Origin of the sequence: Kitasatospora sp. RG8 (assembly GCF_017813315.1) — a bacterium.
In the GTDB taxonomy this organism is placed as follows: domain Bacteria; phylum Actinomycetota; class Actinomycetes; order Streptomycetales; family Streptomycetaceae; genus Kitasatospora.
Window position 1 is genome coordinate 15,867 of the sequence record NZ_JAGIYX010000024.1, and the last position, 57,671, is coordinate 73,537.

The following is a 57,671-nucleotide window of genomic DNA, read 5'->3' on the forward strand; positions in this document are numbered from 1 at the left end:
CCTTCGTCGTGTCACCGGCCGCGCGTCACCCGCCGTGTGCCGTCAGGGGCGTGCCCCCGGTGCGGCGCCACCGCCGTCGTGCCTCCGGCCGCGTGCCACCCGCTCAGCCCGGCTGGTCGGTGACCGCCACCGGGCGGGTCCCGTCGCTCGACCACTCGCTCCACGACCCCGGGTACAGCGTGGCCGGCAGGCCCGCCACCTCCAGCGCGAGGATCTGGTGCGCCGCCGTCACACCCGAACCGCAGTACACGGCGGTCTCCCGCTCGCCCGCGCCCAGCGCACGGAACCGCTCGGCGAGTTCCGCGGCCGGCCGGAACCGCCCGTCCGGGCCCACGTTCTCGGTGGTCGGCGCCGAAACCGCCCCCGGGATGTGACCGGCCCGCGGGTCGATCGGCTCGGTCTCGCCGCGGTAGCGCTCCCCGGCCCGGGCGTCCAGCAGCAGGCCGGTCCGGGCCCAGGCCGCCGCGCCGTCACCGTCCACCGTCGGCAGGTGGCCCGGCACGGGCTTGAAGTCGCCCTCCTCCGTCTCCGGCAGTTCGGCCGTCACCGGCAGCCCGGCGGCCTGCCAGGCCGCGAACCCGCCGTCGAGCACCCGCACGTCCGGGTGGCCCGCCCAGCGCAGCAGCCACCAGGCCCGGGCGGCGGCCAGCGAGGTGGCGCCGTCGTACACCACCACCGGGCGGTCGGCACGGACTCCGAAACGGCGCAGCGCGGCGCCCAACTCCTCGACGCCGGGCAGCGGGTGGCGGCCGCCGCGGCCGGGCGGTCCGGCCGGTGCGGCGAGGTCGGCGTCCAGGGCGACGAAGTGGGCGCCGGGCAGGTGGCCGGCCGTGTAGTCCTCGATCCCGGGCGGGCCGCCGAGCTGCCAGCGCACGTCGAGCAGGACGGGCGGGAAATCCGAGGCGAGCGCCTCCTGGAGGCCGGCCACCGAGACCAGCGGGGAGCCGTCGTGATAGGTCGTCATGGCGGTCATTCTCGCGCAGGGCCGCCAACTCGACGCTCTTTGTGCGGTCTTTGCCGGAATTTCCGCGCGGCCCGGGGGTTCGGCGCGCGCCAGGGTGGAACCATCACCCTCACGTGCGCAGCTCGTGCGCCGTCCGCCCCGTGAGGAGGCCCGCATGCCCGCGGTGAAACTCCGGCTGGCCCAGGGCACACCGTGCTGGGTCAGCCTGATGACCGACGACCTGGCCGGCGCCCGCGCCTTCTACGGCGGGCTGCTCGGCTGGTCGTACACGCCGGGCCCCACCCAGCTCGGTGCCTACGTGCGGGCCGAGTCGGGCGGCGAGCCGGTCGCCGGCCTCGGCGTCTCCGCGGCGACGGGCTTCCCGGTGCAGTGGACCACCTACTTCGCGGTGGACAGTGCCGACGCGACGACCCAGCTGGTGCGCGAGTGCGGCGGCACGGTGGCGGTCGGCCCGCTGCAGGCCGAGCGGGCCGGGCGGCTGGCGATCGTGGCCGACGTGTCCGGCGCCGTCTTCGGCCTCTGGCAGGGCGAGGAGCACCCGGGCCGGGAGGCGGGCCCCGAGCCGGGAGGCCCCGCCTGGGCGGAACTGCTCACCCCCGACGAGGAGGGCGCGGCGTCCTTCTACGGCGCGGTGCTGGGGCGGCCGGTGGCGCCGGCCGGGGACGGGTCCGCGCTGGTGGTGGACGACCTGCCGGTGGCGGGCATCCGCTCCGGCGCGGCACTGCGCGGGCACCCGCCGCGCTGGCGGGTCCACTTCGCCGTCCGGGACGCCGTGCTGACGTCCCGTCGGGCGGTCGAGCTGGGCGCCCGGGTGCTGGTCGAACCGCACGCGACCGGACGCGGCCGGGTGGCCCGGCTGGCCGACCCGCAGGGCGGGCACTTCTCCGTCCTGGAGACGGGCGCGTAGGGCGTCGTCACCGGGGGTCGGGCGCCCGTGGCGTCGCCACCGGGGGCGGGTTCCCGGGCGGGCGTCGTCAGGCCTGCTGCTCCTCGAAGGGCAGCACGTCCGGGGAGAGCACCGAGGCGCGGGCGGTCGCGGCGGTCAGCCGGCGGCGGTGGTGGCGGCGGCAGAGCACCTCGTAGCCGACCTCGTCCTCGCGCACCGTGATGTCGCCGATCACGACCTGCGCACCCTCGACCACCATGACGCCGCCCACCGTCCGGGCATTGTGGGTGGCGCGCGCCCCGCACCAGCAGAGCGCCTCGACCTGGAGCACCTCGACCCGGTCGGCCAGTTCGATCAGCCGCTGCGAACCGGGGAAGAGCCTGGTCCGGAAGTCGGTGGTGATGCCGAAGGTGAAGACGTCGATGCCGAGTTCGTCGACGACCCGGGCCAGCTGGTCGACCTGCTCGGCGGCGAAGAACTGGGCCTCGTCGCAGATCAGGTAGTCCACCCGGCCGCCGGCCGAGAGCCGGTGCACGACGTGGGCGTGGAAGTCGAAGTCGTCGGTCACCTCGACCGCCTCCGCCTGCAGGCCCAGCCGGCTGGAGATGGTGGCCGCGCCGGCCCGGTCGTTGCGGGTGAGGATGATCCCCTGCCGGCCGCGGGCGGCGTGGTTGTGGTCCATCTGGAGCGCGAGCGTCGACTTCCCGCAGTCCATCGTGCCCGAGAAGAACACCAGTTCAGCCATGGGTGGAGCAGAGGCCTTTCAGGGAGGAGGAGTTCACGCGGAGCCGGGGGTTCACGCGCGGACTTCGAGCAGGGGGACGAACTGCTCGACCGGGGTCATCGAGCCGTGCAGGCCGATCATCGCGGACTCGCCGGGCTCGTTGCGGGAGGCGATCACGGCGACGTCGTCGCGGGCCGCGGCGACCACGTCGCCGATCCGGTGGTAGACCCGGTCGTCCACCGTGGGCCCGAACCAGCCCGCGGCGATCGCCTCGTCCCGGGTGGCCACCCACATCCGGTCGCCGAGCACCTCGCTCCAGACCGTGTGGACGTCGGCGGCGGCCCCCGGCACGGCGTACACGTGCCGGGCCCGGCCCTCGCCGCCGAGCAGCGCGACGCCGGCGCCGAGCTCCCAGTCCTCGTCGAAGTCGATCCGGTCCTCGGGGGCGATGTCGATCATGCCGTGGTCGGCGGTGACGTACATCGCCGAGCGCGGCGGCAGCTGCCGGGCCAGCCTCCGGGCCAGGCGGTCCACCGCGTCCAACGTCATCCGCCACTCGTCGGAGTCGACCCCGAACCGGTGCCCGGCGCCGTCCAGCTCGCTGACGTAGGTGTAGACGAGGGCGCGGTCGTGCTCGGCCAGCCAGGCGGCGGTCTGGTCCATCCGCTCCTCGCCGGTGGTGCGGCCGAGGAAGGTGCCGCCGGAGAGTGCCACCCGGGTCAACGGGGTCTGGGCGAACAGCGGCGAGGAGACCTGCGCGGTCGCCACCCCGGCGGCCTCGGTCCGCTCGAACACCGTCGGGTACGGCTGCCAGCGCCCCGGATCGGTGTGCGGCTGCCAGCGCAGCTGGTTCATCAGGTAGCCGGCCCCCGGCACCGCCACCGTGTAGCCGGCCAGGCCGTGCAGGCCCGGCGGGGTCCCGGTGCCCACCGACGCCAGCGAGGTGGCCGTGGTGGACGGGAAGCCGGCGGTCAGCGGGCGGCCGGTGCCGCCGAGTGAGCTGCCGACCAGCGAGGAGAGGAAGGGCGCGTACTCGGGGTGGCGGAGCAGCAGCTCCCAGCCGAGACCGTCGACCAGGAACACCACCACCCGGTCGGCGGGCGCGATCGGCAGCGTCGCGGTGAACCCGGGCACACCGAGGCCGGCCGCCACCGAGGGCAGCAGGTCGCAGAGCGAGCCGCTGCCGTACGGGGGCGCCGGGGCGGTGGCGGGGTCGAGGATCTCGAAGGCGTCGTGGCCGTCGGGTGCGAAGGACATGGCTGAGGGGCTGGCTTCCTGGCTGTCCGGTGCGCCACGGGCAGGCCGCGGGTGCGGCGTCCGGGCGGGCGTCGGTGCGGGTCGGTCCGTGGGGCTGGTCGGTCCGTGGCCGGTCCGTCCGGGGCTGGTCGGTCGTGGCTGGTCGGTCCGGGCCGGGCCGCTCGGACCGCTGCGGGGCGGTCCGGCCGGGATCCGGTCGGGGTCGGGCCGGTGGGGCTGTGCGGCCGGTGGCCGTCCGGCCGGGGGCTGTCCTGGGGCCGGTCCGGCCCCGGGCTCAGACCCGCGGGCCGTTGCTGATCGTCGCGTCGGACAGCGCCCGGGCGAACACCAGCGCCTGGGCCACCGTCTCCGGCCCGTCGCCGGCCTCGCTGACCCGCAGTGACAGGTCGTCAGCGGTGGCCGAACCGGTGTAGCCGTGGTCCGCCTCACAGTTCGGGTCCGAGCAGCCGGCCGGCTCCAGGTCCAGGCGCTGCACCGCACCCCAGCCGATCGTCAGCACGACCTCGCGCGGCAGCGTTCCCGGGGTGTACGTCTCCGGGTTGGCGACCATCCGGCTCACCACGACCGAACCGATCCGGTCCAGCCGGACGCTCTCGGTCGACGTCGTCGCGTACGGCACGGCCGGGCCGGCACCGTCGCCGGACTGCTCGTCGGTGTGGCTCACCACGAACCGGGTCGGGGTCAGCACCAGCACGGTCACGTGCCGGCGGACCTCGTTGGCGTCGAAGGTGGTCTCCTGGTGCACCAGGTAGGAGCTGATCGGCTCCGGGCCCACCGCGGACTCGACCGCCTCGGACACCAGGGCCGGGTAGTAGCCGCTGCGCTCGATCGCCGAGCGCAGGTCCTGAGTGGTGGTGGTACCGGTCTTCGCCATAACTCCATCCTGGCATGGTCCGCCGACGAAGCGGGCGGCGCGGCGCCGAGCTTCCGGACAACAGCGCCCACGGGCAGGGCGCAACCAAGGAAGGTTACAGCGTGCTCATGGCGCGCGGGCCCAGATCGCTGCGGATGGGCAGGGGTGCGATCCGCACTCGCGCCCCCAGGATCGCCAGCCCGTGCGGGGCCACGACCACGGGTTCGAGATCCACCGAGGCGACCTCCGGGAGGTCGTCCACCAGGCGCGACACCCGCAGCAGCACCTCCTCCAGCGCGTCGGTGTCCACCGCCTCCGCGCCGCGCCAGCCGAACAGCAGCGGCGACGCCCGGACCTCCCGGATCAGCCCCGCGACGTCCTGGTCGGTGGCCGGGACCAGCCGGTGGGCCACGTCACCGAGCAGCTCGGCCGGGGCGCCCGCCAGGCCGAAGGAGAGGATCGCACCGACCGCCGGGTCGACCGTGGCGCCGATCACGGTGTCCACACCGCGCGGGGCCAGCCGCTGGACCACCAGCTCGGCCTGGGCGGCCCCGCCGAGCAGCGCGTCCAGCTCGCGGTGGGCGCGGCGCAGCCCCGGCTCCCCGGTGAGGTCCAGCCGGACGCTGCCGAGATCGGGGCGGTGGCGCAGATGGGGGGCGGTGGCCTTCAGCGCGACCGGGTAGCCGAGCGAGGCGGCGGCCCGGACGGCGGTCTCCTCGTCGGGGGCCGGCAGGGTCGGCGACACGTCGATGCCGTAGCGGGCGAGCAGCGCGGCGGCGTCCGCGTCCGGCAGGGTGATCCGCGCTCCCCCCGGCTGGGTGCGGGCGAAGAAGCTTCGGCGCGTAGCGCCACGATCAAGGGTGGTGGTGGGCGACGGGCGGGCCGCGGCCCGGGTGGAGAGCGCCGCCTCGACCAGGGCCCGGGCGCCCGCCTCGTCGATCCGGTCCAGCTCGGGAACGCGGGCGGTCTCCTCCGCCTCGGCCATCCCACGGCGCCACTGCGCGTAGTGGACGGCGTGCGCGAGGGCGCGGACGGCCCGCTCGGGCGCCGGATAGGCGGGGATGCCACCCGGGCGCAGCCTGCTCGGCAGATCGGTCAGCGCCAGGTGGGCCAGCACCAGCGGCTTGCCCAACTCCCGGGCCCGCTCCCCCGCTTCGAGCAGCGCATCGGCGATCTCCGGGTCGTCGGAGCCCATCTCCGGATCGTCCGGTCCGGTCAGCCGGCCGCCCATGAACGCGTGGGCCGAGGTGCCGATCGGAGGGATCGCGACGGCGATCACCGCGTCCACCCCCGGATCGTCCAGCGCCACGTCCAGCGCGATCCGGAAGTTCTCACCGGTGGCGGCCGTGGTCAGGTCCACCGGGGTGCGGGGGCGCAGCCCGGCGCTCAGGCACGCGTCGTGGGTGAGCAGGCCGAGCGAGTCCGAGTTGCCGACCACCGCCACCCGGTCCCCGGACGGCAGCGGCTGCAGGGCGAGCAGCTCCCCCGTGTCGTACAGCTCCGTGATGGTCTCCACCCGGGTCACTCCGGCCTGCTGGAACAGCGCGTCCACGGTGGCGTCGCGCAGCCCGGTCGCGGTGGCCGGGACGGCGTGGCCCGGCGGCAGGCTGCCGGTGTGCCGGGCGCCCTTCACCACCACGATCGGCTTGGCCGCCGCCAGCCGGCGGGCGATCCGGGTGAACTTGCGGGGGTTGCCGAAGGACTCCAGGTAGAGCAGCACCACCTCGGTCGCCGGATCCTCCGCCCAGTACTGGAGGAAGTCGTTGCCGGAGACGTCCGAGCGGTTGCCGACCGAGGCGAAGGACGAGACGCCGAGTCCCCGGCGGTGGGCCGCCTCCAGCAGGGCCACGCCGATCGCGCCGGACTGGCAGAAGATGCCGAAGCCGCCGCGCTGCGGCAGGACGGGCGCGAGGGAGGCGTTCAACGGCCGCCCGGCGTCGGTGTTGATCAGACCGAAGGCGTTCGGGCCGATCACCCGCATGCCGGCCGCCCGCGCCTGGCTGACCAGGGCGCGCTGGCGGTCCCGGCCCTCCGGCCCGGTCTCCGCGTACCCGGCGGTGACCACCACCAGGCCCTGCACACCGTGCGCGCCGCACTCGGCGACCGCGGCGGGGACGGCGGAGGCCGGGACGGCGACCACCGCGAGGTCCACCGGCCCCGGGATCTCCAGGATCGAACGGTGCACCGGGACGCCGTCCAGCTCGGTACCGGGCGGGGCGTTGCGGTTCACCGCGTAGACGCGGCGGTCGTCGTCCCCGGCCTCGAAACCGCCGAGCAGGTCCCGCAGGATCGCCCGGCCGACCGTCTGCGGGTTGCGCGAGACGCCGAGCACCGCGACCGAGCGCGGGGTCAGCAGCCGCTGCACGGACCTCGCCTCGGCGCGGTGCTCGCGCGCCCGCATCACCGCGAGCGAGGCGGCGGTCGGCTCCAGGTCGAACTCCAGGTGGACGACCCCGTCGGCGAAGCTGCGGTGCTGGGTGTACCCCGCGTCGGTGAAGACCTTCACCATCTTGCGGTTCTCCGGCAGCACCTCGGCCTGGAAGCGGCGGATGCCGCGCTCCTGCGCGACCGCCGCGATGTGCTCCAGCAGCGCGGAGGCCACCCCGCGGCCCTGGTGGGCGTCCTGCACCAGGAACGCCACCTCGGCATCCGTGCCGGTGTCCGACGGGCGGCCGTCGGCGTCGATCCGGTCGTAGCGGACGGTCGCGATGAAGCGGTCCCGGATCACCACGGCCAGACCGACCCGGTTGACGAAGTCATGGTGGGTGAAGCGGCGGACGTCCTTGTCGGAGAGCCGCGGGTAGGGCGCGAAGAAGCGGAAGTACTTGGACTGGTCGGACACCTGCTCGTAGAACTCGACCAGCCGGCCGGCGTCCGCGGGCGTGATCGGCCGGATCCGGGCCGTGCCGCCGTCACGCAGCAGGATGTCGGCCTCCCAGTGCTGCGGGTAGTCCGGCCCCTCCTGCTCGGGGTGCTGCGCCGAGGCGGGCTTCGCCCCCTGTTTCGCGCGGTACGCCGTGCTGTGCGCCGTGCCCTGCCCGGGGTCGTGCGTCGTGCCGTGCTGCGGGTCCAGCTCGGGGTGCGGTGCCGCGGAGTCGTCCACATTCGTCAGGTTATCCGGCAGCGGGCCGAATGGCGCCGGGCGTGCGGCCGGGGCAGGGTGGGCAGGGCTCGACAGGGCCGCTGGCCGGGGCTTATGCCCCCGAAAGAAACAATCACAACTCCTGAACGCGGCGTCTCGGAGGGGCCGCCTGCGTGCAACACTGGTCTAGACAACATGGCCGCCACCCCGAGCACGGCCGTGACCAGCTTCACCGGAAAGGCACGTCTCATGGCTGAGCGCCGCGTCACCATCGGTTGGGCCGAGGGCCTGCACGCCCGTCCCGCCTCCGTCTTCGTCAGGGCCGTCACGGCCACCGGCGTGCCGATCACCATCGCCAAGCCCGGCGGCCGGCCGGTCAACGCCGCCTCGATGCTCGGCCTGCTCGGCCTCGGCGCCCAGGGCGGCGAGGAGGTCGTCCTCGCCTCCGACGCCGAGGGCGCCGACGAGGCCCTGGACCGCCTCGCCAAGCTGGTCGCGGAAGGCCTCGACGAGCTCCCGGCCGCCGCCTGAGGCCAGTCCGCCCGAATCGCTCAGACGCAAAGCGCCCGGCAGTGCATCGGCACTGCCGGGCGCTTTTGTTCGCACATTCGATCGCGTCCACACCACGGGGCGAACCCGTCGGCGATCGGCCCCCGTCGGCGGCCGATCGCACATGCTCGCGGCATGACCTTCTTCTACCTCGAACAGCTGGTGGGCGGGGCCCCGAATCCACGGGGCCCCGCCTGATTTCAGCCCTTGACGCAGACGACCTGCTTCAGGTGCGCCACGATCTCGACGAGGTCCTTCTGCTGCTCGATGACCTTCTCGATGGACTTGTAGGCGCCCGGGATCTCGTCCACGACGCCGCTGTCCTTGCGGCACTCCACGCCCCTGGTCTGCTCGGCCAGGTCACGCGTGGTGAAGCGCTTCTTCGCCGCGTTGCGGCTCATCTTGCGGCCGGCGCCGTGCGAGGCCGAGTTGAACGCCGCCTCGTTTCCGAGGCCGCGGACGATGTACGAACCCGTCCCCATCGAGCCGGGGATGATCCCGTAGTCGCCGGAGCCGGCCCTGATCGCGCCCTTGCGGGTCACGAGCAGGTCGACACCGTCGTACTGCTCCTCCGCCACGTAGTTGTGGTGGCAGCTGATCACCTCGTCGAAGGCGACCTTCGCCTTGGCGAACTCGCGGCGCACGACGTCCTGGAAGAGCGCCATCATCAGGGCCCGGTTCTTCTTGGCGTACTCCTGTGCCCAGAAGAGGTCCTGCCGGTAGGCGGCCATCTGCGGGGTGTCCGCGATGAACACCGCGAGATCGTTGTCGACGAGCCCCTGGTTGTGCGGCAGCGAGCGGGCCACGCCCATGTGATGCTCCGCCAGCTCCTTGCCGATGTTCCGTGAACCCGAGTGCAGCATCAGCCAGACAGCGCCGGTGTCATCAACACACAGTTCGATGAAGTGATTTCCTCCGCCAAGGGTCGCCATCTGCTGCGCCGCCCGCTCGCGCCGCCACTTCACCTCGTGCGCGACCCCGTCGAAGCGCCCCCAGAAGTCGTCCCACCCCGTCGTCGCGAAGCCGTGGAGCTTGCGCGGGTCGACCGGGTCGGTGTGGAGGCCGCGGCCGACCGGGATGGCCTGCTCGATCTTGGAGCGGAGGCGGGAGAGGTCGTCGGGGAGGTCCTTGGCGGTGAGGGACGTCTTCACCGCGCTCATTCCGCATCCGATGTCCACGCCGACCGCCGCCGGGCAGACGGCGCCGCGCATCGCGATCACGGAGCCGACCGTCGCGCCCTTGCCCAGGTGGACGTCGGGCATCACGGCGAGGCCGTGCAGCCAGGGCAGCGAGCTGATGTTGCGCAGCTGCTGCATGGCCTGGCCCTCGACGGTGGCCGGGTCGGTCCACATCCGGATCGGGACCCGGATGCCGGGTACCTCGGTGTACGACATGGTTGAACGACCTCCAAAGGTCGGTTGGTTCAAGCCTAGGTGGGTGCCGCGCGAACGATCCCGGTGCGGCTCGGGGAAGATCAGGGGTGCGCGGTGCTCAGGCCGCGTAGGGGCATCGGGAGGACGGCCTTGGGGAGCGCTGTATGGTCGGCTCGACCCGCATGGTGACCGCCTCCTCTCCGTGTGTGTACCGGCTGCCGGGGGATATCTACCCACAGGGCGATCACGCCCCGCAAGGGATTTAAAACGCGGCGGGCCCGGCGGAGCGGAGTGCTCCACCGGGCCCTGCCCGTAAGGCGGTTCAGGCCTCCCGGGCCTGCCAGGCCTCTCGGGCCTCCCGGACCTCTCGGACCTGTCAGGCCTCTCGGCCGTATCAGGCGGTGATCACGGTGACCTCGCCGATGCCGAGCGCGCGCACGTCGTCGGCGAACGCGGCGGCGTCGCCCACCAGGACGGTGACCAGGCGGTCCGGCGGGAAGGCGGCGACCACGGCCTCGGTGGCGGCGGCCGTGGGGAGCACGGCGAGCTGCCGGTAGACCTCGGCCTGGTAGTCGTCGGGCAGGTGCTGCTCGACCTGGTCGGCCAGGGTGCCGGCGACCGAGCCCGCGGTCTCGTACTTCAGCGGGGCCACGCCGACCAGGAACTGCACGGCGTCGTCGCGCTCGGCGTCGGTGAGGCCCTCGGCGGCGAGGGTGCGCAGGATGGTCCAGGTGTCGGCGAGCGCCGGGGCGGTGGAGGCGGTGTCCACCGAGCCGCTGATCGCGAGCAGCGCGCGGCCGGTGCCGTCGGCGGGGGAGCGCAGCGGCTGGGCGAAGGCCCGGACGCCGTAGGTGTAGCCCTTCTCCTCCCGCAGGACGCGGTCGAGGCGGGAGGTGAGGGTGCCGCCGAGGCAGTAGGTGCCGAGGATCTGGGCGGCCCAGGCCGGGTCGTGCCGGTCGGGGCCGATGCGGCCAATGAGCAGCTGGGTCTGGACGGAGCCGGGGCGGTCGACGATGACGACGCGGCCGGTGTCGTCGGCGGTGACGCGGGCGTGCGTGCTCGCCGCCGCGTCGGTGCCGGTCCAGGTGCCGAGGGTGGCTTCGAGCAGGGCGGGCAGGTCGGTGCCGGTGAGGTCGCCGACCACGACGACGGTGGTGGTGGCGGGCCGGATGTGGGCGTCGTAGAACGCCTTGACCGCGGCCCGGTCGATGGACTTGACGGTGTCGGCGGTGCCGCCGCGGGCGCGGGAGAGCCGGTCGGCGCCGTCGAAGAGCTCGGCGTAGAGGGCCTTGGCGGCCCGGCGGGCGGGGTTGGCCTGCTCGTGGACGATCTCGTCGAGCCGGTTGGCGACGAGGCGCTCGATCTCGTCCTCGGGGAGGGCGGGCGCGCGCAGGGCGTCGGCGAGGAGGCCGAGGCCGCGCTGGAGCCGGCTGGCGGGGACTTCGAGGGAGACCCGGATGCAGGGGTGGTCGGCGTGGGCGTCGAGGGTGGCGCCCGCGCGCTCCAGCTCGGCGGCGAACTCCTCGGCGGTGAGGGTCTCGGTGCCCTCGCTGAGGGCGCGGGCGAGGATGCCGGCGACGCCGTCGAGGCCGTCGGGCTCGGCGGCGAGCGGGGCGTCGAGGAGGATGTCGACGGCGACGAGCTGCTGGCCGGGGCGGTCGCAGTGCAGGACGGTGATGCCGTTGCCGAGGGCGGCGCGCTCGGGGGCGGGGAAGGCCCACGGGCTGGGGGTGCCGGGCTCGGGCTGGGGGTGGAACGTCATGGCGGGGACGTAGTCCGTGCTCATGCGGCAGCGCCCTCCTCTTCGGTCGCGTCGGTGGCGGTCTGGTCGGCGTCGGTGCCGGTGTCGTCGGCGTCGTCGGCCGTGGTGGGCTCGTAGACGAGGACGGCCCGGTTCTGCGGGTGGAGGCGGGCCTGGGCGATCGCCTGGACCTCCTCGGCGGTGACGTCGAGCACCTTGGTCAGGGCGCCGCCGAGCAGCTTGGGGTCGCCGAACAGGACGGCGTAGCGGCAGAGTTCGTCGGCGCGGCCGGCGACCGTGGTGAGCCGGTCGAGCCATTCGCGCTCGATCTGGGCCTGGGCGCGCTCCAGTTCGGCGGCGGTGGGGCCTTCGGCGGCGAAGCGTGCGAGCTCCTCGTCGACGGCGGTCTCGACCTGCTCGATGGTGGCGTCGCCGGAGGTCTTGATGTCGAGCCAGCCGAGGCTGGGGGCGCCGGCGAGGCGGAGCAGGCCGAAGCCGGCGGCGACGGCGGTGCGGTCGCGCCGGACGAGCCGGTTGTAGAGGCGGCTGGATTCGCCGCTGCCGAGGATGGTGAGGGCGAGGTCGGCGGCGTCGGCCTCGCGGGTGCCGTCGTGCGGGAGGCGGTAGGCGGCCATCAGGGCGCGGGAGGGGACGTCCTCGCGGATGTCCTCGCGCAGTTCGCGGCCGATGGTGTCGGGGAGGGTGCCGTCGCGCGGCGGCTGCTTGCCGTCGTGCGCGGGGATGCTGCCGAAGTACTTCTCGACCCAGGCGATGGTCTGCTCGGGGTCGATGTCGCCCACGACGGAGAGGACGGCGTTGTTGGGCGCGTAGTAGGTGCGGAAGAACGTGCGGGCGTCCTCCAGCGTGGCGGCGTCCAGGTCGGCCATGGAGCCGATGGGGGTGTGGTGGTACGGGTGGCCGTCGGGGAAGGAGAGCGCGGTGAGCTTCTCGAAGGCGGTGCCGTAGGGGACGTTGTCGTAGCGCTGGCGGCGCTCGTTCTTGACGACGTCGCGCTGGTTCTCCATCGAGGTGTCGTCGAGGGCGGCGAGGAGGGAGCCCATCCGGTCGGCCTCCAGCCAGAGGGCGAGCTCCAGCTGGTGGGCGGGCATGGTCTCGAAGTAGTTGGTCCGCTCGAAGCTGGTGGTGCCGTTCAGGGAGCCGCCGGCGCCCTGGACCAGTTCGAAGTGGCCGTTGTTGGAGACGTTCGCGGAACCCTGGAACATCAGGTGCTCGAAGAGGTGCGCCAGTCCGGTGCGGCCCTTCACCTCGTGGCGGGAGCCCACGTCGTACCAGAGGCAGACGGCTGCGACCGGGGTGAGGTGGTCCTCGGAGAGGACGACGCGCAGGCCGTTGGCCAGGCGGTGCTCGGTGATGGCGATGGCAGCGCCAGTTCCTCCGGTGGAGGCGGATGCGGGGGCCGGGTTGGCCATGCGCTCGGGTCCTTCCCGTCGTCGATGTCGGGGGCTTCGTGTGGCGTCCCCATTGTGGTGCAACGCGCGAAGGGCGTGGATGTGTCCGCGCGGACGGGGCGTTCGCCAGGGGCGGAAGAGGGGCGCTGGCCGGGAGTGTCGGTGGAAGGGTCCACAATGGGGGCGCTGAGCCGTGATCCGAAGCAGACAGACGTGTCAGACAGATGCAAGGGAGCCCCGCCGCGATGGCCCGCCGCAGTTCGCAGACCCCACCGCCCGGAGATTTCGAGGAGCGCATCCTCGATGTCGACGTCGTGGACGAGATGCAGGGCTCCTTCCTGGAGTACGCCTACTCGGTGATCTACTCGCGTGCGCTGCCCGACGCGCGGGACGGTCTGAAGCCGGTGCACCGGCGGATCCTGTACCAGGCCAACGAGATGGGCCTGCGGCCGGAGCGGGGGCACGTGAAGTGCGCGCGCCTGGTCGGCGAGGTGATGGGCCGGTTGCACCCGCACGGCGACGCGTCGATCTACGACTCCGTGGTGCGCATGGCGCAGCCGTTCTCGATGCGGTTGCCGCTGATCGACGGGCACGGGAACTTCGGTTCGCTGGGCAACGACGACCCGCCGGCCGCGATGCGGTACACGGAGTCGCGGTTGACGGCGGCGTCGATGGCGATGGTGGAGTCGATCCACGAGGACACCGTCGACTTCGGGCCGAACTACGACGGCAGTGAGCAGGAGCCGCTGGCGCTTCCGGCCGCCTTCCCGAACCTGTTGGTGAACGGTGCGACGGGCATCGCGGTCGGCATGGCGACGAACATGCCGCCGCACAACCTGTCCGAGGTGGTGGCGGCGGCCCGGCACCTGATCAAGCACCCGAACGCGGACCTGGACACGCTGATGCGGTTCGTCCCCGGTCCGGACCTCCCGACGGGTGGGCGGATCGTCGGCCTCTCGGGCATCCGGGACGCGTACGAGTCGGGCCGCGGCACCTTCAAGATCCGCGCCACCACGACGATCGAGGCGGTCTCCGCCCGCCGCAAGGGCATCGTGGTCACCGAGCTGCCGTACAACGTCGGCCCGGAGAAGGTGATCTCGAAGATCAAGGACCTGGTCAACGCGAAGAAGCTGCAGGGCATCGCGGACGTCAAGGACCTCACCGACCGCGAGCACGGGCTGCGGCTGGTGATCGAGGTGAAGAACGGCTTCGTGCCGGAGGCGCTGCTGGAGCAGCTCTACAAGCTGACGCCGATGGAGGAGACCTTCGGCATCAACAACGTGGCGCTGGTGGACGGCCAGCCGCTGACGCTGGGGCTGCGGGAGCTGCTGGAGGTCTACGTCGACCACCGCTTCGAGGTGGTCCGCCGGCGCAGCGACTTCCGGCGCCGCAAGCGGCAGGAGCGGCTGCACCTGGTCGAGGGTCTGCTGGTGGCGCTGGTCGACATCGACGAGGTCATCGCGATCATCCGGTCGAGCGACAATGCGGCGCAGGCGAAGGAGCGCCTGATGGAGCGCTTCTCGCTGTCGGAGACCCAGACGGCGTACATCCTGGACACTCCGCTGCGCCGGCTGACCCGGTTCGACCGGGTGGAGCTGGAGCAGGAGCAGGCGAAGCTCAACTCGGAGATCGCCGAGCTGACGGAGATCCTGGAGTCGGACGCGCGGCTGCGCAGTGTGGTGTCGGCGGAGCTGGCCGCGGTGGGCAAGCAGTTCGGCACCGAGCGGCGGACGGTGCTGCTGGAGGCGGGTGCGGTGCCGTCGGCGTCGCTGGCGGTGCCGTTGGAGGTGGCGGACGATCCGTGCCGGGTGCTGCTCTCGTCGACGGGTCTGCTGGCGCGGACGGCGGACGGCGAGCCGTTCGAGCTGTCGGAGAAGCGGTCGAAGCACGACGTGATCGTGTCGGCGGTGCCGGCGACGGCGCGCGCGGACGTGGGTGTGGTGACGTCGGCGGGCCGGGTGCTGCGGCTGCCGGTGATCGACCTGCCGGCGCTGCCTCCGACGCCGTCGCCGACGTTGGCGGGCGGCGCGGCGGTGGGCGAGTTCCTGCGCCTGGAGGCGGGTGAGCGGGTGCTGGCGCTGACGACGCTGGACGAGTCCTCGCCGGGTCTGGCGCTGGGGACGGTGCAGGGTGTCGTCAAGCGGGTGGTGCCCGAGTGGCCGGCCAACAAGGACGAGTTCGAGGTGATCGCCCTCAAGGACGGTGACGAGGTGGTCGGCGCGGTCGAACTGCGCACCGGCGATGAGGACTTGGTCTTCATCGCCTCCGACGCCCAGTTGCTGCGCTACCCGGCGGGCCAGGTCCGTCCGCAGGGCCGTCCGGCGGGCGGCATGGCCGGCATCAAGCTGTCGGACGGCGCCCGGGTGCTGTCGTTCACGGCGGTGGACCCGGCGGCCGACGCGGTGGTGGTCTCGGTGGCTGGTGCCGCGGGCACGCTGACCGGTGAGGAGCAGAGCTCCTGGAAGGTCACCCCGTTCGAGCAGTACCCGCGCAAGGGCCGCGCGACCGGTGGAGTCCGCTGCCAGCGCTTCCTGCGGGGCGAGGAGTCGCTCACCTTCGCGTGGGCCGGCCCGTCGCCGGCCCGGGCGGCGACCGCGAAGGGTGCGCCGGTCGACCTCCCGGAGCGCGACCCGCGTCGCGACGGCTCGGGGACTCCGGTGACGACGCCCATCGCGGTGGTGGCGGGACCGGCGTAGCGGCGCCGGCGGGCGGATCGGACTCGTGGCGGGGCACCTCTCGGTGTCCCGCCATGGTCATTTCGGTACGGGTAGCCTTGCCTGCGTGAGCACTTGTGCGACGTTGTCGCGTGAACTGTCGGAGCCGTTGGCCGCCACGGCGGCGACCGCCACGACCTGGCTGCTGGTCGAGCAGAGCGGGCCGTGGGGGGCCAAGGCGCTGGCGGAGAGCCACCTGGACACGGCGGTCGGGCGGGCGCTGGAGGCGGCCGCGGCGGGGACCGGTGTGCGGGTGGCGCTGATCCGGCGGCCGGGGCGGCATGCCGACTGTCTGCCGGCCGCGCGCCACGAGGTGATCGTGGCGCACACCGTGCCGGGGCGGGGCTGGGTGCGGCGGGCCGGGGTGGCGGATCCGGCGGAGTTGCTGGCCCTGAACTTCGCGGCGCTGGGCGCCGGGGAGCACGGCGGGTTCGGTGCGGAGCACGTCGGCGGGCCGGTGGCCCTGGTGTGCACCAACGGCCGGCGGGACCGCTGCTGTGCGCTGCTGGGCCGGCCGTTGGCGGCCGAGCTGGCGGTGGCCGGGCACAGCGAGGTGTGGGAGGTGACGCACCTGGGCGGGCACCGCTTCTCCCCCACCATGCTGGTGCTGCCGTACGGCTACGCGTACGGCCGGCTGACGGCGGAGTCCGCGAAGGAGGTCCTGGCGGCGACGGCGGCCGGGCACATGGTGCCCGAGTGGTCGCGCGGCTGCTCGGGTTGGGAGCGCCCGGGCCAGGCGGCCGACCACGCGGTCCGGCTGGCCGTCGGGGAGACCGGGGTGGACGCGCTGACGCTGGCGCAGCGGTCGGCCGGTGAGGGCCGCTGGCTGGTGACGGTGCGCCACGAGGACGGCCGCGTCTGGGAGGTCGAGGTCGCCGAGGGCGCGAGTGAGCCGCCCCGCCCCGAGAGCTGCGGCAAGGCTGCGGGCACGCCGTCCCGGATGACCGTGACGGCCCTGCGGGAGGTGTGACGGCCCCGCGCCCGTGGGGGTGGGCGCGGGACCGTCGGCGCGGGTTCAGCCGGTGGCGGCCTTGCCGACGAACTCGGTGGTGTAGGTGCGGGCGAGGTCGATGGTGCCCTCCTTGCCCTTGACGTCCGGATGGAAGGCGGCGAGGACGGCGAGGACGGTCCTGGGGCCGTCGGCGGGCATCACGCCGTCGGTGGTGAACATCGGCAGGGTCGCCTTGATCGCGGCCGCGTACTGCTCGGCACCGCCCTGTGCGTAGTCGGCGGGCATCTTCGCGGCGATCTCCTCGGGGCTGTGGGTGGACATCCACTTGAGGGTCTTCACGAAGGCGTTGGCGAGCTTCTGGGTGGTGTCCTTGTTCTTCTCCACCCAGTCGGTGTTCATGTAGAGCGAGGACGAGGGGTAGAGCCCGCCGAGTGCGGCGCGCGAGCCCTCGGGGGTGCGCATGTCGTAGAGGATCTTGCCGAGGCCCTTGTCGAGGATGTTGGCGACGGTGGGGTCGGTGGTCATGCCGGCGTCGATGGAGCCCTGTTGGAGCGCGGCGATGAAGGTCTGGCCGGCGCCGACCGCGATCGGGCTGAAGTCGGCCACCGCGGTGCCGTTCTTGACGGCGAGGTACTTGGTGAGGAAGTCGGTGGAGGAGCCGATGCTGGTGACGCCGAGCTTCCTGCCCTTGAAGTCCGCGCCGGACTTGATGGCGTCGGCCTGCTTGGCGGAGACGATCTCGACCTCGCCGGGGGCCTGGGAGAACTGGACCACCGACTCGACGTTCTTGCCCTTGGCCTGGAGGTCGATGGTGTGGTCGTAGAAGCCGACCGCGCCCTGGACGTCGCCGGCGAGCAGGGCGGTGGTGGCGTTGACGCCGGCCGGTTCGCTCATCAGCTCGACGTTGACGCCGGCCTCGGCGAAGAAGCCCAGGCGCTGGGTGAGCATGGCGGGCATGTAGATGACCTTGTCCAGGCCGCCGACCATGATCTTGACCTTGGGCCCGTCGACCTGCTGGCCGGCCGGGGCCGCGCCGTTGTGGGAGGTGGAGGCGGCGTCGTTGGCACAGGCGGCGAGCGGGAGGAGCAGGACGGCGGCGAGGGCGGCTGCGGCGACTCTGCCGGTCGGGTTCGGGCGCATGGGTGGGGGTGCCTCTCTACGGACTGCGGGACGGCGGGAACGGGCGGAAGCCGAGGGGGACGGCGGGAAGGGGCGGAGCCGAGGGAGACGGCGGGAAGGGGCGGAGCCGAGGGGGACGGCGGGAACGGGCGGAGCCGAGGGGGACGGCGGGAACGGGCGGGAACCGGGGGTCAGCGGCCGTCGCCGGAGTCGGCGGGCTTCCAGCGGAAGAGTTTCTTCTCGGCGAAGGTCAGCACCCCCTCGGTGAGCAGCGCGACCACCGCCAGGATGGTCATGGCCGCGTACACGCCGGCCGCGTTGAAGGTGCCCTGGGCGGCGGCGACGAGCAGGCCGAGGCCCTTGGTGGCGCCGATGTACTCGCCGACGATGGCCCCGATCAGAGCGAACCCGAAGCTCACGTGGAGGCTGGTGAAGATCCAGGTGGTGGCGGCGGGGATGACCACCTGGAGGGTGACCCTGCGGTTGTCGGCACCCAGGATGCGGGCGTTGGCGACGAGGTTGCGGTCCACCTCGCGGGCGCCCTGGAAGGCGTTGAAGAAGACCGGGAAGAACACCAGGACCACCGCGGAGGCCACCTTGGAGGCCGGGCCGAGGCCGAACCAGATCAGGAAGATCGGGGCCAGCACGATGCGCGGGATGGCGTTCAGCACCTTGATGTAGGGCCCGAACACGTCGGCCAGGAAGCGGATCCGGCCGAGCGCGATGCCCAGCAGCACGCCGCCGGTGACGCCGATCACCCAGCCGGTGAGGGCCTCGTAGAGGGTGTAGCCGATCTGCTCGCCGAGCGAGCCCTGAGCGGTGCCGTGAGTGGTCCACTGCCAGATCTGCGCCCAGATCCTCGACGGCTGGGAGAAGTTGAACGGGTCGATCACTTCGGTGCGGGCGCACACCTCCCAGAGCCCGAGGAAGGCGACGAGCACCGCGACCCGGGCCCCGTACACCCCCAGCCTCCGGTTGCGGGCGGCTCGTTCGCGGGCCTCGGTCCTGGTGGTGGGGACGGCCGCCGGCTCGGCGGCGACCACGGTCTCAAGCGGCACGACCCGCTCCTCTCTCACGGGTGATGCGCACCTCTTCGCCGAGCGAGGCCCAGATCTCGCGGTAGAGCTCGACGAACCTCGGCTCCAGCCGGACGGCCTCCACGGTGCGCGGGCGCGGCAGGTCGACGGTGAAGACCTCCTTGACGGTGGCCGGGCCGGCCGTCATCACGACGACCCGGTCGGCCAGCGCGATCGCCTCGTCCAGGTCGTGGGTGACGAAGACCACCGAGGACCCGGTACCGGCCCACAGCTCCAGCAACTGGTCGGACATCAGCGCGCGGGTCTGCACGTCCAGCGCCGAGAAGGGCTCGTCCATCAGCAGGATCCGCGGGTCGTTGACGAAGGTCTGGGCGAGCGCGACGCGCTTGCGCATGCCTCCGGAGAGCTGGTGCGGGTAGCGGTCCTCGAAGGCGCCGAGGCCGACCCGGTTCAGCCAGTCGCGGGCCCGCTCCCGGGCCTCGGCGGCCGGGACGCCGCGGAAGCGCGGGCCGGCCATGACGTTGGACAGGACGGTGCGCCAGGGGAAGACGGCGTCCTGCTGGAAGACGAAGCCGACCTGCGGGTTGATCCCGTCGACCGGCGCGCCGTACACCCGGACGTCGCCCTCGGTGGGCTCCTCCAGACCGCTGACCAGTGTCAGCGTGGTGGACTTGCCGCAGCCGGTGGGGCCGACGACGGCGACGAACTCGCCCTCCGCCACGGTCAGGTCGAGGTCGCGGACGGCGGTGTGCAGGGTGCCGGACGGAGTGCGGAACCGCTTGGTCGCGCCGGTCAGCTCGATCGCCGGGGCAGCCGCCGGGGCTGCGACCGGATCCGGTACCCGGCTTGTCGCGGGGGTTTTGCTCATGGGACCTCCCGGGTCTCTGCTTGCTCCGGGAGGCTAGGAGCGACCGGGGCGACGGCGGGAGGCTTCTCGGCGTACTGCGGGTTCTCCGCGTTGAGGGCTGTTCTGCTCGTTTTGCTTCCGCTACAACAGCGGGGACGCGGCTGACAGAAACACGTCGGAAACATAGGGTGTGCCGACCACCCGACCGCCCGGACCGAGGGGCACCCGCCCGGCCGATGGAGGACCCCCGCCCGGCCCGACCGCCCCGCCCGACCGCCCGCCGGGCCGGAGGCGGGCACCCGTAGCACCACGCCCCGCCCGTACGCCCGCCCGCGAGCCCGCCGAGAGGAGGCCCGGATGAAGCACCCCCGCTGGCCCCGCCGGGTCTTCGCCCAGCTGCTGCTGAGCCAGACCGTGGTCACCGTCGGCGTCACCGTCGTCACCGCAGGCCTGTTCCTCGCGCCGGTCAGCTCCGAGCTGGACCACGACGCGATGCAGCGCGCGCTCTCGATCGCCCAGGCCACCGCCAGTGACGAGGTGATCGCCCGGGCCGCCGAGGCCCGCGACTCCGCGACGGCGCAGCGCAACGCCGAGCAGATCCGGCTGGCCACCGGCGCCAGCTTCGTCGTGGTCACCGACCTGGACGGGATCCGGCTCTCGCACACCGACCCCGACCGGATCGGCCAACGGGTCTCCACCGACCCGGAGCCGGCGCTCGGCGGCCGCAGCGTCACCGCCATCCAGGAGGGCACCCTGGGCCGCACCGCGCGCGGGAAGGTGCCGCTGCGGATCGCCGGCGGGCGGATCGTCGGTGAGGTGTCGGTCGGGATCAGCGACGACTCGATCCGGCGGCGGCTGCTGAAGATGCTCACCGGCATCCTGCTCTGCGCGGGCGCCGGCCTGGCCGCAGGCACCGTCGCCACCCTGGCGCTGGCCCGCCGGCTGAAGCGGCGCACCCACAACATCGCGGTGGCCGACATCTCGGCGCTGCTGGTGGAGCGCGAGGCGATGCTGCACGGCATCCGCGAGGGCATGGTGGCACTGGACGAGCGCGGCCGGATCCGGCTGGCCAACGACGAGGCGGTCCGGTTGCTGGGCCTGCCCGCGGGCTGCGCCGGGCGGCCGATCGACGAGGTCCTGCCGCCCGGCCGGCTGGCCGACGTGCTGGCCGGCCGGATCACCGGCGCCGACCTGCCGGCCGTCCGCGACGACCGGGTGCTGGTGGTGAACCGGATGGCGACGGCCGAGGGCGGCGCGGTCGTGACGCTGCGCGACCGGACGGAGCTGGAGTCGCTGGTCCGCGAGCTGGACACCACCCGCAGCCTCACCGAGGCGCTGCGGGCGCAGGACCACGAGCACGCCAACCGGATGCACACCCTGCTGGGGCTGCTGGAGCTCGGCCGGCACGAGCAGGCGGTGGCGTTCATCTCCGAGCAGTCGGGTTCGCACGCCGCGGTCGCGGCGCGGATCGCCGAGCAGGTGCAGGACCCGCACGTCGCCGCGCTGCTGGCCGGCAAGACGGCGGTGGCCGGCGAGCGGGGCGTCCGGCTGGTGGTCGCCCCGGCGGCGCACCTGCCGGACGCGGTGGTGGACGCCCGGACGCTGGTCACCGTGCTCGGCAACCTGATCGACAACGCCGTGGACGCGCTGGCGCCGGGCGGGGGCGGCCGGGTGGCGGTGACCCTGGCCGCGGCCGGCTCCACCCTGCTGATCGAGGTCGCGGACAGCGGCCCGGGCGTGCCGGAGGAGCTGCGCGAGCGGGTCTTCGAGGAGGGGTGGAGCAGCAAGGACGCGCCCGCGCACCGGCCGCGCGGGCTGGGGCTGGCGATGGTGCGGCGGCTGGTCGAACCGACCGGCGGCCGGATCGTGCTGGACGGCGGCCCGCTCGGGGGCGCCCGGTTCACCGTCGAGCTGCCCGAGGCCCTGCACGACGGGGGCCCGTACGACGACGCCCTGCACGACGGGGGCCCGTGCGCCGTGGGCCTGTGCGACGCCGCCCCGCCCGCAGGGGCCCCGCCCGCCGGTTCCCTGCCCGAGGGAGCCCTGTACACCGCCGACGTGCCGCACCCGGGGGACCAGCTCACCGCACCGCTCGTGGAGGCGTGATGATCGACGTACTCGTGGTGGACGACGACTTCCGGGTCGCCGACGTGCACGCCGCGTACGTGGCCAAGGTGCCCGGCTTCCGGGTCACCGGCACCGTGCACTCGGCCGCCGAGGCGCTGGCCGCGCTGGAACGCCGCCCGGTCGACCTGCTGCTGCTCGACCACCACCTCCCGGACGAGACCGGTCTCGCCCTGGTCCGCCGGCTGCGCGAGCGCGACGTCACCTGCGACGTGATGATGGTGACCGCCGCCCGGGACGTGTCCACCGTGCACGCCGCGATGCAGCACGGCGCCCTGCAGTACCTGGTCAAACCGTTCAGCTTCGCCGGGCTGCGGGAGAAGCTGGTCGCCTACGCGCAGCTGCGGCACGCGCTCGCCGGACCCGCCGCCCGTGAGGCCGGCCAGGACGAGGTGGACCGGCTGTTCGCTACCCTGCGCAGCGCGGCGGCCCCGGCGGCCGCCCTGCCCAAGGGCCACTCCGCGCCCACCACCGACCTGGTCCTCGGCGTGCTGCGCCGGGCCGGCCGGCCGCTCTCCGCCCAGGAGGTCGCGGACGCCACGGGGCTGAGCCGCTCCACCGCGCAGCGCTACCTCAAGCAGTTGGAGCGCGACAACCGGCTGCGGCTGACCCTGCGCTACGGCGACACCGGGCGGCCCGAGCACCGCTACGTGCTGGCGGTCCGCACCTGAACCACGTGCCGGCCGGTCCGCGCCTGAGCCACGTGCCGGCCGGTCCGCGCCTGGGCCCGGACGTGCCGAACCCCGGCGGGTGCCAGGCCCGCCGGGGTTCGGGAGGAGTGCGGCTCAGGCCGCCCCGGCGCCGGTGAGGGAGCGGACCTCCAGCTCGGCGTAGCGGTCCGGGTCGGCCGGCTCGGGCGAGGTGACCGTGCCGATCCAGCCGGCCAGGAAGCCCAGCGGGATGGAGACGATGCCCGGGTTCTCCAGCGGGAACCAGTGGAAGTCCATCCCCGGGAAGAGCGCCACCTTGCTGCCGGAGACCACCGGCGAGAAGGTCACCAGCACCACCGCCGGGATGAGCCCGCCGTAGACCGAGCAGACCGCACCGCGCGGGGTGAACCGCCGCCAGAACAGGCTGTACAGCAGCACCGGCAGGTTGGCCGAGGCGGCGACGGCGAAGGCCAGGCCGACCAGGAAGGCGACGTTCAGCTGCTGGGCGAAGAGGCTGAGCGCGATCGCGACCGCCCCGATCCCCACCGCGGCGATCCGCGCGACGCCGACCTCCTGCTGCTCGGAGAGCCGGGCGGCCGTTTCACCGGAACCGCTCCCCCCGGCCGCCCGTCCGCCGGCGGCCGCCCTCGCGCGTGCCCGCCGGGAGGCCGGGACGGCGGCCCGGCGGCCCCGGCGGCGGCGCGGACGGCCGCGCCAGGCGCCCGCCCAGATGTCGTGGGCGAACGCCGCCGAGGAGGCGAGCGTCAGCCCGGCGACCACGGCGAGGATGGTGGCGAAGGCGATCGCCGAGATCAGCGCGAAGAGCACCACCCCGCCGGTGGAGCCGTTGCCGCCGCCGAGGACCAGGGCCAGCAGCGGGACGGCGGTGTTCCCCGCCGGGTTGGCGTGCCGGACCTCGGCCGAGCCGACCAGGGCGGTGGCGCCCAGACCGAGCGCGATGGCCATCAGGTAGAAGCCGCCGACCAGCCCGATCGCCCACATCGTCGAGCGCCGGGCGGCCCGTGCGGTGGGCACGGTGTAGAAGCGGGAGAGGATGTGCGGCAGCCCGGCGGTGCCCAGGACCAGGGCCAGGCCGAGGCTGAAGAAGTCCAGCCTGCTGGTGACGCTCCCGCCGTACTTGAGCCCCGGCTCCAGGTACCGCTGTCCGGCGCCGCTGTGCTGGGCGGCCTGGCGCATCAGCTCGGCGACGTCCCCGTGGAAGCGGACCATCAGCAGCACGGTGAGCAGCACCGAGCCGGCCACCAGCAGGACGGCCTTGACGATCTGGATCCAGGTGGTGGCCCGCATCCCGCCGATCGTCACGTAGACGATCATCAGCCCGCCGACCGCGACGATGGTCCAGGTCCGGGCCCCGGAGCTGTTGGTGCCGAGCAGCAGGGCGACCAGGCTGCCCGCGCCGACCATCTGGGCGACCAGGTAGAGCAGGGTGACGACGATGCTGGCGCCGCCGGCGGCCGCCCGGACCTTGCGGCGGCGCAGCCGCAGGGCCAGCACGTCGGCGAGGGTGTACCGGCCGGCGTTGCGGACCAGTTCGGCGACCAGCATCAGGACCACCAGCCAGGCGACCAGGAAGCCGATGCTGTAGAGCACGCCGTCGTAGCCGTAGAGCGCGATCAGCCCGGCGACGCCGAGGAAGGAGGCGGCGGAGAGGTAGTCCCCGGAGAGCGCGAAGCCGTTCTGCAGCGGGGTGAAGTCGCGGCCGCCGGCGTAGAAGTCCTCGGCCGCGCTGCCCCGGCGGCCCACCCAGAGGGTGATGCCCAGGGTGACGAGGACGATGACGGCGAAGAGCACGATGGCCAGGTCGTGGTGGTCCCCGGTGGGGGCGACGGGGGGCGGGGTGGCGGTCCTCATCGCAGCTGGTCCTGGGTGTCCCAGCGGAGCTCCAGGGCGGCCCGGTCCCGCTTGGTGCGGGCGTTGCGGGCGTAGAACCACGTGAGCAGGAACGTCGAGGCGAACTGCAGCAGCCCCAGCAGCCAGGCCACGTTGAGCGGGCCGGCGATCCGGGTGCGCATGACGCCGGGCGCACCGGCCTGGGCCGCGACGTACAGCAGGTACCAGCCGAGGAAGGCGGCGCTGGCGGGGAAGACGAAGGCCCGGTAGCCGCGCTTGATGTCCTGGAAGGCGTCGCTGGCCTGGACGGCGCGGTACACCTCGGTGCTGCTGTCGACGGCCGGCGGGGCGGCGAGCCGCGCGGGTACCTGCGGGGGCACGGCGTGACCGCGGAGCGGCCGGACCGACGGTTCGGCCGGTGCCGCTGCCGTGAGCCGCGCCTGCGCCGGCGCCGTGTACGGCACCGTGACCGGCACCGGGGTCGGCGCCGGGGGCGGCTCCTCGGCGGACCGACCGGGCGGGGCGGAGGCGGCGGGAGCGGCCCACCAGTCGAATCGCTGCCCCTGGCCGGGGCTGCTCGTCTGCTGCTGTGGCACTACTGCTCCTGAGCCGAGGGGTGTACTGACCAAACCATCATGGAGGCCCGCAAACCCCGCCAACTCCCATTGCAGATACGTTCACTCGATGAGGTGATCGATGATCCGACAGACACTCATCGGACTACTGCTGCGTACCGGTGATCCCGTGTCGGAAGGCGTACGCGACCGCCTGCGCCCTGTCCCGGACGGCGGTCTTGGCGAACAGGTTGTTGATGTGGGTCTTCACCGTGGCCGGGCTGACGAACAGCCGCCGGGCGATCTCGGTGTTGGAGAGCCCGTCGGCGATCAGCGCCAGCACCTCGGCCTCACGGGCGGTCAGCCCGTCCGGCAGCTCGCCCGTGGGCGCCGCCGAGGACACCGCCCGGCCCGGCGCGGGCCGGGGCGGGGACGAGCCCGGGGAGGAACTCGTGCCGGGCGCAGCAGCCGGCGCGGGCCCGGCCGTGGGGGCCGCGTCCGCCAGGCGTTCCAGCAGCCGCAGCTGCACCTGCGGTGAGAGCCCCGCCGCGCCCGAGCGGACGTCCGTGATGGCCCGGGCGATCTCCTCGCCGCCGGCGTCCTTGGTCAGGTAGCCGCGCGCCCCGGCCTGCAACGCGGGGAACAGCGAGTCGTCGTCGGCGTAGGTGGTGAGCACCACCACCTCGGTCTCCGGGTGGGCGGACCGGATCCGGCGGGTCGCCTCGACGCCGTCGCAGCGGGGCATCCGCAGGTCCATCAGGACCACGTCGGGGTGGTGCCGCTCCACCAGGGCGACGGCCTCCTCGCCGTCGGCGGCGGCGGCGACCACCTCGATCCCCGGCAGCAGCCCGAGCAGCATGACGATGCCCTCGCGCACCACCGTCTGGTCGTCCGCGACGACCACGCGGACCGGGCTCACGCCGGCACCCTCAGCAGCACGCGCCATCCTCCCTCGTCCGGGCCCGCCAGCAGGGTGCCGCCGAGCAGTTCCGCGCGTTCGCGCATCCCCAGCAGACCGTACCCGCTGCCGCTGGCCGCCAGCTCCCCGGCCGACTCACCGCGCGCCGGGCGGGTGTTGCGCACCTCCAGCTCCACCTCCTCCGGCAGGTAGCGCAGTTCGACGGTGCAGCGTGCGCCGGAGGCGTGCTTGCGCACGTTGGTCAGCGCCTCCTGCGCCGTGCGCCGCACCGCGAGCCCTGCCTCGGCCGCGAGCGGACGCGGCGTGCCGATGACCGAGAGGACGGCCCGCTCACGCCCCGTCAGCTCCACGAGGAACTCCCCGACCGGGGTGAACTCGCCCCGCAACGCGGAGAGTGCCTGCCGGGTTTCGGCCAGCCCGTCCTGCGCCATCCGCCGGGCGGCCACGACCCGTTCGCGGACCTGCGCCCGGTCGGTGCCGGCGTCCAGCATCAGCCGGGCCGCCTCCAGGTGGACCAGCTGCGCGGAGAGGCTGTGGGCGAGCACGTCGTGGATCTCCCGGGCGATCCTGGCCCGTTCGGCGAGCGCCGCGGTCTCCGCCTCGGCGGCCCGGGCCGCGCGCTCCTGGGTGAGGAGCCGGCGGGCGGTGCCGCGCGCCTCGGTGTCCAGCCGCAGCAGGTAGCCGAGCAGGGTGAGCCCTCCGACCGTGGCCAGGACGCTCAGCCAGCTCGCCCAGCTCGCCACCGCGTACGAGACGAGCGCGACCACGGCCGTGACCAGTGCGACGGCGGGCGGCAGCCGGACCAGCGCGGTGACCGCCAGGCCGGACCAGACGAAGTCGGCCAGCAGGTACGCCCGCCCCCAGTTGGCCAGCCAGGCGCTGGCGATCAGCGAGGCGGAGAGGACGACGGTGGGCCGCAGCCGCTGTTCGCGGCTGGTCCACAGGAAGGCCGCCGCCTGGGCGACGCACGCGACCAGCCCGCCCCCGGCCGCCACGGCGCTCCAGCCGTCGTACCTGCCGTTGGAGTACGTCCCCAGGACGAGCGTGACGAGAAGCACGATCCGGCCGATGGCCGTGAGGGCGCGCCGCGCCGGGCTCTCGGCCTCGCGCTCCAGCCCCTCCCGGGACGGCCAGCGGGTCCAGCTCCACCCGGGCGCGGGCACGGGCACCTCCATCGGGGCACTTGGGGTCGTTTCCGGGCCGCATCCGGGCCGTTTCCGGGCCGTTTTCGGGCCGTTTCCGGGCCCGGCGCCCACGGCTCCCGGGAGGAACGGCCCCGAAGGTGCGGCTCCCGGGAGCCGGTCGGCGAGGTCAGTAGTACGCGGGCTCCAGGTGCCGCGCCCTCCAGTTCACCACGAGCGTCCTGACCAGCAGCAGCACCGCCAGGCCGAGCAGCAGCGCGCTGCCGCTCTGGCGGATGTGCAGCGCCGCGCCGGCCCCGAACAGGCCGATCCGGATGGCGAGCATGCCCGCCCAGGCCGCCGCCGTGGCCTGGGTGCCCTGCGCCCAGACCGCGCCGTCCGCGTCCTTCCAGAGCCGGACGGTCCAGCCCCAGACGGATCCCATCGCGAGGACCAGCAGCAGCGAGACGGCGAGCAGGGCGACGGCGGCGCCCTGGTGAGCACGGTCGATCATCTGTGGATCGCGCAGCGCGACCACCGCGAGGATCAGTGGCAGCAGCCAGAAGCGTCGTTCGGTCTCCAGGCGGCGCGCCTGCATCTGGCGGCCGATCACCAGTGCCATCACCGCGATGACCACGAGGATGTTGACGAGGCCGGTCATCGGTCTCTCCGTTCCGGCGGAAGGGGCTGGCTGACCTCTCCGACGCTACGGATCCGGCGCCGTCCGCTGATCGGAGCCGGGGTGGACCGGGGGTGGACCCGCCAGCACGAAGGCCCTCCACCCACGGGTGGAGGGCCTCGCCGCGGAACGGGCCGCTCAGGCGCCGAACAGCCCGGACCTCGAACAGCCCGGACGTCGAACGGCCCGGGGGCGAACGGCCCGGGGGCGGACGACTCAGGCGTCGATGCGCGAGCGGTCCAGGGTGGCCGCCGAGTCCACGATGAACTCCTTGCGCGGGGCGACGTCGTTGCCCATCAGCAGGTCGAAGATCCTCTCGGCCTGTTCGAGGTCGCCCAGGTTGATCCGGCGCAGCGTGCGGTGGCGCGGGTCCATGGTCGTCTCGGCCAGCTGGTCGGCGTCCATCTCGCCGAGGCCCTTGTACCGCTGCACCGGGTCCTTCCAGCGCAGGCCCTTGCGCTGGAACTCCAGCACGGTGGAGCGCAGCTCGGCGTCGGAGTAGGTGTAGTGGTACTTCTCCTGACCGCGCTTGGGGTTGACGAGCTCGATCCGGTGCAGCGGCGGCACCGCGGCGAAGACCCGGCCCTGCTCGACCATGGGCCGCATGTACCGCTGGAAGAGCGTCAGCAGCAGGCAGCGGATGTGCGAGCCGTCGACGTCGGCGTCGGCCATGAAGATGACCCGGCCGTAGCGGGCCTGGTCGATGTCGAAGGTGCGACCCGAACCGGCCCCTATCACCTGGATGATCGCGGCGCACTCGGCGTTCTTGAGCATGTCGCTCACGGACGCCTTCTGGACGTTGAGGATCTTGCCGCGGATCGGCAGCAGGGCCTGGAACTCGGAGTTGCGGGCCAGCTTGGCGGTGCCGAGCGCCGAGTCGCCCTCGACGATGAAGAGTTCGCTGCGGTCGACGTCGTCGCTGCGGCAGTCGGCCAGCTTGGCCGGCAGCGAGCTGGTCTCCAGCGCGGTCTTGCGGCGCTGGGCCTCCTTGTGCTGGCGGGCGGCGACCCGGGTGCGGGCTGCGGCGACGACCTTCTCCATCACGGCCCGCGCCTGGAGCTTCTCGTCCTTCTTGGCGGAGGTCAGGAAGGCCTTGAGCTCCTTGGCGACCACGGCGGCGACGATCCGGTTGGCCGCCGAGGTGCCCAGCACCTCCTTGGTCTGGCCCTCGAACTGCGGCTCGGCGAGCCGGACGGTGACCACCGCGGTGAGGCCCTCGGTGGCGTCGTCCTTGGTGATGTCGTCCTCGGCGACGCGCAGCAGCTTGCTCGCGCGGAGCGCCTCGTTGACCGTCTTGGCGAGCGAGCGCTCGAAGCCGGTGATGTGGGTGCCGCCCTTGGGGGTGGCGATGATGTTGACGAAGGAGCGCAGCGTGGTGTCGTAGCCGGCGCCCCAGCGCAGCGCGATGTCCACGCCGAGGTGGCGGGTGACCTCGGTGGGCGTCATGTGGCCGAGCTCGTCCAGGACGGGGACGGTCTCCTTGAAGGTGCCCTCGCCGCGCAGCCGCAGGACGTCGCAGACCGGCTTGTCGGGCGCGAGGAACTCGCAGAACTCGGCGATGCCGCCGTCGTAGCGGAAGGTCGACTCCTCGACCTTGTCGCTCTCGGTCAGGCGCTCGTCACGGACGACGATGGTCAGCCCGGGGACGAGGAAGGCGGTCTGCCGGGCCCGGCTGTGCAGGTGCTCCAGCGAGAGCCGGGCGTCCTTGAGGAAGATCTGCCGGTCGGCCCAGTAGCGGATCCGGGTTCCGGTGCGGGTCTTGGGGACCTTGCGGGCCTTGGTGAGGCCGTTGGCCGGCTCGAAGGGGGCGTCCGGGCTGGTCTCGGTGAAGATGCCGGGGGTGCCGCGGCGGAAGCTGATCGCGTGGGTGTGGCCGTTGCGGTCGACCTCGACGTCGAGGCGGGCGGAGAGCGCGTTGACGACGGAGGCGCCGACGCCGTGCAGACCGCCGGAGGCCGCGTAGGAACCGCCGCCGAACTTGCCGCCGGCGTGCAGCTTGGTCATCACGACCTCGACGCCGGACAGCCCGGTCTTGGGCTCCACGTCGACCGGGATCCCGCGGCCGTTGTCGCGCACCTCCACGGAGGAGTCGTCGTGCAGGACGACGTCGATCCGGTCGCAGTGGCCGCCCAGCGCCTCGTCGACGGAGTTGTCGATGATCTCCCAGAGGCAGTGCATCAGGCCGCGGCTGTCGGTCGAGCCGATGTACATGCCCGGCCGCTTGCGAACCGCCTCCAGGCCCTCCAGGACGAGCAGGTGCCGAGCGGTGTAGTTGGAACCGTCGTCGCCGGCCAGCAGTGCGGACGGCACGGTCGTTTCGGCACTCACGCGGCACTCTCCTCGGTGAAGTTCTGTCTCATCGGTCACATCCGGCCCGGTCACATCCGACCCGGCCCTGTCCGGCCCGGCCGGTTCCGGGGTGGCATCCGGCCGCAGCCGGACCGTCCGCCAGTGCAGCACACCACACCGACAGCCGTTCCCCTGCGTGTGCGCGCCCTTCCGCCGAGTGCGCAGCACGGCGGGCGGGGCCCGCGCAGCTTGTACGCGCTGCGCGAACAAGCTCCGCGCCGGACGACGGACGCCGGAGCGCCATCTCCTCCCGGTACCACCGGTCCTGGCGGATCGTGGGACCGGGCGCAGGCTCCGGAACTGCCGTTATGCAGGCTACCGGGGCCTGAGACGGGGCTTATGCTCCAACCCAGCAGAGGATTATGCTACGCGGACCTCGCACCCGATCCCGATCGGGCGTTCGAGCCTGAGGCGGATCCTGGGATTCGGTACGCATGAACCACCGGCCCCCGGGGCACGTCCTCATCAACACAGCAGAATCCTCAAAGAAGAAAAGCCACGAGCGGGAACGTTTTCGGCCTGGTTGGATGTTGACCCTGGTACGACAGCTCGTCGAGCTAGAGAAGAGGCGACGTGACTACTGTTCTGACACCTGCGAGCCCGCTCACCGCGGCTGACCGCTGCGACCGCTGCGGCGCCCAGGCCTACCTGCGCGTCGTACTCGCCAGCGGCGGAGAGCTGCTCTTCTGCGCCCACCACGGCCGGAAGTTCGAGCCCGAGCTCAAGAAGATCGCCGTGGAGATACAGGACGAGAGCGGCCGTCTCAGCAACACCACCACTGCCACGGCCAGCGACGAAGAGCGCTGAGTCCAGGCGCCACAGCAGCAACCAGCGACGAGCTGTGTCCGGCCGCGCACCGCGCGCGACCGGTGAGCCGGGCGACGGGCCCCCTTTCCGGGGCCGGTCGCCCGGCTCTGCTGTTCTGTGCCCACCGCTCCCGGTGGTCACGCCGTCACCGGTGCTCCCGCCCGGCCCGGCGACGCGGCGTCAGAAAGTGACCAGGCAACTACAGTACGGAGCGCACCGCGTCCGAGACCGAGCCGATCCTGGTGTAGACGCCCGGGTGTGCCGCCTCCGCGCAGCCCGTGCCCCAGGAGACCAGCCCGGCCAGCCGGCCCGCGACGACCAGCGGGCCCCCGCTGTCCCCCTGGCAGGCGTCCTTGCCGCCCTTCTCCTCCGCCGCGCAGACCATGCCACGGGCGTCGAACCGCCCGTCCGGCCCGCCCGGGTAGGCCTGCGCGCAGGTCTGGTCCGGGATGATCGGCACGTCGACGCCGCGCAGCACCGGTGAGTAGTTCCCCGTCCCGGCGGTGTCCCCCCAGCCGTAGACCTGTGCCCTGGTCCCCGGCTGGTACGGCTCGGTCTCGCCCTGGCCCACCAGGTCGATCACCGGCCTGGCGCCCTGCGACTCGGTGAGCGTGACCACCGCCACGTCGTTCATGTTGGCGGCGAAGGCGTAGTCGGGGTGGATCCAGACCGACTGGACGCCCACCTCACGGCCGACCGAGCCGCGCAGATCGTCCCGTCCGACCAGCACCTTGAGGCCCGGCCGGTCCACCCGCTGGCCCTTGGCCTCGTCGTAGAAGCAGTGCGCCGCCGTCACCACCTTGGTCGGGGTGACCAGCGCGCCACCGCAGAACTGCCCGGACCGGCCGGTGCCGAACTGCTGGCGGCTGGCCAGCGCCACCATCCACGGGTGGTCGGCGGTGGTCGCGACGGCCCCGCCGACGATCCGGCCCTGGGCCCGGGCCGGAGCGGCCGCCGGGCCCAACGCGACCAGCGGCGCGGGCAGCGCCGCGAGCAGGGCCAGCACGGCGGCCCGGTGGCGCACCAACCGGGCGCCCGGGCGTGCCGGTGTCGGGGCGGCGGTCGACAGATCCGCGCGGTCCGGGTTGGGCAGCACCGTGTCTCCAGTTGGCTCGGCAGCAGGCAACCGGCACAGCGTAGGTGATCGACTACGCCCTGCGACCGGTTCCCGCCGCGCCGCCACCCGGACGAGCGACAACCGCCACCCGGACGCTGACGCACCCGGCCCCCGGCTTGCGGAGGGAGCCCGGAGGTGCACTTCCGGGCTCCGGGCAGGGCCAGGGCGGGAGTCCGGCAGGGCCAGGGCGGCCAGGGCGGGGTTTCCCGCAGGGCCGGGACGGGTTGCAGACGGCGCCAGGGCAGGCTTCGGACGGGATCCGGACGGGATTCAGGGCGCTCGGGCAGGGTTTCGGGCGGGCTTTCCTGCGGCGCCCGGCAGGACGGTGGGCCCGGCGGGCACGCGAAGAGGCCCGGAGCGGTGTGCTCCGGGCCTCTTCCGCAGGGCTTCCGCCCCGGATCCTGCCGATCAGTCCAGGTAGTCGCGCAGCACCTGGGAGCGCGACGGGTGGCGCAGCTTCGACATGGTCTTGGACTCGATCTGGCGGATGCGCTCACGGGTGACCCCGTAAACCTTGCCGATCTCGTCCAGCGTCTTCGGCTGACCGTCCGTCAGGCCGAAGCGCATCGACACCACGCCCGCCTCGCGCTCGGACAGGGTGTCCAGCACCGAGTGCAGCTGCTCCTGGAGCAGGGTGAAGGAGACCGCGTCGGCCGGCACGACCGCCTCGGAGTCCTCGATCAGGTCACCGAACTCGCTGTCGCCGTCCTCGCCCAGCGGGGTGTGCAGCGAGATGGGCTCGCGGCCGTACTTCTGGACCTCGATGACCTTCTCGGGGGTCATGTCGAGTTCCTTGGCCAGCTCCTCCGGGGTGGGCTCGCGGCCCAGGTCCTGGAGCATCTGGCGCTGGACGCGGGCCAGCTTGTTGATGACCTCGACCATGTGCACCGGGATGCGGATGGTGCGGGCCTGGTCGGCCATCGCGCGGGTGATCGCCTGGCGGATCCACCACGTGGCGTACGTGGAGAACTTGTAGCCCTTGGTGTAGTCGAACTTCTCGACCGCACGGATCAGACCGAGGTTGCCCTCCTGGATCAGGTCCAGGAAGAGCATGCCGCGGCCGGTGTAGCGCTTGGCCAGCGAGACCACGAGGCGGAGGTTGGCCTCCAGCAGGTGGTTCTTGGCGCGGCGGCCGTCCTCGGCGATGATCTCCAGCTCGCGCTTGAGCTTGGGGGCCAGCTTGTCGGCGGCCGAGAGCTTGTCCTCGGCGAACAGGCCGGCCTCGATGCGCTTGGCGAGCTCGACCTCCTGCTCGGCGTTGAGCAGCGGGACCTTGCCGATCTGCTTCAGGTAGTCCTTGACCGGGTCCGCGGTGGCACCGGCGACGGCGACCTGCTGGGCCGGGGCGTCGTCCTCGTCGTCGTCGGAGAGCACGAAGCCCTGCGACTCCTCCTCGGGCTCGGCCTCCTCGCCCGCCTTGTCGCCGGGCAGGGCGACGTCCTCGAGCAGCTCCTCCTCGCCGATGAGCTCCTCGTCGCCCTTGCCCGCCTTGCCGGAGGCGGTCTTCTTGGCGGCGGTCTTCTTGGCAGGGGCGGCGGTCTTCTTGGCCGCGGCCTTCTTGGCGGGGGCCGCCTTCTTCGCCACGGCCGCCTTCACCTCGGTGACGACCGTGGTCGTCTCCCCGGCGGTGATGTCGGCGGACACCGTGCTGACCGAGGCCGCGGCGGCCACGACCGCCGGAGCGGCGACGGGGGCACCGGGCGCGATCCGCACGGGCGGCTTGGTCGGGGCGGCGGGGGCAGCCGGGTTCCGGGTGGTGACCGCCTTGGTGGCGGTGCGCTTGGTGGGGCTCTTGGCAGCGACGCTCTTGCGCTTGGCGCCGGCCGGTTCGGCCGCGCTGACCATGAGATCCACCCCCTCCTCAATCAGCACCTGGTTGAGGCTGCGCATGACGTTCTTCCACTTGGTGACCGGGATCTGGTCCGCCTCGAACGCCTGGCGCACGTCGTCACCGGCGATCTGCCCCTGGGCCTTGCCCCGCTCGATGAGCGCCAGCAGAGCCGCGGACTCGGCGATCTCGGGGGGAAGTGAACGGGATGTGCTGGCCGACACGAACAACCTCTCGGACGATGAGTGGACTCGAACCCGTACCGGCCGCCCGAGCGGGCGGGGAAGGAAATCGCGCGTCAGGCACGCGGTGTCGATTCCGACCGACTCGGGCTTGAGGACTGGGTTTGCAGGACGGCAGCAGCGCCGCAGACCAACACAGCATTCTGACATGTTGGGGTATTCCGGAGCTGCTTCCGCTCTGGAGACATCGCTGCTACTCGTCAAGTGTTACGCATGGCCTTCGTGTCGCGGGTCACACCGTTCGGCGCCCGCGACCCGGGGCCGGCTTCCATCATCGCGCACTCGCGCCGAAGTCGGTTGGCATGGGCAGGACATGTCGGCGTGGCGGGAGTCCGGAGGGCCGGGCGGGCGGGTGTGCGACCCGGCACGGAAGGGCCCTCCGACCGCGCCGTGGGGTGCAGCCGGAGGGCCATGGGTTCGCCGGGGTCGCTCGGTCGCCAGGTGGGGCGGCTCAGTGCTCCCGGGGGGCCGGGACGGACGGCTCGATCTCCGGGTGGACGGTGAGCAGTGCCCGCATCGCGGCCTCGCCCGCCGTGCCGTCGCCGGTGCCGAGCGCGTCGACCAGCCGGGCGTGCAGGCCGACCGAGGCCTCGGAGGGCCGCTCGCAGGAGGTGGCCGGACCGCCGGACACCTGGAGCGCACCGGAGACGATCCCGGAGAGGTGCTCCAGCATCCGGTTGCCGGCCATCTGCAGGACGAGGACGTGCAGCTCGGCGTCGGCCCGCGAGAAGGTGGCCAGGTCGGCCTGGGCGGCGGCGTGGCCCATGATCTCGATCAGCTCGACCAGCCGCTGCTGGACGTCCTCCCGGCCGTGGCCGGCGGCGAGCCGGGCGGCCAGCGGCTCGATCGCCCAGCGGAGCTCGAACAGCTCCCGGCGCTGCTCGTCGCGCTGCGGGCCGAAGGCGCGCCACTCGATGATGTCCGGGTCGAGCAGGTTCCAGTCGCCGACCGGGCGGACCCGGGTGCCGACGTTCGGCCGGGCGCTGACCAGGCCCTTGGCCTCCAGCACGCGCAGCGACTCGCGGACCACGGTGCGGGAGACCTCGAACCGCTGGCCGATCTCCTCGGGGACGAGCGGGCGGTCGGCACCGAGGTCACCCGAGACGATCATCTGGCCGAGCTGCTGCACCAGCTGGCCGTGCAGGCCGCGGCCGCGGCTGCTGGTGGTCTTGCGGCCGACCCGGGCCAGGTCCGACTCGGCGCCCTCCCAGCGGGGCGCCGGCGGGATCGGCCGGTCGGCGTACGAGAAGCGGTCCAGGTCGCCGGAGCCGGGGACGGCCCCGTCGGCGGAACGGGCGGGGGTCATGGTGGGGTGCGCAAGGGTACTCACAGGTCCTTTGTCGGCGATCGGCGGGCCCAGCTTGAGGATTCTCGTGAAAAGCACACGAAAGGGTGATCGACCGTGACTGGATAATTGACTTCTTATCAGGAAGAACCGCTCATTACGGTCACAGCTGGTCGATCTTGGCAGACCGTCAGCAACGGCCCCGCCCCGGCGGGGCGGCCGGGGCGGGACGTTCCGGAGGGGCTCAGAGCGCGCGGCGACGCGCCTGGACCAGGAGGGCGGCGAGCAGTAGCACCGCCGCGGGCGCCGCCACCGCCGCCAGCAGCGCGGGATCGGTCAGTGCCGACCCGCCCGCCGCAACCCGGCGGTCCCCGCCGTACACCCATCCGTACGCCCACTCGATGCCGGACTGGAACGGCAGCAGCTCCGCCGCGCGGGTCGGCCAGGCCGTCCCCGTCTGCCGCAGCAGCAGCGCCACCGCGGACTCCAGCAGCGGCGGCAGCGCGCAGAGCAGCAGCACACCGGCGACGGCGCTGCGGGTCAGCGAGGCCGTCAGCACGCCCGTCCAGCCCGCCACGACCACCAGTCCGACGAAGGCCAGCAGGGCGGCCGGCACCCCGTGACCGGCCACGAGCGCCGCCGGGGCCAGCGCCCCCGGGAGGTCGGCGAACCCGGTCAGGCCCGCCGAGGAGAACGCCTCGGACACCCGGTCCGAGAGCGCCGCCGGGTCCGACCAGGCGGCCACCGCCACCCCCGCCGGCAGGGCGAGGTGCACGGCCACCACGTCGACCAGCAGCGTGGCCACCGCCAGCAACCCCGCCACCGGGGCGATCACCACCAGCTTGGCCAGCAGCAGCCGCACCCGGCGCAGGTACGACACCTGCGAGGCGGGCAGCCCCGGGTGGCGCACCTCGTGCCCGTACGAGAGCGCGCCCAGCACACCGGCGCCGAGCGCCACGAACGGCAGCGGGATCAGCGGGACGGTCGCCGTGAGCAGCCGGACGCCGGCCGGACCGGCCAGCGCACCCGCCGGCGCCTGCGCGGCCAGCACGGCGGCCACGACGGCGTCGCAGAGCAGCACCGTGGCGAGGAGCAACCAGGTGGAACGGAGGCCGCGCAGCCGGCGCAGCTCGTAGGCCAGGGCACGCACGGTTCACTCGCTCCGGTGGTCGGGGGTGGGCGTCTGGGCGGGGGTGTCGGTGGGGGTGGGGGTGGGGGTGGGTGCGGGTGCAGGGGCGGGGTCGGACGTGGGGGCGGGCATGCGTGCGGGGGCGGTTGCCGGGTCCAGACGGCCGAGGCGGATGGTGTCGGCGGTCAGCAGGTCCCCTGCGGCGGCGGACTCCTCGCGCCGGTCACGGGGCTCGGCGCCGGCCTGGCCGCCGCCGCCCGACCGGACCAGCCCGTTGAGGCCGTCCCGGAAGAGACGGTCCACGGCGACGGTCGGGGAGGGCTCCAGAAGGCCGGCCAGGTCGCCCAGGTCGCCCAGGTCGCCCTGGTCGTCCTGGTCGTCCTGGCCCGGGGTCTCGCGCCCGGTGGGCGGGGTGGTCTGGGTCATCCGGGTCATCCGGGCCATCCGGGCCACCACCGACAGTGCGGTCGCGGCGGAGGCGCTGTCGGGGCTGTCGGGGTTGTCGGCGGAGGTGCTGCCGACGGGGGTGGCCGGGCCCGGGGAGACCGGGCCCGGGGAGACCGCGCCCGGGGTGGCGGGCAGTGCGAGGGCGGGGAGCGCGACGCCGGCCGGTGTCTCGGCACTGGGCTGGGGCACCTGGGCCTGTCCGCCCCGCCGCTCCGGTTCCGGTACCGGCCCGGGCTCCTGGTCCACGGTCGCCGGACGCATCGCCCGGGTGGCCGCCGCCTGACCCGCCATCTGCTTGTCGGCCGCCCGGCGGGCCTTCACCGGGCGCTTCCCGACCGGACGGTCGGACACGGAATCGGCCGGAGGACGGCCGTCCGCCGCCTGGACGTGGAGGCGACCGGAGCGGCCCGAGGACACGGGCAGCGTGGCGCGGGGCGCGGGCTGCTCCACCACCCTGTCGGCGAGTTCGTGCAGCAGGATGCCGTGCTGGTAGGCGAGTTCACCGATCTCGGTACGGCCGATCCCCGACACCGCGAGGCCCGCCCCGCCGTCCCGTCTCACCTGCGCGCCCTGGCCGGCCAGGAGATCGGCGAGACGGGCCATCTGCGGCCCGCGCACCGCCACCTCGGGGCTGAGCCGGGTCCGGCGGAACTCCGCCACCGGCTGGTCGGCCACCATCCGGCCCTGGTCGAGCGTGATCACCCGGTCCGCGAGCTGGGCGGCCTCCTGCGGGGTGCGGGTGGTCACCAGGACCGTCCCGCCCGCCACGCCGAACGAGCGCAGGAAGGAGTGGAACCACTCCACGTTGCGCGGCGACAGGCCCTCGGTGGGAGCGTCGAGGAGGAGGGTCCCCGGGTCTCCGAGCAAGGCGGTGGCGAGCGCCAGCCGACGGTGCATGCCGGGCGAGAAGGTGCGGAGCCGCTGCCCGGCGACGGTGGCGAGCCGGGTCTGCTCCAGCAGCTCGTCGGCCCGCCGGGCGGGGGCTCCGACGGCCGCCGCCAGCATCCGCAGGTGGCTGTGCGCCTTTCGGCCCGGGTGCCCCGCGACGGACCCCTCGGCTCCGCCCGGACCGGGCAGCAGCACGCCGACCTCGCGCTCAGGGCGCCGCAGTCGGCGGTAGGTGCGGCCTCCGAAGAGCGTGACGCCCCGGCCGCGTTCGAGTTCGAGCATCAGCCGCAGTGCAGTGGACTTGCCGGCGTCCTCGGGGCCGAGCAACGCCGTCACCACTCCCGGGCGGGCGTCGAAGGTCAGATCGAGCACCGCTGGCGGCCCGCCTCTGCGGTAGACCTTGGTCAGTCCGGTGATCTGGATCATCGCTGGCTGCTCCCATGCCCTCGGCCGACCTGCGTCCCTGCGTGACGCGGGGCCGCGCCCGCGCGACCCCGCGCCAGCACATTAGGGGGCCACCGTGGCGATTCCGGGCATTACGGGAGCGGCGCGGGCCCGGGGGCCACACACCTCACCCGATCAGGGGACAATCCGATCCTGCGACGGGCCGTCGGCCGACGGGGGAAAGACCCCCCGAGCCGTCTCGCCGCCCCGCTCAGGAGTCCGGGCGCAGCATCGGCGGGTTGAGCACGGTCGCCCCGCCGGCGGTGAACAGCTGGGCCGGGCGGCCACCCTGACGTGTCGTCGTGCCGCCGGAGGGCAGCAGGAAGCCGGGGGTGCCGGTGACCTTGCGATGGAAGTTCCGGGGGTCCAGCACCACGCCCCACACGGCCTCGTAGACGCGGCGCAGCTCGCCGACGGTGAACTCCGGCGAGCAGAAGGCGGTGGCCAGCGAGGAGTACTCGATCTTGGAACGGGCGCGCTCGACGCCGTCGGCAAGGATCAGCCCGTGGTCGAAGGCGAGCGGGACCTCGTCCGCCGGGTTCTTTCCGAGCAGTTCGGTGACGGGCGCCCAGCGGGCGCTGCTGGCGTCGCCGCCGGCGCGCGGGGTCGGCAGGTCCGGGGCCAGGACCAGGTACGCGACGCTGACCACCCGCATCCGGGGGTCACGCTGCGGGTGACCGTAGGTCGCGAGCTGCTCCAGGTGGGCGCCGGCCGTGCCGGGGGTCGCCGCGTCGTGACCGGGGGCGGAGTAGGCACGGAGGCCGGTCTCCTCCGCCAGCTCCCGGGAGGCCGCCTCGGCCAGGCCCTCGTCCGGACGGACGAAGCCACCGGGCAGCGCCCAGTAGCCCTGGAAGGGGGGCTCGCCCCGTCGGACCAGCAAGGCACACAGCGCGTGGTCCCGCACCGTCAGCACCACCAGGTCAACCGTGACAGCGAACGGGGGGAAGGCCGACGGGTCATAACGCGACATGGCGACGATCATAGTCGTCTCTCTGACGATAAGCACAGGCCCGTGCACGGACCGTGCCGTGACCGCGCGACGGAAGGACCGGCGCCGGTCCGGGCGGAACCGGGCGGGACCGGCCCCGGGCCGGGGACGGGTCCGGACCCGGCGGGCCCGGTGGCCGGCCGAGGCGGGCCCCGTGGCCGGCCGGGGTGCCCCGGGGAGCGGGTCCGGCCGGGACCCGCCCCCGCCCGCACGGGACAGGCCGCGGGACAGGCCGAGGCCGACCCGGCAGCCGCCCGCCACGGGTGCCGCCCGCCTGGTGGCGGTGGCGTCAGCGGGCGACCAGCTGCAGCTCCGCGGACGCCTCCTCGACCATCGCCACGCCGATCCGGCTCACCCGGACCGAGAACGGCTCACCCGCGACGCGCAGGCCGGTCAGCTGCAGCTCACCGAGCGGCGCGGTGCTGGCCGGGCGGACCAGCACCCGCCCGCCCGGGACGTCCGGACGGACCCCGGCGAGCGCGAACACCGCGTGCACCGCGCCGGCCGCCGAGACCGCCGCGGGGCGGCAGGCCGCCGGGTGCGGCACCGGCGGGCAGCCGGGCGTTCGCTGCTCCCCCGCGTACATCTCCGGCAGCCGCCCCTCGAAGTGGGCGGCTGCGCCGAGCAGGCCCTCCAGCAGGGCCCCGGCCTCGTTCTCGTGGCCGGCCTCGGCCAGCCCGGCGATCGCGAGGGCGGTGTCGTGAACGCGCACCGCTCCGCTGCGGTGGCCGAGCGGGTTGAACCGGGGCGACTTGGCGCTGAGGGTGCGCAGGCCCCAGCCGCTGTCCAGTTCGGGCGCGGCCAGGCGCTGGGCGAGCAGCCTGGTCTGCTCGCGCTCCAGCAGGCTCTCGTGCCGCCCGCCCTCGGCGGAGAGCCCCGGGTCGAGGAGGTGGACGAGGGAGGAGGCGACCGCGGGCAGTGGCTGGCCGCCCGGTCCGAGGGCGGCCGCCGGGCGCCCACCGGAGAGGTCGTCGACCCAGAACCGGTCGCGGAAGCGTCCTCGCAGTGCGGCCGCCCAGCTGCGCCACTCCTCGGCGCCGGGACGGTCGAAGGCCTCCAGGAGGTCGGCGCCGTGCAGGGCGGCCCGGTGCGCCTGGGCCTGGACCTCGGCCCGGGCCGCCACGGGGTGGGCGGCGCGGTCCTCGACCGGGCGGCTCAGGTCGGTGACGAAGCCGTCGACCAGGCCGCCACGGAGGGCGCCGAGCGCGCGCTCGGCGGCCGGGAGCAGCTCGGCGACCTCCTGCCGGGGCATGCCCCAGCGCCAGGCCTCGGCCAGCACGGTGATGAAGAGGAGCGTCGCCTCGGTGGCCGTGCAGGCGGGCGGCAGCTCGGGCCCGCCGTGCCGCAGGGCGCCGGGCAGCAGGCCTTCGGGGCGACGGCCGGGCTGACCCGGACCGCCCTGGCCGCCCGGCCCCTGCGCCGTTCCCGCCTGGCCGCCGGCGGGGCCGAGCTGCTGCCGGCGGGCCAGCGCCCGGAGGGTGCCGGCGGCCAGCCGGGTGCCGAGCGGGAGGACCATCCGGGCCGTCCACAGCGCGTCGGCCGGGGCGAGCCCGAACCTCCAGGGCGCGCCGGAGGCCGGGTAGAGGTCGGTCGGGCGGTCCGGGTCCGCGAACAGCAGGCCCCCGAGGGCGTCCAGGGATCGCGGTACCAGCAGCTCGACCCGGGGGTCGTCGCTCCGGATCTCCGGTTCCGCCCAGGGCAGCGGGACCCCGGTGCCGCGCCCGCCCGGCGGCCGGGGGCCGGGGGTGGTGCTCTCCAGCTCGGTGCGCAGCTCGACCGACCAACGGGCGCCGGGCTGCACTTCGAGGTCCCAGCGCAGTACGCCGGCGCCGGCCAGGACGGCGTGCGGCGACGGCTTGGCACTGACGACGGCGCTGTGGGTGGGGCCCACCCACCGCAGCCCGGCGGACTGCACCTGGCCCGGCAGGTCCGGCGACCGGTGTCCGGCGGCGATCTCGCCGACCGGGCCGAGGTCGGTGCCGAGCGCGATCTCCAGCGGCAGCCGGGCGGGCCGGCTGCCCGTGTTGCGGACGGTGACGGTCTCGACGCCGTCGGCGTGCCGCAGCCGCTCGACGGTGAGCGCCGGGTCGGGGTCGGGGTCGCCGGGGATCCGGACCGCGCCGAGGAAACGGGCCTGCGCCGCCGTGGTCAGCGTCCCCTGGAGGGGCAGCGGCTCCATGCCGCCGATCCGCAGCTCCATCCGGGCCAGCACCCGGACGCCGGAGCGGTAGAAGCCGTGGAGACCGTGGCCACGCAGCTGCCCGTCCGGCCCGGAGGCGGCCATCGCGGGCGCGTTGACGCAGAGCACCGCGTGGTGGACGGCTGCGGGCTGCGGACGCGGTGGGGCCGAGGCCCGTGCCTGGCCGGCGGGCGCGCCCGCGGGGACCTGGTCGGGGCGGCCGACGGGTCTCGGCGCGCCGGCCACGGTCTCGGCCGGCACGGCCTGTGACGGCCTCGCCTGTGGTGGCCTCATGGCGGTCACCGGACTCTCCTCCCCTCGGCGGTCCGGTGGCCGGTCAGGCCGGTGGGCCGCGAGCATGCTCGATCGCGTGCTGTGGTGCCTGGCCGACGGGGTTTCCCGTCGGCGTGTGCCGTGCCTGGCCGTACCCGGCGCCGGGTCGTGCCATGCGGCGCGCGGCACCGCTCCGGTACCGGCCCCGCCTCGCCCCGGGCACCCCGAGGTGCCCGCGCGTCGTCTTGTCCGGCGGCCGGCGGTGCCGGTGACGCCGTGTCCCGCCCGGTGCCCCGGACCGGCCGTCGCCGGGCGGCGGGGCATGCCGCTTCCTCGGTGTGCCGGCTCGCCCGGTCGGCCGTCGGCGCTTTGACGGACCCGGCTCCGGGCCCACCGCAGCTCGGTCCGTCTCCGGATCCGGAGGCCTTCCGGACGAAGTGCCCCCGGGGTGAACGCCACCGACCGGTCGCAGGTAACGCCCGGCGCACCGGTTCGGAGCTCCCGACCGTGGTTCCGGGTGGTCGTGCCGGTGCTGCCATGGCGTCGTTCGGGCGTCGTTCCGGTCGGACACGACCGCCGGGGTCGCAGTGCACGGCCCGCGGACGGCGCAGCAGGCGGGTGGCCGAGGAGGGCAACCGCCGAGCCGGTGCCCGAACGCCGTCAGGATACGGTGCGGGGGTCGCGGCGCCCGCACCGGCAACACCGTGGACGGCGACACGACCGCTGTGACCTGCACATACCGAGGAGTTGTATGTCCACCGCCAGCCGGCTGCCCGGGATCGTCACGACCGACCACGTCTTCCAGCTGCCCCTCGACCACGCCGCCCCGCAGGGCGAGCAGATCGAGGTGTACGCCCGCGAGGTGGTGGCCCCGGGCCGCGAGAGGGACGACCTGCCCTGGCTGCTCTTCCTCCAGGGCGGGCCCGGTGGCAAGGCCGGACGCCCGCTCGGCCGCGACGGCTGGCTTGAGCGCGCCCTCGACGACTACCGGGTGCTCCTGCTCGACCAGCGCGGCACCGGCCGGTCCACGCCCGCGAACCGGCAGACCCTCGCCCGGCGCGGCGGCGCCCGGCAGCAGGCGGACTACCTGGCGCACTTCCGCGCGGACTCGATCGTGCGGGACGCCGAGCTGATCCGCCGCCGGCTGCTCGGCGACGACCGGAGCTGGAGCGTGCTCGGGCAGAGCTTCGGCGGCTTCTGCACCCTCACCTACCTCTCGATCGCGCCCGAGGGCCTGCACGAGGCGTTCATCACCGGTGGCCTGGCCGGCCTGCACAGCTCGGCCGACGACGTCTACCGGGCCGCGTACCCGCGGGTCGTCGCCAAGAACGAGGGGCACTACGCCCGCTTCCCGCAGGACGTCGAGGCCGTGCGGCGGATCGCCGCGCACCTGGCCGCCTCGCCCGCGACGCTGCCCGGTGGCGGGCTCCTCACCGTCCAGGCGTTCCAGGCCCTCGGGATTGTGCTGGGCGGCGGCAGCGGTTCCGGCAGCCTGCACTACCTCCTGGAGGAGGCGTGGGTGGAGGGGGCGGCCGGGCCCGAGCTGTCCGACACGTTCCTGGCCGGCGTGCAGGCGAAGCTCTCCTTCTCCGAGGGGCCGCTGTACGCCGTGCTGCACGAGTCGATCTACGGGCAGCGGTCGGTCGACCCGGCCGGGACCGCGTGGTCGGCCGAGCGCGTCCGCAAGGAGTTCCCGGAGTTCGACGCCCTGGCCGCGCTGGAGTCCGGGGCGCCGGTGCTGTTCACCGGGGAGATGATCTACCCCTGGATGTTCGACACCGACCCGGCGCTGCGGCCGCTGAAGGAGACCGCCGAGCTGCTCGCCGCCCGCACCGACTGGGCCGACCTGTACGACCCGGCGCGGCTGGCCGCCAACGAGGTTCCGGTGGTCGCGGCGGTCTACCACGACGACATGTACGTCGACACCGCCGACTCGCTGGCGACCGCCCTCGCCGTGCGCGGCCTGCGGACGTGGATCACCAACGAGTGGGAGCACGACGGCCTGCGGGTGAGCGGCGGCAAGGTACTCGACCGCCTGATCGCGATGGCCCACGGCGAGGCGTAGCCGGCCGGGCATTGACCGGTCCGGTCGTGGCCTGCCGGCACACCACGGGTCTGCGTGCACCAGCGCGGGACGGGCGGCGGCACGGAGCCGGCCGGTGGCCTTCCCCGGGCCTCCGCCGGCCGGGCGGGGCCATCGCCCCGCGGCCGGCGGGGAGACGCGGCAGGAGGAGTCCGCCGCCGACGGTGTCACTCCGCATGCCGCGATCCGATCGCCGGGCCCCGGACGCCCCGGCACCGGCCGCGCCTGCCGGTCGGTGCGGCGGGAGCCCAGGGCGAGGCGCGGCCCAGCCGCAGCTTGCGCGGGGCGCGCGGCTGCGCGGACGGCCGGCAACCGGCCAGGCGGTCCGTCCGCTGTCGCAGTTGTGCGACCGGGCCGTCGGGCGGGCCCTCCGCCCGGTCCGCCGACCCGTGCGAAGGCACGGCGTCCGAGGCCCCGGGGGCGGCGGACCCGGACCGGCCCCGGCGGGCCCGCCGGCGTCGGGACTTCGAGGGGGTCGGATCGCGCGGTTCGTCGGGGCCCCGGCCCGGACCTCGGCCCGGGCCCTGGTCCGAGCCCTGGTCCGGATCGCCCGGCGCGCCGCCCTGGGGCTCGTGCTCCGCACCGCGAGCCGACCCGGGCACCCGGCGGACTGCCGCCTCCTCCCCCGCCCCGGCACGGCGGCGCCGCTCGGCATCCGCCCTCGCCAGCAGCGGGTCCGGGGAGAGACCGCCGTTCAGCGACTCGTAGAGCAGCTGGGCCAGCAGGTAGGAGGGATCGAGGCGGAGCGCGTGGGCGAGCACGACCCGGGCCGTCGCGCTGTCCCCTGCGACCCAGGACACCCAGGCCAGCAGGGTGAGCGGGGGCGGGGCGTAGCCCGTGTAGGGCGGCACGCAGCGCCGGGCGAGGAACCGCCAGAGCCGCTGGGCGGGAGCGAGCTCGGCGGGCCGCGCGTACTCGGCGGCGCGGTCCCGGGTGCGCCGGTCCTGGAGCGCGACGAGCAGCTGTGCCGTCCGGTGTTCGTCGAGCTCGCGGGCGCCGGCCATGAACTCGGCCACGGCCCGGTCGAGCAGCTCGGTGCCCTGCTCCAGGGAGAGCACAGGCCCGAGCCCGGCGCCCCTGCCGTCCGTGGCCCGGGCGAGCGCCAGTCGCTGCGCGTCGGCACCGGGCGGGCCGATCGGCGCCAGCCCGGCGACGATCGCCTTGCGGCTGCCGCGCGGCGCGAGACCGGCGAAGGTGGCCGCCGCCGCTCCGGGGCCGGGCGCGTGCCGGATCGGATGGCCCCCCGGATCGCAGCACCCCTCGCGGCGGCAGAGGAAGGACCACCAGCGCCCGGCGGAGACGCAGAGCGACTCCTTCACCGGTACTCCCCTGCTCTCGAAGGCCGCCCGCAGCTCCGCGGCGAGCGGTCCGAGCCGGGCGAGCACGGGCGGGCCGTGCTCGCCGACGGGATCCTGGCAGAGGTAGAGGAGCACCTGGGCCGGGCGGCGGTCCCGCTGCTCGGACAGGCCGACGAGCAGGGCGGCCGTCTCGTCGGCGGCGGCCGCCCACTGCGCCGGCGACTCCGGGATGTCCAGTCGGATCACCCCGCCCTGGTGGAGCTCCAGCCCCTGGAGACCGACGGCGACGATGCTGTCGTCGGGGAAGAAGCCGAGCAGGTAGGGCAGCAGCTCGGCCATGTCGGCCGGGCCCCGCATGGTGACCGGCCGGGTTCCCGGGGAGTGGCCGAAGGGAAGCGTGATGCGTTCGTTGTTCATGGCCGGAAGATTGCCGCAATTCGCGAAGGCCTCCGGATTTTTCTTTTTTCCTGTGGATAAACCCCGCCTGTGGATAAAACGTCCCCCGTTCGGGGCAGCCAGGCCCACCCTCCCGAGCGATATTTGACGGCCGTTCAGCGGAAGAGCGGATGAAATGCACCCGGACTCCACCCGCCCGTGCACGGCCGCCGTTCGCCCATTGTCGGCACCTCGGGGTTACATGGACGGCATGCAGCAGCCGCAGACCCACACCAGCGCCACCGACGACACCGCCACGTCCGGCACCGGCCCGGCCGGCACCGCCCCGGGTAGCGCCCCCGGCAGCGCCACGGCCGCCGACCGCGCCGAGGTCCGGGCGCGGGCCGAGGCCGTCCTGCGCGAACTCGCCGGGCCCGCCGCCACGCTCCGCGACGACCAGTGGACGGCCATCGAGGCCCTGGTCGTCGACCACCGGCGGGCCCTCGTGGTGCAGCGCACCGGCTGGGGCAAGTCCGCGGTCTACTTCATCGCCACCGCCCTGCTGCGCGCCCGCGGTGCCGGGCCGACGGTGATCGTCTCCCCCCTGCTCGCCCTGATGCGCAACCAGGTGGAGTCGGCGGCCCGGGCCGGTATCCACGCCCGCACCATCAACTCGGCCAACACCGACGAGTGGGACGCGATCCAGGCCGAGGTCGCGGCCGGGGCGGTGGACATCCTGCTGGTCAGCCCCGAGCGGCTGAACAACCCCGACTTCCGCGACCAGGTGCTGCCCAAGCTCGCCGCCTCCACCGGCCTCCTGGTGGTCGACGAGGCCCACTGCATCTCCGACTGGGGCCACGACTTCCGCCCCGACTACCGGCGGCTCCGCACCATGCTCGCCGACCTCTCGCCGGGCGTCCCGGTGCTGGCCACCACCGCCACGGCCAACGCCCGGGTCACCGCCGACGTCGCCGAGCAGCTGGGCACCGGTGCCACCGACGCGCACGCCCTGGTGCTGCGCGGGCCGCTCGACCGCGAGAGCCTCACCCTCGGCGTGCTCGCCCTCCCCGATCCGGCGCACCGCCTGGCCTGGCTGGCCGACCACCTCGACCGGCTGCCCGGCTCCGGCATCGTCTACACCCTGACGGTCGCCGCCGCCGACGAGGTCACGGCCTTCCTGCGCGAGCGGGGCTTCGCGGTGGCCTCGTACTCGGGCCGCACCGAGGACGCCGAGCGCCGGACCGCCGAGGCGGACCTGCTGGCCAACCGGGTCAAGGCCCTGGTCGCCACCTCCGCGCTCGGCATGGGCTTCGACAAGCCCGACCTCGGCTTCGTGGTCCACCTGGGCTCGCCGAGCTCGCCCATCGCCTACTACCAGCAGGTGGGCCGGGCAGGCCGTGGCGTCGACCGGGCCGAGGTACTGCTGCTGCCCGGGCGCGAGGACGAGGCGATCTGGCGCTACTTCGCCTCGCTGGCCTTCCCTCCGGAGGAGCAGGTGCGCCGCACCATCAACGCGCTCGCCGAGGCCGGCCGGCCGCTCTCCACCGCCGCCCTCGAGCCCCGGGTGGACCTTCGCCGCGCCCGCTTGGAGACCATGCTCAAGGTCCTCGACGTGGACGGCGCGGTGCGGCGGGTCAAGGGCGGCTGGACCGCCACCGGGCAGAGCTGGCAGTACGACACCGCCCGGTACGCCAAGGTCGCGGCCTCCCGCGAGGCCGAGCAGCGGGCCATGCGCGAGTACGCGTCGGGCACCGGATGCCGGATGGAGTTCCTGCGGCGGCAGCTCGACGACGAGCAGGCCGTGCCGTGCGGCCGCTGCGACAACTGCGCCGGACCGCTGCACACCCCCGAGGTGTCCGCCGAGGCGCTGAATGCGGCCCGGGCAGCCCTCGGCCGGCCCGGGGTGAGCTTCGAGCCGCGCCGGCTCTGGCCCACCGGCATGGACGCGCTGGGCGTGCCGCTCAAGGGCCGCATCCCGGCGGGCGAGCAGGCCGAGACCGGCCGGGCCCTCGGGCGGCTGTCCGACATCGGCTGGGGAAACCGGCTGCGCACCCTGCTCGCCGACCAGGCGCCCGACGTTCCCGTCCCCGGCGAGGCGGTGGACGCCCTGGTCGCGGTGCTGGCCGACTGGGCACGCGGCCCCGGCGGCTGGGCCGGGCCCGCGACCACCGAGGGCGCCCGGCTGGAGCGGCCGGTCGGCGTGGTGACCATGGCCTCGTCCGGCAGGCCGCAACTGGTCGGCAGCCTCGGCGCCCGGATCGCCGAGATCGGTCGGCTGCCGCTGCTCGGACAGTTCGAGTACGCGACCGGACAGCCCCCGCACGGTGCGCGAAGCAACAGCGCCCAGCGGCTGCACTCGCTGGCCGGCGCGCTCGTCCTGCCGCCGGAGGTGGCGGCCGCGGTGGCCGGGGCGGGCGGGCCGGTGCTGCTGGTGGACGACCTGGTCGACTCCGGGTGGACGGTCACCGTCGCCGCCCGGCTGCTGCGCAAGGCCGGGGCGAGCGCGGTCCTGCCCCTCGTACTGGCCGTGCAGGGCTGAGGCACCGGGCCGGAGAGGGGGGAGGGCCGACACGACAGGAGGACCGGCCCGGAGCGGGCGGGCCCCGGAACGGGCCGGACGGTGGAGAGCGGGCGGGACGGTGGAGAGCGGCGGGCCGCGGACCTGGAAGACCCGACGACAACCATCACTCGAATGGAGCAACGGAGGCGATCGCCGGAACGACCGCGACCGCAAGACGCATCGATCGGGGAAGGAGAGGCGGATGTTGCTCGAGATGCTGCGCAGAGGCCTTCGGGCGCCCCGGATCACGATCTGGCGCCGCCCGACTGACACCCGCACGGCGGTGGAATATATCTGGCAGAACGTTGGCTTTCGGGCGCCGTTCATCATTTCATCGTTGCCGCTCCGCCCCATCTGCCCTGAGAATCGGACCGTACCCGGAAGCCGGTCCGATGGACCAGGCCTTCGGCGTACGCAGGTACCCGCGCGCCCGTGGGTCGGGAAGGAGGATCGTGATCAACGGTATCGGCCGAGGTCAGTATCCCCTCGCCCGGAGTTCGTCGCCCAGACGGGTGCTCGATCTGGAGGCGTGGACGGCCGCCGGGGTCCCGTTGCTGCGCGATCCGCGCGAATTCGTCCTGGAGCTGCACCAGCGCCACCTGCCCCAGCCGGGCACGGTCGTGGTCGGCGTGGTGGACGCGTCGCACCGGCTGACCGCCTCCGCCTCGTTCGCACCCTGGCCCCACGACACCGACGGCTGGCAGCACCGCAACGCGATCCTTTCGCACCTGCGCCAGGTCACCCCGCACGACCTGCGACAGGCCGCCCCGACCCGGACGGCCGTGCTGCTGCGCTGCCGCGAGGGTGCGGCCGGCTGGACGGAGCAGGACGGCGCCTGGATGTGGGCCCTGCAGGATGCGGCCGTGCTGCACGGGCTGCGCTGCGGTTCCTACATCGCGCTGACCCCGGCGGGCTGGCAGGTCCTCGGCGACGGGCGCGGCGGACGCAACCCGAACGCGGGCTCCTGGGCGGACGGGCCGGTCCACACCGTGACGGAGCTGCCGCCCCGGTCGGTCCGGCTCCCACCGGCGGAGCGGAGCCAGCGTGGCGACCGGTCGCAGCGCCCCCGGGCGTCCGAGCTCCCGTGGGCTCCGGCCCGCGTCACGGCCATCGAGCCGGCCCGGCGCACCGGGACCCGCTGACGCGACCCGCACCGGCGACGGGGCACGGAGCGCCACCGAACGCGGGGCGCGGTGCAACACCACCGAACGCGGGGATCGGTGCGCCGGGAGCAGGCCTCGGACCTCCGGGGATCACCTGCTCCCACGCACCACCCTGCGCAACGACCGACCCTTCACGGCACCGCGCCGTACACCCCGCGCTTCAGCACCCCGCGCTTCAGCACCCCGCGCTTCAGCACCCCGCGCTCCGGCACCCAGGGCGCCCTGTACGCGAACCCTGCTCGGGCGCCCTGCACAACCACCCGGCGCGGGCCGCACAACGCGAACCGGGCCCGGCGCCTCGGCGGCATCGGGCCCGGACGGTCCAGGGGTGTCAGGCGGGCAGGCGCCCGCTGGTCGGGCCGGCGGCTGCTGCGGCTGCGGGACCGGCGTCGCCGCAGACCACCAGGAGCGCGGCCGTGTGGCCGAGCGCCTTGGTGTACGCCTCGGCGGCGCGGCCGGCCGTACCGCCGTTGACGACCAGCACGACCACCTCACGGCGGGCCGGACGGGTCAGCGCGGCGTCGGCGTAGAACACGTCCCCGCCCTCGGCGAGTTGCGCCCAGTAGCGCTCCTCGCCGAAGGAGAGCTCGTGCTGCTGCCAGGGGTGCGCCGCGCCGACCGTCAGCACCAGGATGTCGCCCGGCTTGCGCCCGGCGTCCAGCAGCTGGTCGACCGCCTCGTCCGCGCGGTCCAGGGCCTGCGCCTTGGTGGCGGGCACCAGCTGGACCTCGGGCTGCGGTGCGGCGGGCGCCGGGCGGCGCGGGCCGGGCTTGGGGATCTGGGCCGTACGCGGCGGCCCCGGGCGGTCGGCGCGCGAGGGCGCCGACCGCGCAGGTGCGGGACGCGGGCCCGGCACCGGAACCGGTGCGACGACCGACGGTGCGGCAGCGGCGGCCGACGGTGCGGTAGTGGTCGAGCTGCCAACGGCAGGCGTGGGAAGGGCTTGTGCGTCCGACTCGCGGGGGAAGGGAACGCCGGGGCCCGGGAGGCTCTTGTGAATCTCCGGCTCCTCGGGGAAGACAGGCATACCCGGATATCTATCAAATGCCGGTCGGGCGCGCACGGGCACCCCACCTATTGGGCACCACGAACCGACCGCCCCCACCCCGGCAATTCCCGACGGAACGTCAGAAACCGAGCGTCAACTGTTCGTCGGCCGGTCCGCCGGAACCCGCTCCGCCCGCGCCCACGCCGACCCTGTTCCGCTTCAGGTGACGCCACTGGGGCAGGCCGTCCATGTACGCCCAGGAGAGCCGGTGCTGTTCGGTCGGGCCGAACTCCTCCAGCGCGGCACGGTGGACCGGCGACGGGTAGCCGGCGTTGTCGGCGAAGCCGTACTCCGGGTGCGCCTCGCCGAGTTCGGCCATCATGCCGTCGCGGTGCACCTTGGCGAGCACCGAGGCGGCCGAGACGCAGATGCAGGACTGGTCGCCCTTGATCACCGTGCGCACCCGCCAGGGGCCGCCCAGGTAGTCGTGCTTGCCGTCGAGTATCACCGCGTCCGGCTCCACCGGCAGTGCCTCCAGCGCGCGGACGGCGGCCAGCCGGAGGGCGGCGGTCATCCCGAGCTCGTCACACTCCAGCGCGGTGGCGTGACCGAGCGCGTACGCGTTCACCCAGTCGGCGAGCACCGGGGCGAGCGCCTCACGACGCAGCTCGGTGAGCAGCTTGGAGTCGGTCAGACCCTCCGGTGGCTTGCGCAGGCCGGTGACGGCGGCTCCCACGGTGACCGGGCCGGCCCAGGCGCCGCGCCCGACCTCGTCGAGACCGACGACGATCTTGGCGCCGGCCCGGCGGAGCGAGCGCTCGACGGAGTGCGTCGGCGGAACGATGGGCATCGCGGTGTCCTTCGAGTGGGGCAACCTCCAGCCTAAGCCCCGCCCGGAGCCGCCCCGACCATCCCGCCCCGTTCCTCCCGCCGCGACCATCCCGCCCCCGCCCCGGGCCCCCGGCACCCCAGGACCCGACGGGCGACGCCGCCGCCCAGACCCTCACACCCCGCCCCGCTCCGGGGCACTCGGAATCCCGGGGCACCCAGGCCCCACGGCCCTCAAGCCCTGCGGGCACGCAAGGCCGCCAGGCCCGGGCCCTCAGCCACCTCAGCCCGCCAGGCGCTCAGGCCCACCCAGCCCCTGAGGCCCCAACCCACGACCCCCGCCGCCTCATGCGCGGATCAGCGGCATCATCACCTCGTCGACCAGCTCGACCGCGAAATTCGCCCCGATCTCCCGCCCGCAGGTCTTCACCCGGTACATCAGCATCGCCGGGGCCACGTCGGCCACGAGCGGGGTGGCCGCGCCGGGCCGGACGTCGCCGCGCCCGGCGCCCCGGCGGAGGATGTCCAGAATGGTGCCCTTGGTCGGTTCGATCACCCTCCGCGTGATGAAGTCCTTGAACAGCTCGGCCTGCTCGTGGTCCAGCTCGGACATCAGCGCGTTCATCGCGGCACCCGCCCGGGAGCCCATCGCTGCGGTGAAACCCTCGATGAGCAGCAGGAGTTCACTACGGGTGGACCCGAGGTCCGGCGTGTCCGAAGGGCGTGGCAGAGTGGAGTCCAGGGCGTCGATGACCAGTTCGACCTTGGACGCCCAACGCCGGTACAGCGCGGCCTTCCCGGTCCGCGCGGCACCGGCGACGCCTTCCATCGTCAGCCGCGCGAATCCGCCGGAGGTGAGCTGATCGAGCGTGGCCTCGAAGATCGCCTGCTCAAGTTCCTTCCCCCGGCGGCGCGCCGGCCGGGAGAGGACCTCGGCGGCCGCCTTGACCGGACAGAGCGCCGCGAGCGCAGCCACCGGGGCGACAGGTGTCGGTTCGGGGGCGACCGGGCGTTCTCCCGAGCGCCCCGCAGTCCGCTCCACGGCCCGGCCGGCCGTCGCGCCCACCGCCTGGCGTCGCACCAACTGATCCATCGTCACCAACCTTAGAGAACGCTTGCGTTCACAATCTCGTCCAGGATATCGTCCACATTAGTGAACGATTCCGTTCCTTCATAGCCAGCGGGACGCCGTAGGGCTGTGCCGGACCCAGGGTCCGCAGCATACGAAGCAATAGCCAGCAGGGGGCATCAACTTGGCTATCTCCGACACACTCAGCAAGAGCACACCATCGCAAGGCGACCAGGGCCGGCACAAGGGCATCACCCTGGCCGTCATCGCGGCCACGCAGCTCATGGTGGTGCTCGACGCCACGATCGTGAACATCGCGTTGCCGCAGATCCGGGACGCGCTGCACTTCTCCACCACCAACCTGTCGTGGGTGATCAACGCCTACACGCTGACCTTCGGCGGCCTGCTGCTGCTCGGCGGTCGCGCGGGCGACATCCTCGGCCGCCGCCGGGTGTTCATCGCCGGCACGCTGCTGTTCGGCCTGGCCTCGCTGCTGGGCGGCTTCGCGCAGGACGGCGGGATGCTGCTCGCCGCCCGCGCCCTGCAGGGCATCGGCGGCGCGATCTGTTCGCCGACGGCCTTCGCCCTGATCGCGACCAACTTCGAGGAGGGACCGGAACGCAACAGGGCGTTCGGCGTCTTCTCCGCGGTGGCCGGGTCGGGTGCCGCGATCGGCCTGCTGGCCGGCGGCCTGCTCACGGAATACCTGGACTGGCGCTGGGTCTTCTTCGTCAACGTGCCGATCGCGGTCCTGATCGCGTTCGCCGCCCCGCGCTACATCGCCGAGTCGGAGCGCCAGGAGGGCCGCTTCGACCTTCCCGGAGCGCTCACCTCGACGCTGGGCCTGATCGGCCTGGTCTACGGGTTCATCCGGGCCGCCTCGGACGGCTGGACGGACACCGTGACGCTGGGCTCGTTCGCCGCGGGCGTACTGCTGCTGTTCGCGTTCGTCGTGATCGAGCGCAGGACCGCCCAGCCGATCACCCCGCTGCACCTGTTCCTCGACCGGAACCGCACCGGTGGCCTGGTGATGATGCTCTGCCTGGCCGCGGCCATGTTCGGCATCTTCTTCTACATCACGCTGTTCGTGCAGGGTCCGCTCGGCTACAGCCCGCTGCGGGCCGGCGTCGCCTTCCTGCCGATCAGCGCCTCGATCATCGTGGCGGCGCAGGTCGCCTCGGCGCTCCAGGCGAAGTACGGCCCCAAGCCCTTCATGGTCACCGGCGCCGTCCTGGTCACCGCCGGCCTCAGCTGGCTCACCCGGATGAACGCCGACAGCGGCTACGTCGACAGCATTCTCGGCCCCACGGTGATGTTCGGCTTCGGCATGGGTCTGATCTTCGTCCCGGTCATGCTGCTCGCCGTCGCAGGCGTCTCCACCCGTGACACCGGCGCCGCCTCCGGCCTGCTCAACTCGATGCAGCAGATCGGCGGTTCGCTGGGCCTGTCGATCCTGACCACCGTGTTCGCCCGGTCCTTCGACGACAAGAAGGCCGAGCTGATGGCGGCGGCCCCGAAGAACGTCGTGCCGACCAAGGAGCAGCTGGCGGAGGCCGGCAACCAGATGCTGGCGTACGGCATCTCGCACGCCTTCATCGTCGGTGCGGCGCTCGCGGGTGTCGCCCTACTGTCGGCCGTGTTCGTGATCAAGGCCAAGGCCTCCGACCTGCCGTCGGACGCCGCAGGTGTCGTGCTGCACTGAGGCCGGGCACCGAGTCGGACGCCGTACCGAGGTCAGGCCGTGGCGGCCTCACCGCAAGGGCCGGCTGGGAGCAGCATCGCTCCCGGCCGGCCCGGTCGTTTCCGTGGCGGCGGCGAAATGCCGACGCCCGACATCAGTACGCGCCGATGAACCCGCCGGTTCTTTACGCGCCGACGAACCCGCGGAATCAGTACTCGCCGAAGAACCCGCGCTGCAGGCCCACCGCCTTGCAGGCGTCCGAGGCGGCGTTCCCCGGACCGACCGGCGGGTGGTCCAGCAGGATCCCGCGGGAGCGCGACTCGGCGAGGCTGGTGGCGTACCAGGGCGAGGCCTCGTCGGGAAGGTCGAACCACTGCTTCTCCAGGGCGCAGGTCCGGTGGTTCGCGGGCAGCCGGTCGAGGGCCGGGACGGCGTCGAGCGAGAGGTCGCGGACGTTGCGCAGGTCGATCTGCCCGGTGCGCTCGAAGCGGGCCACGTTCTGCTCGGCGACGATGGCGTCCGGCCCCATCAGCCCGTAGACGGCGGCGGTCAGTGCGCCGCTGAGCACCACGGCGCGCGGCAGCCAGGCGGCGGAGCGGACCAGCCCGGCCGTGATCAGCAGCACGAACACGACGCCCAGCCAGGCCTCGACCACCAGCACCCAGAGCCGCAGCCTGGTCAGCCCGGAGGCGTCGACGTAGAACCACATCCGGCCGAGCGCCGAGGCGACCACGACCAGGGTGAGCAGACTGAGCGCGCCGAGCAGGACCCGGGCCAGCCGGCGGTCCGACTCCGTACTGCGCGGCGCCCAGCGCTTGGCGACGGCGACCACGACCAGGGTCAGCACGGTGACGGCCATCAGCTGCCAGAAGCCCTGCCGGGCGTACTCGGAGCGGCTCATCCCGGTGTTCTCCATGATCGAGTCCCGGCCGCCGAGCACCACCACGGCCTGGACCAGCGCGAAGGCGCCGAACATCAGGTTGAGCGCGGCCAGCGGCAGCACCCACTCCAGTCGGCCGCGCTCGCGGCCCGGGCGGATCACGGTGCGGTCCCAGCGGCGCGGACCGGCCGCGATGTGGGCGAAGCCGAGCGCGGTGACCAGGCCGAGGACGAAGAGCACGAAGCGCAGCGGGAGTTCGCCCAGGTCGAGGCTGGGACTGAGGCTCCCCAGGACGTCCGCCATCGCCGCGTCGGCGCTGGCGAACAGCCAGCCGAAGACGGTCAGCAGCACGGCGGCCACCACGACGGCCCGCAGCACCGGAACCACCTTGCCGCGGCCGGGCAGCGCGAGGCCGCGCAGGCCGTCCCGGGCCCAGCGAAGGCCGGGCACGAGCTGCCAGAGGATGCCGGGCAGCGCCAGCAGCACGCCCGCCCAGCGGCGGCCGCCGTGCAGGGCGAGCGAGGCCAGGGCCAGCGCGCAGACCGTGGAGAGCACCGTCGGCCAGCCCGCGTCGAAGAGCGCGGGCACCGCGAGCAGGGCCAGGGCGAGCGCGCTCCACGCCACCGTCCAGGCGCGTATTCGCCGACCGGCCGACCAGGCGGAGAGGCCTGCGCCGGTGGCGGCGACCGTGCCGCAGAGCAGCAGGTTCACGCCGAGGCCGCTGTCCATCAGCCAGGCCGTCAGCAGGCCGGTCAGCACTGCGGCGAGCAGCGCCCGCGGCGGGGCCGGGGCCTTGGCGCCCGGGTCGCTGGGGCGCAGCCACCCGTTGGGCCGCGGCACCGCTCCGACGGCCGGCGCGCGGTACGGGTTGGCCGGGCCGGCCGGGCCGCGGTACGCGTCGAACGCCGCCTGGCCGCCGCCCGGAGCACCGGGTGCACCGGGCCCGAACGGGCCGGGCCTGGCTCCGGGCCCGCCGGCACCAGGCCCGTCAGAACCGGAGGAACCCGCCCCGGACGCACCGGCACCGGACGCGCCAGCCCCAGCACCCGCCCCAGCAGCAGCACCGGACGAACTCGCCCCCGCACCCGCACCCGCACCCGCATCGGAGGCACCAGCACCGGAGGCACCAGCACCGGTGGCGCCGGGATCGGACGGCCCGTCCCCCGGTGCGGGTGTGGAAAGACCTGACACGCGTTCCCCCTCAGAGGTCGGTGGGCATGCGGAAGCCGCCCTGGGGGCAGTCCGCGGCAGGCGCCCGGAGCGCCGCTACTGCAGCAGACTGTAGACCATTCTGAACAGGTTCAAAAACGCGGGAAGCGCCTCTGTCACTGGTCTGTGACAAAGGCGCCCCCTGGCCCTGCCCCGAACATGAGGGCAGGTCAGCGGCTCAGTAGGAGCCGTGCAGCGAGTACGTCAGCGAGTCCTTCACCGCCGGCCCGAAGTCCGCCGGCCAGTTGCCGAAGGGCACCACCGCGTTGCTGCAGGCGCCCGAGCCCGTCGGGCCGGTCGCGTAGTTCATGTTGTTGACCGCGGCGCCGGTGCCGTTGGTGGTGCAGCCGAGCCGGTACGCCGTGTTGGCGCTCAGGGTGGCCTTGACCGGCAGCGAGTTCCAGGCTTTGGGGGTCTGCGTGCCGCTGCCGGTGGTCGCGACCAGGGTGCCGGGCGAGCCGCCCGCGTCGCTGTAGACCGCCAGCTGGTACTGGCCGTTGGGCGCTGCGCCGACCGGTCCGACGTGCACGCTCAACGAGGTCAGCGGCACGGCCGAGGCGCCCGTGGTGATCCGGCTGCCGTTGAGGTGGTTGGAGTCGGTGTCGTCGACCAGCGAGCCCACCCCGGTGTTGCCGAGCGTCTTCGGCGGTGCGCCCCCGGTGGTGAACGAGAGCGTGGCCGGGTTCGCCAGCGCGTTCCCCGAGGTGTCGCGCACGCCCTGGACGTGCACCCTGACGTACGCCCGCATGTCGGCCTGCACCTGCCACGACCGCCCCTGTGCCCGTTTCGGCGTGCCCGTTCGGCGTGCCCGCTCGGCGTGCCCCTGTCGGCCAACTGCCCTTAACGGTGTACCGGTTGTGCGGCAAGCGTGGCCACGGAACCACCACAATCGCCGGCCGGGCGGCGTCACCCCTTGACGGATCCGGCCAGCAGACCGCGGACGAAGTACCGCTGGAGGCTGAAGAAGACCACCAGGGGGATCACGATCGACAGGAACGCCCCGGCGGTGAGGAGCTCCCAACGTCCGCCGAAGGACCCGGAGAGCTGCGCCAGCCGGACCGTCATCGGCGCCACCTCGGGGGTCCCGCCGGCGAAGGTCAGTGCCACCAGCAGGTCGTTCCAGACCCAGAGGAACTGGAAGATCGCGAACGAGGCCAGCGCCGGCGCGCAGAGCGGCAGCACGATCGACCGGAAGATCTTGAAGTGCGAGGCGCCGTCCACCACCGCCGCCTCCATCAGGTCCCGCGGCAGCTGGGCGATGAAGTTGTGCAGCAGGAAGATCGCCAACGGCAGCGCGAACATGGTGTGCGCCAGCCAGACGGGCGCGTACGTGCCCTTGAGGTCCACCGCCGGGATCAGCGTCAGCGGGCCCAGGTGCGCGCCGCCGGAGAACAGCCGCAGCAGCGGGATCAGCGCCATCTGGATCGGCACCACCTGGAGCGCGAAGACCACGAAGAACACCGCGTCGCTGCCCCGGAACCGCACCCAGGCCAGCCCGTACGCGGCCATCGCCGCCAGCACCAGCGGGAAGAGCGTCGCCGGGACGCTGATCGCCAGCGAGTTCACCAGGAACGGCATCAGACCGGTGGAGACGCCGGAGCCGCCCTCGAACAGCACCGTGTGGTAGTTGGAGAGGCCGAGGTCCGGGTGGAGGAACGCGTTCCACCAGCCGTTCGCGGTGACGTCCTGCTTGGGGCGCAGCGAGGTCACCAGCAGGCCCAGGGTGGGGATGGTCCAGAGCACCGTCACCGCGATCACGAAGACCGAGGCGAGCGGGGAGCCGAAGGCCTGGCGGACCGGGCCGCGGCGCCCGGCCAGCGGCCGGCCGGCTCCCGTCCCGCGGCGCCCGCCCGACGGGCCGCGCCCGCGCACCGGATCGAGCACGCTCATCGGACCCCACGCTCCTTCCGCAGCTGGACGATGTTGTAGGCCACCAGCGGCAGCACCGCGAGGAAGAGGATCACCGCGAGGGCGCTGCCCCGCCCGGTGTTGAACTGCACGAAGGACTGCGAGTACATCTCGTTGGCCAGCACCTGGGTACCGAAGTTGCCGCCGGTCATGGTGCGGACGATGTCGAAGGCCTTCAGCGTGGTGATCATGACGGTGGTGAGCACCACCACCACCGTGGTGCGGATCATCGGCACCGTCACGTACCA

43 protein-coding genes (1 of these 43 only partly in view) are annotated in these 57,671 nt (G+C 73.9%); 11 read left to right on the forward strand and 32 right to left on the reverse strand.

All coding sequences use genetic code 11. The features are described from left to right. Nucleotides 1–103 precede the first annotated feature (103 nt). Nucleotides 104–964 carry a sulfurtransferase gene (locus tag J5Y04_RS29055; protein ID WP_209415382.1) on the reverse strand — a complete coding sequence of 287 codons (861 nt, stop codon included), beginning with the start codon at nt 962–964 and terminating at the stop codon, nt 104–106. A 154-nt stretch (nt 965–1,118) separates the two neighbouring features. On the opposite strand from J5Y04_RS29055, the gene J5Y04_RS29060 reads away from it, so the two are divergent. Then, nucleotides 1,119–1,871: a VOC family protein gene (locus J5Y04_RS29060; RefSeq protein ID WP_209415383.1), complete on the forward strand. Its 753-nt coding sequence runs from the start codon at nt 1,119–1,121 to the stop codon at nt 1,869–1,871. A 67-nt stretch (nt 1,872–1,938) separates the two neighbouring features. Here J5Y04_RS29060 and J5Y04_RS29065 read toward each other — a convergent pair whose 3' ends face one another. The 4 genes from J5Y04_RS29065 to J5Y04_RS29080 all read right to left on the reverse strand — a co-directional run bounded on the left by J5Y04_RS29065 (nt 1,939) and on the right by J5Y04_RS29080 (nt 7,610). Beyond that, on the reverse strand, nt 1,939–2,595 hold the full coding sequence (locus tag J5Y04_RS29065; protein ID WP_209415384.1) for a thymidine kinase: 657 nt from the start codon (nt 2,593–2,595) through the stop codon (nt 1,939–1,941). A gap of 51 nt (nt 2,596–2,646) precedes the next feature. Next, on the reverse strand, nt 2,647–3,831 hold the full coding sequence (locus tag J5Y04_RS29070; RefSeq protein WP_209415385.1) for an alkaline phosphatase family protein: 1,185 nt from the start codon (nt 3,829–3,831) through the stop codon (nt 2,647–2,649). A 274-nt stretch (nt 3,832–4,105) separates the two neighbouring features. After that, nucleotides 4,106–4,705 carry a DUF5998 family protein gene (locus J5Y04_RS29075; protein WP_148642670.1) on the reverse strand — a complete coding sequence of 200 codons (600 nt, stop codon included), beginning with the start codon at nt 4,703–4,705 and terminating at the stop codon, nt 4,106–4,108. Between the two features lie 94 nt (nt 4,706–4,799). After that, nucleotides 4,800–7,610: a GNAT family N-acetyltransferase gene (locus J5Y04_RS29080; RefSeq protein ID WP_307853365.1), complete on the reverse strand. Its 2,811-nt coding sequence runs from the start codon at nt 7,608–7,610 to the stop codon at nt 4,800–4,802. A gap of 405 nt (nt 7,611–8,015) precedes the next feature. Here J5Y04_RS29080 and J5Y04_RS29085 point away from each other — a divergent pair, with 405 nt between their 5' ends. After that, complete coding sequence (locus J5Y04_RS29085) at nt 8,016–8,297, forward strand: HPr family phosphocarrier protein (protein WP_209415386.1); 282 nt, start codon at nt 8,016–8,018, stop codon at nt 8,295–8,297. Between the two features lie 218 nt (nt 8,298–8,515). On the opposite strand, the gene J5Y04_RS29090 is transcribed toward J5Y04_RS29085, so the two are convergent. The 3 genes from J5Y04_RS29090 to J5Y04_RS29100 all read right to left on the reverse strand — a co-directional run bounded on the left by J5Y04_RS29090 (nt 8,516) and on the right by J5Y04_RS29100 (nt 12,859). Further along, on the reverse strand, nt 8,516–9,709 hold the full coding sequence (locus J5Y04_RS29090) for an RtcB family protein (protein WP_209415387.1): 1,194 nt from the start codon (nt 9,707–9,709) through the stop codon (nt 8,516–8,518). Between the two features lie 373 nt (nt 9,710–10,082). Then, the gene (locus J5Y04_RS29095) at nt 10,083–11,450 is read right to left on the reverse strand and encodes a pitrilysin family protein (protein WP_209415460.1); all 1,368 of its coding nucleotides are present in this window, start codon (nt 11,448–11,450) and stop codon (nt 10,083–10,085) included. Between the two features lie 20 nt (nt 11,451–11,470). Beyond that, nucleotides 11,471–12,859 (reverse strand): pitrilysin family protein, encoded by a 1,389-nt coding sequence (locus J5Y04_RS29100; protein ID WP_209415388.1) that lies wholly within the window; start codon nt 12,857–12,859, stop codon nt 11,471–11,473. Between the two features lie 224 nt (nt 12,860–13,083). Here J5Y04_RS29100 and J5Y04_RS29105 point away from each other — a divergent pair, with 224 nt between their 5' ends. Both J5Y04_RS29105 and J5Y04_RS29110 read left to right on the forward strand, forming a co-directional pair. After that, on the forward strand, nt 13,084–15,534 hold the full coding sequence (locus J5Y04_RS29105) for a DNA topoisomerase (ATP-hydrolyzing) subunit A (RefSeq protein WP_209415389.1): 2,451 nt from the start codon (nt 13,084–13,086) through the stop codon (nt 15,532–15,534). Between the two features lie 85 nt (nt 15,535–15,619). After that, nucleotides 15,620–16,522, forward strand: a complete 903-nt coding sequence (locus J5Y04_RS29110; protein ID WP_209415390.1) for a sucrase ferredoxin — start codon at nt 15,620–15,622, stop codon at nt 16,520–16,522. Nucleotides 16,523–16,567: 45 nt separating this feature from the next. Here J5Y04_RS29110 and J5Y04_RS29115 read toward each other — a convergent pair whose 3' ends face one another. From J5Y04_RS29115 to J5Y04_RS29125, 3 genes are all read right to left on the reverse strand, one after another. Beyond that, complete coding sequence (locus tag J5Y04_RS29115) at nt 16,568–17,644, reverse strand: ABC transporter substrate-binding protein (RefSeq protein ID WP_209415391.1); 1,077 nt, start codon at nt 17,642–17,644, stop codon at nt 16,568–16,570. A gap of 170 nt (nt 17,645–17,814) precedes the next feature. Next, nucleotides 17,815–18,681 carry an ABC transporter permease gene (locus J5Y04_RS29120; RefSeq protein ID WP_209415392.1) on the reverse strand — a complete coding sequence of 289 codons (867 nt, stop codon included), beginning with the start codon at nt 18,679–18,681 and terminating at the stop codon, nt 17,815–17,817. After that, nucleotides 18,671–19,528 carry an ABC transporter ATP-binding protein gene (locus J5Y04_RS29125; protein ID WP_209415393.1) on the reverse strand — a complete coding sequence of 286 codons (858 nt, stop codon included), beginning with the start codon at nt 19,526–19,528 and terminating at the stop codon, nt 18,671–18,673. Before J5Y04_RS29125 ends, J5Y04_RS29120 begins: the two co-directional genes overlap by 11 nt. 336 nt (nt 19,529–19,864) lie before the next feature. Here J5Y04_RS29125 and J5Y04_RS29130 point away from each other — a divergent pair, with 336 nt between their 5' ends. Further along, a complete protein-coding gene (locus tag J5Y04_RS29130) occupies nt 19,865–21,613 on the forward strand; it encodes a sensor histidine kinase (protein ID WP_209415394.1) in 1,749 nt (582 codons plus the stop codon). Beyond that, nucleotides 21,613–22,302, forward strand: a complete 690-nt coding sequence (locus J5Y04_RS29135; protein WP_209415395.1) for a response regulator — start codon at nt 21,613–21,615, stop codon at nt 22,300–22,302. Before J5Y04_RS29130 ends, J5Y04_RS29135 begins: the two co-directional genes overlap by 1 nt. Before the next feature lie 114 nt (nt 22,303–22,416). On the opposite strand, the gene J5Y04_RS29140 is transcribed toward J5Y04_RS29135, so the two are convergent. The 6 genes from J5Y04_RS29140 to J5Y04_RS29165 all read right to left on the reverse strand — a co-directional run bounded on the left by J5Y04_RS29140 (nt 22,417) and on the right by J5Y04_RS29165 (nt 29,733). Next, nucleotides 22,417–24,153, reverse strand: coding sequence for a cation acetate symporter (locus tag J5Y04_RS29140; protein ID WP_209415396.1), 1,737 nt, complete (start codon nt 24,151–24,153; stop codon nt 22,417–22,419). Next, nucleotides 24,150–24,728: a DUF485 domain-containing protein gene (locus J5Y04_RS43675; protein WP_307853354.1), complete on the reverse strand. Its 579-nt coding sequence runs from the start codon at nt 24,726–24,728 to the stop codon at nt 24,150–24,152. The genes J5Y04_RS29140 and J5Y04_RS43675 overlap by 4 nt, the downstream gene beginning before the upstream one ends. A gap of 124 nt (nt 24,729–24,852) precedes the next feature. After that, nucleotides 24,853–25,632, reverse strand: coding sequence for a response regulator transcription factor (locus J5Y04_RS29150; protein WP_209415397.1), 780 nt, complete (start codon nt 25,630–25,632; stop codon nt 24,853–24,855). Continuing rightward, a complete protein-coding gene (locus tag J5Y04_RS29155) occupies nt 25,602–26,768 on the reverse strand; it encodes a histidine kinase (protein ID WP_307853355.1) in 1,167 nt (388 codons plus the stop codon). The genes J5Y04_RS29150 and J5Y04_RS29155 overlap by 31 nt, the downstream gene beginning before the upstream one ends. A 148-nt stretch (nt 26,769–26,916) precedes the next feature. After that, nucleotides 26,917–27,387 carry a CcdC protein domain-containing protein gene (locus J5Y04_RS29160; RefSeq protein WP_209415399.1) on the reverse strand — a complete coding sequence of 157 codons (471 nt, stop codon included), beginning with the start codon at nt 27,385–27,387 and terminating at the stop codon, nt 26,917–26,919. Between the two features lie 234 nt (nt 27,388–27,621). Next, the gene (locus J5Y04_RS29165) at nt 27,622–29,733 is read right to left on the reverse strand and encodes a type IIA DNA topoisomerase subunit B (protein WP_209415400.1); all 2,112 of its coding nucleotides are present in this window, start codon (nt 29,731–29,733) and stop codon (nt 27,622–27,624) included. A 594-nt stretch (nt 29,734–30,327) separates the two neighbouring features. Between J5Y04_RS29165 and J5Y04_RS29170 the strand changes: the two genes are divergently transcribed. Continuing rightward, complete coding sequence (locus J5Y04_RS29170; protein WP_209415401.1) at nt 30,328–30,561, forward strand: hypothetical protein; 234 nt, start codon at nt 30,328–30,330, stop codon at nt 30,559–30,561. A 199-nt stretch (nt 30,562–30,760) separates the two neighbouring features. On the opposite strand, the gene J5Y04_RS29175 is transcribed toward J5Y04_RS29170, so the two are convergent. From J5Y04_RS29175 to J5Y04_RS29205, 7 genes are all read right to left on the reverse strand, one after another. After that, nucleotides 30,761–31,567, reverse strand: a complete 807-nt coding sequence (locus tag J5Y04_RS29175; protein WP_209415462.1) for a serine protease — start codon at nt 31,565–31,567, stop codon at nt 30,761–30,763. 519 nt (nt 31,568–32,086) lie between these two features. Continuing rightward, nucleotides 32,087–33,730 (reverse strand): RNA polymerase sigma factor, encoded by a 1,644-nt coding sequence (locus J5Y04_RS29180; RefSeq protein ID WP_209415402.1) that lies wholly within the window; start codon nt 33,728–33,730, stop codon nt 32,087–32,089. A 469-nt stretch (nt 33,731–34,199) separates the two neighbouring features. Beyond that, entirely contained in the window at nt 34,200–35,132 is a 933-nt protein-coding gene (locus J5Y04_RS29185; protein WP_307853357.1) for a FadR/GntR family transcriptional regulator, read from the reverse strand. Between the two features lie 145 nt (nt 35,133–35,277). Then, entirely contained in the window at nt 35,278–36,183 is a 906-nt protein-coding gene (locus J5Y04_RS29190; protein ID WP_209415404.1) for a hypothetical protein, read from the reverse strand. Nucleotides 36,184–36,186: 3 nt separating this feature from the next. After that, the gene (locus tag J5Y04_RS29195; RefSeq protein ID WP_209415405.1) at nt 36,187–37,923 is read right to left on the reverse strand and encodes an ATP-binding cassette domain-containing protein; all 1,737 of its coding nucleotides are present in this window, start codon (nt 37,921–37,923) and stop codon (nt 36,187–36,189) included. A gap of 229 nt (nt 37,924–38,152) precedes the next feature. Then, nucleotides 38,153–38,911 carry an NUDIX domain-containing protein gene (locus J5Y04_RS29200; protein WP_209415406.1) on the reverse strand — a complete coding sequence of 253 codons (759 nt, stop codon included), beginning with the start codon at nt 38,909–38,911 and terminating at the stop codon, nt 38,153–38,155. Between the two features lie 307 nt (nt 38,912–39,218). After that, nucleotides 39,219–41,402, reverse strand: a complete 2,184-nt coding sequence (locus J5Y04_RS29205; RefSeq protein ID WP_209415463.1) for a glycogen debranching N-terminal domain-containing protein — start codon at nt 41,400–41,402, stop codon at nt 39,219–39,221. A gap of 730 nt (nt 41,403–42,132) precedes the next feature. On the opposite strand from J5Y04_RS29205, the gene J5Y04_RS29210 reads away from it, so the two are divergent. Further along, entirely contained in the window at nt 42,133–43,446 is a 1,314-nt protein-coding gene (locus tag J5Y04_RS29210; RefSeq protein ID WP_209415407.1) for an alpha/beta fold hydrolase, read from the forward strand. Between the two features lie 185 nt (nt 43,447–43,631). On the opposite strand, the gene J5Y04_RS29215 is transcribed toward J5Y04_RS29210, so the two are convergent. Then, nucleotides 43,632–45,179 carry a DUF4192 domain-containing protein gene (locus tag J5Y04_RS29215; protein WP_209415408.1) on the reverse strand — a complete coding sequence of 516 codons (1,548 nt, stop codon included), beginning with the start codon at nt 45,177–45,179 and terminating at the stop codon, nt 43,632–43,634. A gap of 229 nt (nt 45,180–45,408) precedes the next feature. Here J5Y04_RS29215 and J5Y04_RS29220 point away from each other — a divergent pair, with 229 nt between their 5' ends. Next, complete coding sequence (locus J5Y04_RS29220; RefSeq protein ID WP_209415409.1) at nt 45,409–47,676, forward strand: RecQ family ATP-dependent DNA helicase; 2,268 nt, start codon at nt 45,409–45,411, stop codon at nt 47,674–47,676. Between the two features lie 533 nt (nt 47,677–48,209). After that, a complete protein-coding gene (locus J5Y04_RS29225) occupies nt 48,210–48,839 on the forward strand; it encodes a hypothetical protein (protein ID WP_307853358.1) in 630 nt (209 codons plus the stop codon). A gap of 352 nt (nt 48,840–49,191) precedes the next feature. Here the strand turns inward: J5Y04_RS29225 and J5Y04_RS43680 are convergent, their stop codons facing one another. The 3 genes from J5Y04_RS43680 to J5Y04_RS29240 all read right to left on the reverse strand — a co-directional run bounded on the left by J5Y04_RS43680 (nt 49,192) and on the right by J5Y04_RS29240 (nt 51,769). Next, complete coding sequence (locus J5Y04_RS43680) at nt 49,192–49,578, reverse strand: hypothetical protein (RefSeq protein WP_307853359.1); 387 nt, start codon at nt 49,576–49,578, stop codon at nt 49,192–49,194. Nucleotides 49,579–49,987: 409 nt separating this feature from the next. Then, entirely contained in the window at nt 49,988–50,698 is a 711-nt protein-coding gene (locus J5Y04_RS29235; protein ID WP_209415411.1) for a ribonuclease HII, read from the reverse strand. Between the two features lie 324 nt (nt 50,699–51,022). Next, nucleotides 51,023–51,769: a TetR/AcrR family transcriptional regulator gene (locus J5Y04_RS29240; RefSeq protein ID WP_209415412.1), complete on the reverse strand. Its 747-nt coding sequence runs from the start codon at nt 51,767–51,769 to the stop codon at nt 51,023–51,025. A 160-nt stretch (nt 51,770–51,929) separates the two neighbouring features. On the opposite strand from J5Y04_RS29240, the gene J5Y04_RS29245 reads away from it, so the two are divergent. Next, nucleotides 51,930–53,447, forward strand: a complete 1,518-nt coding sequence (locus tag J5Y04_RS29245) for an MFS transporter (protein ID WP_256463575.1) — start codon at nt 51,930–51,932, stop codon at nt 53,445–53,447. A 187-nt stretch (nt 53,448–53,634) separates the two neighbouring features. Here J5Y04_RS29245 and J5Y04_RS29250 read toward each other — a convergent pair whose 3' ends face one another. The 4 genes from J5Y04_RS29250 to J5Y04_RS29265 all read right to left on the reverse strand — a co-directional run. After that, nucleotides 53,635–55,146, reverse strand: a complete 1,512-nt coding sequence (locus tag J5Y04_RS29250) for a DUF4173 domain-containing protein (protein ID WP_307853360.1) — start codon at nt 55,144–55,146, stop codon at nt 53,635–53,637. Between the two features lie 547 nt (nt 55,147–55,693). Beyond that, entirely contained in the window at nt 55,694–56,263 is a 570-nt protein-coding gene (locus tag J5Y04_RS29255) for a choice-of-anchor R domain-containing protein (RefSeq protein ID WP_209415413.1), read from the reverse strand. Between the two features lie 158 nt (nt 56,264–56,421). Then, nucleotides 56,422–57,405, reverse strand: coding sequence for a carbohydrate ABC transporter permease (locus J5Y04_RS29260; protein ID WP_209415414.1), 984 nt, complete (start codon nt 57,403–57,405; stop codon nt 56,422–56,424). Next, on the reverse strand, nt 57,402–57,671 hold the end of the coding sequence (locus tag J5Y04_RS29265) for a carbohydrate ABC transporter permease (protein ID WP_209415415.1). 753 nt of this gene lie beyond the right edge of the window; 270 of the gene's 1,023 nt are visible here — the last part of the coding sequence; its start codon lies off the right edge, out of view — the gene reads right to left on this strand; it ends in the stop codon at nt 57,402–57,404. The genes J5Y04_RS29260 and J5Y04_RS29265 overlap by 4 nt, the downstream gene beginning before the upstream one ends.

What these genes read in the sequence shown, in the direction of transcription:
- J5Y04_RS29055 (WP_209415382.1), bottom strand. Translation starts at nt 964, where the DNA reads ATGACGACCTATCACGACGGCTCCCCGCTGGTCTCGGTGGCCGGCCTC.
- J5Y04_RS29060 (WP_209415383.1), top strand. Translation starts at nt 1,119, where the DNA reads ATGCCCGCGGTGAAACTCCGGCTGGCCCAGGGCACACCGTGCTGGGTC.
- J5Y04_RS29065 (WP_209415384.1), bottom strand. Translation starts at nt 2,595, where the DNA reads ATGGCTGAACTGGTGTTCTTCTCGGGCACGATGGACTGCGGGAAGTCG.
- J5Y04_RS29070 (WP_209415385.1), bottom strand. Translation starts at nt 3,831, where the DNA reads ATGTCCTTCGCACCCGACGGCCACGACGCCTTCGAGATCCTCGACCCC.
- J5Y04_RS29075 (WP_148642670.1), bottom strand. Translation starts at nt 4,705, where the DNA reads ATGGCGAAGACCGGTACCACCACCACTCAGGACCTGCGCTCGGCGATC.
- J5Y04_RS29085 (WP_209415386.1), top strand. Translation starts at nt 8,016, where the DNA reads ATGGCTGAGCGCCGCGTCACCATCGGTTGGGCCGAGGGCCTGCACGCC.
- J5Y04_RS29090 (WP_209415387.1), bottom strand. Translation starts at nt 9,709, where the DNA reads ATGTCGTACACCGAGGTACCCGGCATCCGGGTCCCGATCCGGATGTGG.
- J5Y04_RS29095 (WP_209415460.1), bottom strand. Translation starts at nt 11,450, where the DNA reads ATGACGTTCCACCCCCAGCCCGAGCCCGGCACCCCCAGCCCGTGGGCC.
- J5Y04_RS29100 (WP_209415388.1), bottom strand. Translation starts at nt 12,859, where the DNA reads ATGGCCAACCCGGCCCCCGCATCCGCCTCCACCGGAGGAACTGGCGCT.
- J5Y04_RS29105 (WP_209415389.1), top strand. Translation starts at nt 13,084, where the DNA reads ATGGCCCGCCGCAGTTCGCAGACCCCACCGCCCGGAGATTTCGAGGAG.
- J5Y04_RS29115 (WP_209415391.1), bottom strand. Translation starts at nt 17,644, where the DNA reads ATGCGCCCGAACCCGACCGGCAGAGTCGCCGCAGCCGCCCTCGCCGCC.
- J5Y04_RS29125 (WP_209415393.1), bottom strand. Translation starts at nt 19,528, where the DNA reads ATGAGCAAAACCCCCGCGACAAGCCGGGTACCGGATCCGGTCGCAGCC.
- J5Y04_RS29130 (WP_209415394.1), top strand. Translation starts at nt 19,865, where the DNA reads ATGAAGCACCCCCGCTGGCCCCGCCGGGTCTTCGCCCAGCTGCTGCTG.
- J5Y04_RS29135 (WP_209415395.1), top strand. Translation starts at nt 21,613, where the DNA reads ATGATCGACGTACTCGTGGTGGACGACGACTTCCGGGTCGCCGACGTG.
- J5Y04_RS29140 (WP_209415396.1), bottom strand. Translation starts at nt 24,153, where the DNA reads ATGAGGACCGCCACCCCGCCCCCCGTCGCCCCCACCGGGGACCACCAC.
- J5Y04_RS29150 (WP_209415397.1), bottom strand. Translation starts at nt 25,632, where the DNA reads ATGGCGCGTGCTGCTGAGGGTGCCGGCGTGAGCCCGGTCCGCGTGGTC.
- J5Y04_RS29160 (WP_209415399.1), bottom strand. Translation starts at nt 27,387, where the DNA reads ATGACCGGCCTCGTCAACATCCTCGTGGTCATCGCGGTGATGGCACTG.
- J5Y04_RS29195 (WP_209415405.1), bottom strand. Translation starts at nt 37,923, where the DNA reads ATGATCCAGATCACCGGACTGACCAAGGTCTACCGCAGAGGCGGGCCG.
- J5Y04_RS29200 (WP_209415406.1), bottom strand. Translation starts at nt 38,911, where the DNA reads ATGTCGCGTTATGACCCGTCGGCCTTCCCCCCGTTCGCTGTCACGGTT.
- J5Y04_RS29205 (WP_209415463.1), bottom strand. Translation starts at nt 41,402, where the DNA reads ATGAGGCCACCACAGGCGAGGCCGTCACAGGCCGTGCCGGCCGAGACC.
- J5Y04_RS29210 (WP_209415407.1), top strand. Translation starts at nt 42,133, where the DNA reads ATGTCCACCGCCAGCCGGCTGCCCGGGATCGTCACGACCGACCACGTC.
- J5Y04_RS29215 (WP_209415408.1), bottom strand. Translation starts at nt 45,179, where the DNA reads ATGAACAACGAACGCATCACGCTTCCCTTCGGCCACTCCCCGGGAACC.
- J5Y04_RS29220 (WP_209415409.1), top strand. Translation starts at nt 45,409, where the DNA reads ATGCAGCAGCCGCAGACCCACACCAGCGCCACCGACGACACCGCCACG.
- J5Y04_RS29235 (WP_209415411.1), bottom strand. Translation starts at nt 50,698, where the DNA reads ATGCCCATCGTTCCGCCGACGCACTCCGTCGAGCGCTCGCTCCGCCGG.
- J5Y04_RS29240 (WP_209415412.1), bottom strand. Translation starts at nt 51,769, where the DNA reads ATGGATCAGTTGGTGCGACGCCAGGCGGTGGGCGCGACGGCCGGCCGG.
- J5Y04_RS29255 (WP_209415413.1), bottom strand. Translation starts at nt 56,263, where the DNA reads ATGCGGGCGTACGTCAGGGTGCACGTCCAGGGCGTGCGCGACACCTCG.
- J5Y04_RS29260 (WP_209415414.1), bottom strand. Translation starts at nt 57,405, where the DNA reads ATGAGCGTGCTCGATCCGGTGCGCGGGCGCGGCCCGTCGGGCGGGCGC.